At 64.3% G+C, this 57,407-nt stretch carries 50 protein-coding genes and 1 pseudogene (2 of these 51 running past the window's edge); 30 read left to right on the top strand and 21 right to left on the bottom strand.

Annotation, left to right across the window (positions count from 1 at the left end; all coding sequences use genetic code 11):
- From BTO32_RS10350 to BTO32_RS10330, 5 genes are all read right to left on the bottom strand, one after another.
- Positions 1–325, bottom strand: the 5' end (the start) of a protein-coding gene (locus tag BTO32_RS10350) for a YbgA family protein (RefSeq protein ID WP_076724568.1). 623 nt of this gene lie to the left of the window's left edge; only the first 325 of its 948 coding nucleotides appear in the window; the start codon lies at positions 323–325; its stop codon lies off the left edge, out of view.
- A gap of 62 nt (positions 326–387) precedes the next feature.
- Positions 388–2,649 (bottom strand): glycosyltransferase, encoded by a 2,262-nt coding sequence (locus tag BTO32_RS10345; protein WP_076724567.1) that lies wholly within the window; start codon positions 2,647–2,649, stop codon positions 388–390.
- Positions 2,646–3,704 carry a lysylphosphatidylglycerol synthase transmembrane domain-containing protein gene (locus BTO32_RS10340; protein WP_076724566.1) on the bottom strand — a complete coding sequence of 353 codons (1,059 nt, stop codon included), beginning with the start codon at positions 3,702–3,704 and terminating at the stop codon, positions 2,646–2,648. Before BTO32_RS10340 ends, BTO32_RS10345 begins: the two co-directional genes overlap by 4 nt.
- 73 nt (positions 3,705–3,777) lie before the next feature.
- Positions 3,778–4,773 (bottom strand): DUF6160 family protein, encoded by a 996-nt coding sequence (locus BTO32_RS10335; protein ID WP_076724565.1) that lies wholly within the window; start codon positions 4,771–4,773, stop codon positions 3,778–3,780.
- A gap of 126 nt (positions 4,774–4,899) precedes the next feature.
- Positions 4,900–5,577 (bottom strand): GntR family transcriptional regulator, encoded by a 678-nt coding sequence (locus BTO32_RS10330; protein WP_076724564.1) that lies wholly within the window; start codon positions 5,575–5,577, stop codon positions 4,900–4,902.
- A gap of 68 nt (positions 5,578–5,645) precedes the next feature.
- Here BTO32_RS10330 and gloA point away from each other — a divergent pair, with 68 nt between their 5' ends.
- A complete protein-coding gene (gloA, locus tag BTO32_RS10325; protein ID WP_076724563.1) occupies positions 5,646–6,197 on the top strand; it encodes a lactoylglutathione lyase in 552 nt (183 codons plus the stop codon).
- Between the two features lie 10 nt (positions 6,198–6,207).
- Here the strand turns inward: gloA and BTO32_RS10320 are convergent, their stop codons facing one another.
- From BTO32_RS10320 to atzF, 11 genes and pseudogenes are all read right to left on the bottom strand, one after another.
- Positions 6,208–7,128 (bottom strand): EamA family transporter, encoded by a 921-nt coding sequence (locus BTO32_RS10320; RefSeq protein ID WP_076724562.1) that lies wholly within the window; start codon positions 7,126–7,128, stop codon positions 6,208–6,210.
- On the bottom strand, positions 7,125–7,778 hold the full coding sequence (locus tag BTO32_RS10315) for a LutC/YkgG family protein (protein ID WP_076724561.1): 654 nt from the start codon (positions 7,776–7,778) through the stop codon (positions 7,125–7,127). The genes BTO32_RS10320 and BTO32_RS10315 overlap by 4 nt, the downstream gene beginning before the upstream one ends.
- Positions 7,775–9,202: a LutB/LldF family L-lactate oxidation iron-sulfur protein gene (locus tag BTO32_RS10310; protein WP_076724560.1), complete on the bottom strand. Its 1,428-nt coding sequence runs from the start codon at positions 9,200–9,202 to the stop codon at positions 7,775–7,777. Before BTO32_RS10310 ends, BTO32_RS10315 begins: the two co-directional genes overlap by 4 nt.
- Positions 9,203–9,324: 122 nt before the next feature.
- Positions 9,325–9,933: a DUF4340 domain-containing protein gene (locus BTO32_RS10305; protein WP_076724559.1), complete on the bottom strand. Its 609-nt coding sequence runs from the start codon at positions 9,931–9,933 to the stop codon at positions 9,325–9,327.
- On the bottom strand, positions 9,933–12,812 hold the full coding sequence (locus tag BTO32_RS10300) for a DUF4350 domain-containing protein (RefSeq protein WP_076724558.1): 2,880 nt from the start codon (positions 12,810–12,812) through the stop codon (positions 9,933–9,935). Before BTO32_RS10300 ends, BTO32_RS10305 begins: the two co-directional genes overlap by 1 nt.
- Positions 12,805–13,719, bottom strand: coding sequence for an ABC transporter ATP-binding protein (locus BTO32_RS10295; RefSeq protein WP_076724557.1), 915 nt, complete (start codon positions 13,717–13,719; stop codon positions 12,805–12,807). Before BTO32_RS10295 ends, BTO32_RS10300 begins: the two co-directional genes overlap by 8 nt.
- Positions 13,720–13,875: 156 nt before the next feature.
- Entirely contained in the window at positions 13,876–14,643 is a 768-nt protein-coding gene (locus BTO32_RS10290; RefSeq protein ID WP_076724556.1) for a (Fe-S)-binding protein, read from the bottom strand.
- Between the two features lie 122 nt (positions 14,644–14,765).
- The gene (locus BTO32_RS10285; RefSeq protein WP_076724555.1) at positions 14,766–15,035 is read right to left on the bottom strand and encodes a ComEA family DNA-binding protein; all 270 of its coding nucleotides are present in this window, start codon (positions 15,033–15,035) and stop codon (positions 14,766–14,768) included.
- Positions 15,036–15,433: 398 nt separating this feature from the next.
- A complete protein-coding gene (locus BTO32_RS10280) occupies positions 15,434–16,150 on the bottom strand; it encodes a GntR family transcriptional regulator (RefSeq protein ID WP_076724554.1) in 717 nt (238 codons plus the stop codon).
- Between the two features lie 394 nt (positions 16,151–16,544).
- A pseudogene (uca, locus tag BTO32_RS10275) lies at positions 16,545–20,154 on the bottom strand (urea carboxylase).
- Between the two features lie 14 nt (positions 20,155–20,168).
- The gene (atzF, locus tag BTO32_RS10270) at positions 20,169–22,001 is read right to left on the bottom strand and encodes an allophanate hydrolase (protein WP_076724553.1); all 1,833 of its coding nucleotides are present in this window, start codon (positions 21,999–22,001) and stop codon (positions 20,169–20,171) included.
- 340 nt (positions 22,002–22,341) lie between these two features.
- Between atzF and urtA the strand changes: the two genes are divergently transcribed.
- The 15 genes from urtA (at position 22,342) to BTO32_RS10195 (ending at position 37,144) form a co-directional block, all read left to right on the top strand.
- Positions 22,342–23,640: an urea ABC transporter substrate-binding protein gene (gene urtA / locus BTO32_RS10265; RefSeq protein WP_076724552.1), complete on the top strand. Its 1,299-nt coding sequence runs from the start codon at positions 22,342–22,344 to the stop codon at positions 23,638–23,640.
- Between the two features lie 81 nt (positions 23,641–23,721).
- Positions 23,722–25,326: an urea ABC transporter permease subunit UrtB gene (urtB, locus tag BTO32_RS10260; protein ID WP_076724551.1), complete on the top strand. Its 1,605-nt coding sequence runs from the start codon at positions 23,722–23,724 to the stop codon at positions 25,324–25,326.
- 3 nt (positions 25,327–25,329) lie between these two features.
- Positions 25,330–26,436: an urea ABC transporter permease subunit UrtC gene (urtC, locus tag BTO32_RS10255; RefSeq protein WP_076724550.1), complete on the top strand. Its 1,107-nt coding sequence runs from the start codon at positions 25,330–25,332 to the stop codon at positions 26,434–26,436.
- Positions 26,433–27,257: an urea ABC transporter ATP-binding protein UrtD gene (gene urtD / locus BTO32_RS10250; protein ID WP_076724549.1), complete on the top strand. Its 825-nt coding sequence runs from the start codon at positions 26,433–26,435 to the stop codon at positions 27,255–27,257. Before urtC ends, urtD begins: the two co-directional genes overlap by 4 nt.
- A complete protein-coding gene (gene urtE, locus BTO32_RS10245) occupies positions 27,257–27,955 on the top strand; it encodes an urea ABC transporter ATP-binding subunit UrtE (protein WP_076724548.1) in 699 nt (232 codons plus the stop codon). Before urtD ends, urtE begins: the two co-directional genes overlap by 1 nt.
- Positions 27,952–28,848 (top strand): urease accessory protein UreD, encoded by an 897-nt coding sequence (locus tag BTO32_RS10240; protein WP_076724547.1) that lies wholly within the window; start codon positions 27,952–27,954, stop codon positions 28,846–28,848. Before urtE ends, BTO32_RS10240 begins: the two co-directional genes overlap by 4 nt.
- Positions 28,849–28,865: 17 nt before the next feature.
- Positions 28,866–29,168 (top strand): urease subunit gamma, encoded by a 303-nt coding sequence (ureA, locus tag BTO32_RS10235; RefSeq protein WP_076724546.1) that lies wholly within the window; start codon positions 28,866–28,868, stop codon positions 29,166–29,168.
- A 12-nt stretch (positions 29,169–29,180) separates the two neighbouring features.
- Positions 29,181–29,495, top strand: coding sequence for an urease subunit beta (locus BTO32_RS10230; protein WP_076724545.1), 315 nt, complete (start codon positions 29,181–29,183; stop codon positions 29,493–29,495).
- Between the two features lie 70 nt (positions 29,496–29,565).
- A complete protein-coding gene (gene ureC, locus BTO32_RS10225; protein WP_076724544.1) occupies positions 29,566–31,269 on the top strand; it encodes an urease subunit alpha in 1,704 nt (567 codons plus the stop codon).
- Positions 31,270–31,290: 21 nt separating this feature from the next.
- Positions 31,291–31,806: an urease accessory protein UreE gene (ureE, locus tag BTO32_RS10220; RefSeq protein ID WP_076724543.1), complete on the top strand. Its 516-nt coding sequence runs from the start codon at positions 31,291–31,293 to the stop codon at positions 31,804–31,806.
- A complete protein-coding gene (locus BTO32_RS10215; protein ID WP_076724542.1) occupies positions 31,784–32,491 on the top strand; it encodes an urease accessory protein UreF in 708 nt (235 codons plus the stop codon). The genes ureE and BTO32_RS10215 overlap by 23 nt, the downstream gene beginning before the upstream one ends.
- A 170-nt stretch (positions 32,492–32,661) precedes the next feature.
- On the top strand, positions 32,662–33,300 hold the full coding sequence (ureG, locus tag BTO32_RS10210) for an urease accessory protein UreG (protein WP_076724541.1): 639 nt from the start codon (positions 32,662–32,664) through the stop codon (positions 33,298–33,300).
- 40 nt (positions 33,301–33,340) lie between these two features.
- Entirely contained in the window at positions 33,341–33,916 is a 576-nt protein-coding gene (locus BTO32_RS10205) for a HupE/UreJ family protein (RefSeq protein ID WP_076724540.1), read from the top strand.
- A gap of 772 nt (positions 33,917–34,688) precedes the next feature.
- Positions 34,689–36,128 (top strand): P-loop ATPase, Sll1717 family, encoded by a 1,440-nt coding sequence (locus tag BTO32_RS17725; RefSeq protein WP_139339056.1) that lies wholly within the window; start codon positions 34,689–34,691, stop codon positions 36,126–36,128.
- Positions 36,129–36,199: 71 nt separating this feature from the next.
- Entirely contained in the window at positions 36,200–37,144 is a 945-nt protein-coding gene (locus tag BTO32_RS10195) for an IS5 family transposase (protein WP_076724538.1), read from the top strand.
- Between the two features lie 141 nt (positions 37,145–37,285).
- On the opposite strand, the gene BTO32_RS10190 is transcribed toward BTO32_RS10195, so the two are convergent.
- Positions 37,286–37,786, bottom strand: a complete 501-nt coding sequence (locus BTO32_RS10190) for a hypothetical protein (protein WP_076724537.1) — start codon at positions 37,784–37,786, stop codon at positions 37,286–37,288.
- Positions 37,787–38,324: 538 nt separating this feature from the next.
- Here BTO32_RS10190 and BTO32_RS10180 point away from each other — a divergent pair.
- The 5 genes from BTO32_RS10180 (at position 38,325) to BTO32_RS10155 (ending at position 44,292) form a co-directional block, all read left to right on the top strand.
- Positions 38,325–39,107, top strand: coding sequence for a nuclease-related domain-containing protein (locus BTO32_RS10180; RefSeq protein WP_076724536.1), 783 nt, complete (start codon positions 38,325–38,327; stop codon positions 39,105–39,107).
- 785 nt (positions 39,108–39,892) lie between these two features.
- Complete coding sequence (gene radD, locus BTO32_RS10170; protein ID WP_076724534.1) at positions 39,893–41,665, top strand: DNA repair helicase RadD; 1,773 nt, start codon at positions 39,893–39,895, stop codon at positions 41,663–41,665.
- A gap of 101 nt (positions 41,666–41,766) precedes the next feature.
- Positions 41,767–43,239 carry a type VI secretion system PAAR protein gene (locus BTO32_RS10165; protein WP_076724533.1) on the top strand — a complete coding sequence of 491 codons (1,473 nt, stop codon included), beginning with the start codon at positions 41,767–41,769 and terminating at the stop codon, positions 43,237–43,239.
- Positions 43,232–43,627: a hypothetical protein gene (locus BTO32_RS10160; RefSeq protein ID WP_076724532.1), complete on the top strand. Its 396-nt coding sequence runs from the start codon at positions 43,232–43,234 to the stop codon at positions 43,625–43,627. The genes BTO32_RS10165 and BTO32_RS10160 overlap by 8 nt, the downstream gene beginning before the upstream one ends.
- A 209-nt stretch (positions 43,628–43,836) precedes the next feature.
- Positions 43,837–44,292: a GatB/YqeY domain-containing protein gene (locus BTO32_RS10155; RefSeq protein ID WP_076724531.1), complete on the top strand. Its 456-nt coding sequence runs from the start codon at positions 43,837–43,839 to the stop codon at positions 44,290–44,292.
- Positions 44,293–44,313: 21 nt separating this feature from the next.
- Here BTO32_RS10155 and BTO32_RS10150 read toward each other — a convergent pair whose 3' ends face one another.
- Both BTO32_RS10150 and BTO32_RS10145 read right to left on the bottom strand, forming a co-directional pair.
- Positions 44,314–45,495 (bottom strand): AAA family ATPase, encoded by a 1,182-nt coding sequence (locus BTO32_RS10150; RefSeq protein WP_076724530.1) that lies wholly within the window; start codon positions 45,493–45,495, stop codon positions 44,314–44,316.
- An 18-nt stretch (positions 45,496–45,513) separates the two neighbouring features.
- Positions 45,514–46,434 (bottom strand): helix-turn-helix domain-containing protein, encoded by a 921-nt coding sequence (locus tag BTO32_RS10145; RefSeq protein ID WP_076724529.1) that lies wholly within the window; start codon positions 46,432–46,434, stop codon positions 45,514–45,516.
- A gap of 109 nt (positions 46,435–46,543) precedes the next feature.
- Here BTO32_RS10145 and BTO32_RS10140 point away from each other — a divergent pair, with 109 nt between their 5' ends.
- Positions 46,544–47,401 carry a DMT family transporter gene (locus tag BTO32_RS10140; RefSeq protein ID WP_076724528.1) on the top strand — a complete coding sequence of 286 codons (858 nt, stop codon included), beginning with the start codon at positions 46,544–46,546 and terminating at the stop codon, positions 47,399–47,401.
- Positions 47,402–47,520: 119 nt separating this feature from the next.
- Complete coding sequence (locus BTO32_RS10135) at positions 47,521–48,042, top strand: shikimate kinase (protein ID WP_076724527.1); 522 nt, start codon at positions 47,521–47,523, stop codon at positions 48,040–48,042.
- A 42-nt stretch (positions 48,043–48,084) separates the two neighbouring features.
- Here BTO32_RS10135 and BTO32_RS10130 read toward each other — a convergent pair whose 3' ends face one another.
- Positions 48,085–48,270: a hypothetical protein gene (locus BTO32_RS10130; RefSeq protein WP_076724526.1), complete on the bottom strand. Its 186-nt coding sequence runs from the start codon at positions 48,268–48,270 to the stop codon at positions 48,085–48,087.
- 220 nt (positions 48,271–48,490) lie between these two features.
- Here BTO32_RS10130 and osmF point away from each other — a divergent pair, with 220 nt between their 5' ends.
- The 6 genes from osmF (at position 48,491) to BTO32_RS10100 (ending at position 54,610) form a co-directional block, all read left to right on the top strand.
- Positions 48,491–49,363 (top strand): glycine betaine ABC transporter substrate-binding protein OsmF, encoded by an 873-nt coding sequence (osmF, locus tag BTO32_RS10125; RefSeq protein ID WP_076724525.1) that lies wholly within the window; start codon positions 48,491–48,493, stop codon positions 49,361–49,363.
- Positions 49,364–49,366: 3 nt separating this feature from the next.
- Entirely contained in the window at positions 49,367–50,554 is a 1,188-nt protein-coding gene (locus BTO32_RS10120) for an ABC transporter permease (RefSeq protein WP_076724524.1), read from the top strand.
- A gap of 36 nt (positions 50,555–50,590) precedes the next feature.
- Positions 50,591–51,538: an ABC transporter ATP-binding protein gene (locus tag BTO32_RS10115; RefSeq protein ID WP_076724523.1), complete on the top strand. Its 948-nt coding sequence runs from the start codon at positions 50,591–50,593 to the stop codon at positions 51,536–51,538.
- Positions 51,538–52,278, top strand: a complete 741-nt coding sequence (locus BTO32_RS10110; RefSeq protein ID WP_076724522.1) for an ABC transporter permease — start codon at positions 51,538–51,540, stop codon at positions 52,276–52,278. Before BTO32_RS10115 ends, BTO32_RS10110 begins: the two co-directional genes overlap by 1 nt.
- Positions 52,279–52,411: 133 nt before the next feature.
- Complete coding sequence (gene zwf, locus BTO32_RS10105; protein WP_076724521.1) at positions 52,412–53,887, top strand: glucose-6-phosphate dehydrogenase; 1,476 nt, start codon at positions 52,412–52,414, stop codon at positions 53,885–53,887.
- Positions 53,888–53,956: 69 nt separating this feature from the next.
- The gene (locus BTO32_RS10100; protein WP_076724520.1) at positions 53,957–54,610 is read left to right on the top strand and encodes a bifunctional 4-hydroxy-2-oxoglutarate aldolase/2-dehydro-3-deoxy-phosphogluconate aldolase; all 654 of its coding nucleotides are present in this window, start codon (positions 53,957–53,959) and stop codon (positions 54,608–54,610) included.
- A 65-nt stretch (positions 54,611–54,675) separates the two neighbouring features.
- On the opposite strand, the gene gap is transcribed toward BTO32_RS10100, so the two are convergent.
- Positions 54,676–55,680 (bottom strand): type I glyceraldehyde-3-phosphate dehydrogenase, encoded by a 1,005-nt coding sequence (gene gap / locus BTO32_RS10095; RefSeq protein ID WP_076724519.1) that lies wholly within the window; start codon positions 55,678–55,680, stop codon positions 54,676–54,678.
- 187 nt (positions 55,681–55,867) lie between these two features.
- On the opposite strand from gap, the gene edd reads away from it, so the two are divergent.
- Positions 55,868–57,407, top strand: partial view of a phosphogluconate dehydratase gene (edd, locus tag BTO32_RS10090; protein WP_076724518.1) — the 5' portion only. 281 nt of this gene lie beyond the right edge of the window; the window shows 1,540 of its 1,821 coding nt (coding positions 1–1,540); its start codon is at positions 55,868–55,870; its stop codon lies beyond the right edge, outside the window.

The raw sequence follows: 57,407 nt of genomic DNA, 5'->3' as shown, positions 1-57,407 counted from the left end.
TGCCGCAGGAGGGGGACTTGGCCATCAGGATGTAGCCGCGCAGATGGGCCAGGTCTGGCAACACCCGATCGATCAGGGCCTTCAGGGCGTCGGTGTGGTCGGCTTGTCCCCGGGTTTCGACCACCCGGAGGCCGTCCGAGAACCGGCGCAGGTGGATGGCCGGCCGGGGCACGCCGAGGCCGGCCTCCAGCTCGGGGCAGACCGGGTGGAAGTCAAAGTGCCGGGACAGCACCTGCGTACAGTAACGGGAATGCTTGTGGCCGCCATCGTGGCGAACCTCCCTGCCCAGCAGGCAGGTGCTGATGCCGACGGGAATGCCGCTCACGAGATCTCTCCCTGTGTGATTCGTTGTGTCTGTGGGTACTGGGCTGAGTACGTGTCATCAGTCTAGCCGGATCTGTGCTCCGGTGAAAACGGCCGGGCTTCCCGTTGGCGCTTCTTCTGCCACAGCGCCAGGGTGTTGGCGTAGATGTCCCGGACATCGCGGGCGAACTGTTCCACCGAGTAGTCGGCGGCGAACGCCAGGGCCTGGCGCGACAGCCGCTGGCGCAGTGCGTCGTCTTCCAGCAGCCGCTGCACCTCCCGCAGCCACAGATCCTGCTTCTCCGGTGTCTTGAAGCCGTTGAAGCCATGGCGCACCACGTCGTCGATGCCGCTGGAACGCACCGCCACCACCGGCAGGCCGGCGGCCATCGCCTCCAGGATCACCATGCCCTGAGTTTCGGACTTGGAGGCAAACAGGAACAGATCACCCAGGTGGTACCACAGGGCCATGTCCTCCGGCGGCACGGCACCCACCAGGGTCACCTGGCGCTGCAGTCCGAGCTGGTCAATCCTGGCCTGCAGGCGCTCGCGCTGGTGCCCGTCGCCGATCATCAGGAACCGGAACGGCCGGTCGCTGACCTGACGCAGGCGGTGCAGCGCCTCGATCATGAAATCGATGTTCTTTTCATTGGACAGGCGCGACACACTGACCAGTACCCGTTCCCCGCCCAGGCCGAGCTTCCGCCGCAGCCGGTCCACCTCGGCCGGGTCCACCGACTGGAACCGCTGGTACTCGATGCCGGTGGGCTGGACGAAGGTGGGCGTCTTCACCCCGATCATGCGCAGGTACTCCTCGGTGGAGTAGGTGGGCACGATCACCGCGTCACAGCGATTGGCAAAGCGCTTGATCAGGGCATGGGAAATCAGGTTGCGGAACAGCAGGCCGGGCAGCGGCACGAAGTGGGCGTAGTGCTCCAGGCGGGTGTGGTAGGTGTACACCACCGGCACCTTCAGCCTGCGGGCCAGGAACACGCCCAGGCTGCCGAGCCAGAACGGGTGGTGGACGTGGATCAGATCGGGGCGGAAGGCCCGGACCCGGTGCCGGATGCGGGCCAGGAAAATGTTGGCCAGCCGGAATTCCCGGTTCTGTCCCATCGCCAGCAGCGAGGGGACGCGCAGCACCTGGTCCTCCTGCCGAGGCTGATCCCGGTAGCTGGGGGCCACCACCAGGGTCGAGTCGCCCAGCCCGGACAGGCCGCGCCGTAGGCGTTCGATGGAAATGGGGACGCCGCCGATGAACGGCAGGTAGTTGTTGGTGAACAGGGCGACCCGTAGGGGGCGTTCCAGCCAGGGGGTGGGGTCCAGGTCGTAGTCCGGATAGTAGTCCCGGCCGATGAAGATCACCTGGTAGAGCTTGATGGTCAGCGCGGTAAAGGCCGCCACCAGCAGCAGGAAATTCAGATAGCCGGTGTAGAACAGGGAATAGATGAAGAACCACAGGCTCTCCAGAGTCTTGAGCACCGGATGCTGGCCGATGGGCAGTCGCTCCAGGGTGTGTTTGACCTCGCCGTCCGGGCTGACGTCCACCCGCACGTAGTGGTAGAAGCTGGTGTCGTTGTTCAGCACCAGGCCACCGGCGCCGCCGGTGGTGATGAAACGGGTGCTGCCCCGCGCCTGTTCCGAATAGGTGGCGAGGTTGGCGGAAAACACCAGGTCGATGTCGTGGGCGGCAATGGTGTCGAGCAGGGCGTCCCGGAAGGCGGCGGGTTGCAGGTAGTCGTCCTCCTGGTCGAACAGCGGGTCCTGGTGTGGCCGGAGTGGCGGATGGCCGATGAACAGGATGCGGGCGTTGCTGGTGTCCTGGTTGAGCAGATCGTCGAGCCAGCGGATCTGCCAGCGCCACGGCGTCTTGCCGGTGCTGTCCAGGAAGATCAGGCGAACATTGCCGGTGCGGACGCTGTAGAAATGGGGCCCGAAGTGGTCGTAGAAGCGGAAGCTGCCGAAATCCTCGTATTCGTGGGGGCCGAAGGTCAGCAGGTAGGGAATCTCCAAGTGACTCAGGGTGCCGTAAAGGGCCCGGTACTTGTCCTCGCCCCCGCCACTGACCGCGTTGCCGGCGGAAACCATGAAATCCACGCCGGAGCGGTTGAGCGCCGGCACGATGCGATCTTCAAACACGCCGATGGAGTTGTTGATGTTGCCGACCACCGCGAAGCTGACCGGCTCGCCGGGTTTGACGCGCTGGTAGATGGCCTCCACCTGCTGGCTGTGGACGCTGCTGAAGTCTTCCAGGAACAGGTTGAGGTAGGCTTTGTACCCCACCAGCAGTACGACCACCGTCAGGCTGAGATAGAACAGCAGCTTGAGCGGGTTGCGGAGCGTCATTCGCTTCTCCTTGGCGTTCGGGTCAGCTCCCGTTGCAGAACGAACAGGCCGATGACCATGCCCAGATAGATGGTCAGGAAGCGCCAGGCCAAGGTGACCAGCAGCAGGTGGTTGCCGGAGAGCAGCCCCCGGAAGAAGCTGCCGAACACCCCCTCCGAGATGCCCGAGGCGCCCGGCGTGGGCGAGAAGTACATGATGAAGGTGGTGACCACCAGCAGCCCCAGGGTCGACAGGTAGTCCACCGGATAGCCCAGGCTGTGCATCAGCAACGCCGGAAAGCTGAACAGCGCCAGCAGGAAAACGGCGGTGCACAGGATCGACAGCAGCACGTACCGGGGCCGGCCTTTCAGATAGTCGCGGAAGCTGGCGGCGAAGCGCAGCACTTCGCGCCGGCACCTGAACTGCCAGCGGTCATGACGCCGCGCGCTGATCAGGTGCAGCCGGCGCAGGCCGGTCAGCAGGCGGCTCAGGGGCGTGACCAGCCAGCGGGTACGCAGCAGCAGCACGGTGAAGAAACCGAGGTACAGGGTGATGAACACCGCCAGCGCCAGCCCCACCTGGTGTGAGATCGAGGTCCGTTCCAGGGCCTTGAGGGTGAACAGGAACAGCGGGGTCAGGGAAAAGATGAACGCCACCGCCAGCACGGTGCGGATGGTGGTGGCCGCCGTGGCCCGGCCCACCGGCACGCCGTGGCGGGCCAGGTACCAAACCTGGGCGAAGCCGCCTCCGGTGGCCATGGGGGTGACGTTGGAGACGAACAGATTGATGAACACCAGCCGGACCATGGCCCGGAACGGCAGGCGATGACCGAGGGCGCGCAGGGTGAAGTGGAGGCGCAGCCCATCCGCCAGGAAATACACCAGCAGCAGGGCCAGCAACGCCAGCAGGGTGCCCGGTTGCAGCAGCCGGTCATCGAAGGTCAGGGTTCGGCCGGCAAACCGGTGGTAAACGGTGTAAAGGCCCGCGCTGGTCAGCAGCACAAACAACAGGCCAAAGGCCGCCAGTCGGCGCCAGGAGCTCCGGCGCCCGCCTTCCGTGTCGAATCGGTCAGTCATGGAATGCCCGTCACAGTTTGACGGGCAGTTTACAGGGTAGGTGCCCGGGCTTGTCCAGTGACCCTTCGGTCACCTAGTGGCCGTAGACCATCATTGTGGTGTCGGTGATGGCGAAGTCGGTGAACTGCACGTTACCGATGCTGGTGCCGCCGACCTTGAACACCGGCATGTCGATGTCGCCCCGGAATTCCACCTCGTGCACCGACAGGCCGTCGTGGCCGGAAACGGCGCTGGTGCCCCGGGACAGCTTCGCGGTGGCGTGGGCCATGCCGAAGTGGCCGAGGGTGTCGTCGCCCCGGCGGTTGTGGATCTGCAGACCCTCGATGCGGACGGCGGCGAAGTTGAACAGCAGAATCAGGTCCGCGGCATCCCAGTTCAGGTGGCCGTCGCTGATCTCGAAGTGGGTGTCCAGTTCCAGCTCGGCGCCGGAGACCTGGTTGCCGTTGGCCAGGGTTCGGGTCTGGCTGGCCCGGTTGCGCACCACCAAGTCGGTGGGGCCGAGGTAGCCCTGCAACAGCACGTCCGAGAACAGGTCGGTGTTGCCCTCGGTGCCGGCGGTGACGACGCGGTCCATGGCCAGTTCGAAGTCCACTGCCCGCAGAAAGTCGGCCAGACGGGTCGGATCGCCGTAGTCGATGGCGCCGAGATGCAGCACCAAGTCGCCGGCGCCGAAGGCGCGTCCGAAGCCGCCGGGCAGGGCGTACTCCGCGAGCGCGGCGGCCACGTCCGGGTCGGCCGTATCCAGCTGGCCGGCCGCCGCCCGCCGGGCAATCTCGGAGAAGCCGTGGCTGAGTACCTCGCCATCGCCGGCCAGGTCCACGGTGATTTTCAGGTTGTCCAGCGAGGTGTCGCCCGGGCCGGACAGCCTCAGGCCGTTGACGCTCAGGGCGCCCTCGTCGGTCCAGGTGAGCCGGTCCAGGGTCAGGCGGGTTTCCAGCTCCAGAGTGACGCCGCCCTGGCCGGTAATTTCGGCAAGGCCCGGATCGTCCAGGGCCCGAAGTTCGGCCCGGCCGGGCAGGGGCAGGGAGAGCAGCAGCGCCAGCGCCCCGAGGTACGGTGCTCGGTTCATTGTTGTTGTCCCGGTTGTTCTTGCGTGGTCCCGCAGGGACATCCTGGACCCGGCTGCGGAAGTGTTACACGATGTGACAGTAGCGGGGTTGCCGGGACGGTTCTGTGCGTCGGGTCACAGCCTGTCTCAGGAGGCGACACTGGCCCCGGAAGCCAAGGCCCGGCGGATCAGTGCCTTCTGGTGTTCGGCGAAGCGCCGGATCAGGTGCCGGGCTTGTTCGGCGTCGCGGGCCAGGACCGCGTCCGGCAGCTGCTGGAAAAAGCGCCGGGTCTGTTCCAGGCCCTGGCGATAGGTGTCGGCGCTGAGGTAGTAGGCCCGGCTGACCGCCGGTTTGAAGTTGGCCAGGGCTTCGGTCAGGTACGGGTTGGCCACCACCTGACAGCAGGCGTCCATCACCTCGAAGCTGGCCGCCACCACCGCTGCGATGTCCGCGTCCGGCCGCGCCATCCGCTCGGTGGCCCGGGCCACGGCCGCCAGCAGCCCGGGCCGGTCGGCCTCGCGCCAGCGTTCGCACAGGCGGGTGGCGAGCATCAGCAGCAGGTGCATGTAGACATCGTAGAGTTCGGCGGCGTGCTCGGCGTCCAGATGAGTGGCGGCGGCCCCCTTGCGCGGGGTGATGGCGACCAGGTGCCAGCGTTCCAAGGTGTACAGGGCCTCCTTGACCGAAGCCCGGCTGACGTTCAGCTGCGCCGCCAGCGGTGCCTCCTGGATGCGCTCGCCCGGGCGGATCTGGCCGGTCATGATGCGGTCGGCCAGGTAGTTGGCGATCTGTTCCGCCAGGGTGTTGGGCACCTGAAACTCCATACTTGAAATCCCCGCCAATGCACACAGGTATAGAAAACGTGAAGTCAGACAGTCAGAAGGAGCTTATCATGCCCAGGCATTTCGAGGAGGCCCCCGGCCTGTACCAGGACCCCGTGCCCGAGACCGAGGGGTTCGTGTTCAACCAGACCATGGTGCGCATCAAGGACCCCGCCCGCTCCCTGGACTTCTACACCCGGGTCCTGGGCATGCGCCTGATCCGCAAGCTGGACTTCCCGGAAATGAAGTTCACCCTCTACTTCCTCGGTTATCTGGATGACCGGCAGGCCCAGCAGGTGCCCAGCGACGACGGCCACCGCACCACCTACACCTTCGGCCGCGAGGCGATGCTGGAACTGACCCACAACTGGGGAACCGAGGACGACGCGGACTTCGCCTACCACAACGGCAACGAGGAGCCCCGTGGGTATGGCCACATCGGCATCGCCGTGCCCGATGTTTACGCAGCCTGCGAGCGGTTCGAGGCGCTGGGCGTGGATTTCGTGAAGAAACCGGACGACGGCAAGATGAAGGGGCTGGCGTTCATCCGGGACCCGGACGGCTACTGGATCGAGATTCTGCAGCCGGACATGATGGAAAAACAGCGCAAGGCCGGCGCCTGACGCGCCGCCCTCAGTCGCCGCCGGAGACGGTACCGGCGGCCGACGGCCCTCCGTACCGGGACGCCACCACCACCGCCACGGTGAGAATCAGGGCCCCGGCAATGCCCACCGGCCCCAGCACTTCCCCCAGGATCAGCCACGCCAGCAGCGCCACGAACAGCGGCTCCAGGGTCACGATGATGCTCGACAGCGTGGCCGGCGTCGTTTTCATCCCCGAGAAGAACAGCACATAGCCGATGCAAGTGGGCACCACTCCGATGTACACCACCATCAGCCCGTGCCGCAGGGACAGGCTGCGCAGTCCGTCGAAGCCGCCGCTGAGCACCACCACCGGCAGCAGGATCAGGGCCGCCGTCAGGAAACACACGAAGGCGGTGGTAAAGACCGGTGTGTCGGTGGAGCTGTAGCGGCTGGTCAAGGTGAAGCCGGTGTACACCATGGCCGCCAGCAGCGCCATCAGCAGGCCGGACAGGCGCAGGGTACCGCTGGTGTCCATGTCGCTGAGCACCAGCATGGCGGTGCCGGCGATGGCGGCGAACAGCGCCAGCACGGTCAGCAGGCTTGGCTTTTCGCCCAGCAGCGGTGCCGCCAGGAGGGCCACCAGCACCGGCGGCAGGCACAGGGCGATCAGGGTGGCGATGCCGGCACCGGTGAGGTCCACCGCCAGCAGGTAGCTGCCCTGATAGAACGCCTGGAACAGCCCCAGGGCGGCCAGGGGCAGCAGCCGGCCCCGCCGCCAGCGCACGGTGCGGCCCTGACGCCGGCGTTCGCGTTGCATCAGCAGCCAGAAAAACGGCAGCGCCACCACCAGGCGCAGGAAACCCAGGGCCAGGGGTTGCAGTTCGGTGCCGGTGAACAGGGATTTGGCCACGATGCCCGTGGTCGCCCAGAGCAGGGCGGCCAGGGCGATCATCAGAGCGCCTCGGATCATTCCACAACCAGTACGATCAGTTCCTTGGGGCCGTGGACACCGTAGGCGAGGGTCTGCTCGATGTCCGCGGTCTTCGAGGGCCCGGAGATTAGCAGAGCGTTGGTGGGCATGCCAGCGGCCCAGGCCTGGGCGTGCATGGCGTCGTACAGCGTGGGGTAGAGTTCCGAGGCGTAGAGCACGGCCACATGGATGGGCGGTACCAGGCTCAGCAGCCGGGGTTCGTCCGGCGTCGGCCAGAGAATCAGCGAGCCGGTCTCGGCGATGCCACCGCGGGTACTGGTCAGGCCCGCGTCTACGTCGTTGAACAGCTCCGGCTGCCATTGCTCGATGGGCCGGTCGTATACCCTGAGCGGCGGCAGGTCCGGGTGTGTGGACGCACGGACCGCCTCGCTGACCGGGTGATTCCTGCCCAGCAGCAGGTTGCGGGCCCCCCGTGCCCGGAGCAGACCGGCCAGCCGGTCGACCCAGTCGGTTTCCCGGCACAGGTGCACTTCGCCGTGCACGGATTCGATGGCCCGCCGGAACCGGTCGATCCGCTCGGCGGTGCTCCAGTCCGGGCGTTGCAGCACCGAGAAATCGCACTCGGGCACGGTGCGGGGGCCGCCGGTGCGTTGCCGAAGCCGTTGCAGAATGATGTCCCGGGAACTCACTGTGCGCGCTCCTTCATGCGTTGGTGCAAAGTCTTGGCCGCCAGTTTCGGCGCGGTGCGGTAGTCGGTCCAGGCGCCGGCCCGGTTTGGCTGCAGCCGGCGCAGGCGAGCGGCGACGGCGGTCCCAAGCCGGTACAGGCCGGGGCGGGCGTGCAGCCAGGACCAGCCTTTCCAGATCAGGGCCTCGGTGGCGCCGCGCTTGGCGCCGTGGCCGGGGACACGGGCCGGGTGCAGGCGGTCTCCGTCCACCGACTCGCGGCGCAGGCGCACCAGCAGGTCCGGAATCGGGATCCGGACCGGGCACACTTCGCCGCAGGCGCCGCAGAGGCTGGAGGCGGTGGGCAGGTGCCGGCCCTCGTCCAGGCCGATCAGGTGAGGCATCAGGATCTTGCCGATCGGGCCGGGGTAGGTGGTGCCGTAGGTGTGGCCGCCCACCCGGGTATACACCGGGCAATGGTTCATGCAGGCGCCACAGCGGATGCAGCGCAGGGTGTCGGCCAGTTCGTCGTCCTGGTAGATGGCGGAGCGGCCGTTGTCCACCAGCACCAGGTGTACCTCTTCCGGGCCGTCCAGCTCGCCGGGCTTGCGGGGGCCGGAAATCAGGTTGAAATAGGTGGTGATGTGCTGGCCGGTGGCGGAACGGGTCAACAGCGCCAGCAACGCGGACACGTCCGCCAGGCTGGGCACCACTTTCTCGATGCCGGTGACGGCAATGTGGCAGGGCGGCACCGTGGTGGTCATGCGGCCGTTGCCCTCGTTCTCCACCAGGCACAGGGTGCCGGTTTCCGCCACCGCGAAGTTGACGCCGGAGAGGCCGACATCGGCGTTCATGAACTTCTCGCGCAATTGTTGGCGGGCGGCGGCGGTGAGGTATTCCACATCGTGGGAGCGCTCGGTGCCGGTTTTCTCGTGCATCAGCTCCGAGATCTCGCCGGTGTTCTTGTGAATGGCGGGCATGATGATGTGTGACGGCGTCTCGTCCGCCAGCTGCACGATGTACTCGCCCAGGTCGGACTCCAGGGCTTCGATGCCCTCCTGTGCCAGGTAATGGTTGAGCTCCATTTCCTCGGACACCATGGACTTGCCCTTGATGACGCGCTTCGCGCCCCGGGCCACGCAGATGTCGCGCACGATCCGGCAGGCCTCGTCGCCGTCCACGGCCCAGTGCACCTGGATGCCGTTTTCGGTCAGCCTGCGTTCCAGCTGCTCCAGCAGTTCGGGCAGGTGGGCCAGTGCCCGCAGACGAATGTGGGCGCCGAGGGTTCGCAGGGCCTCCAGGTCCCAGCCGTCGAAGGCGGCTTTGCGTTTGCTCATCAACCCGTCCATGGCACGCCGGAAATTCTGGCGGATCTTCGGGTCGTGGATGGCGGCGTGGGCGCGTTCGTGGAAATGGCGGGCGTCGGAGTGTGGCGGGTGCGTGGTCATGGCTGCCGTTCTCGGTCGTCGTTTTTTGGCTTCACCTTACGGCGCCCGGGCACGTCTGTCCACACGACTTTCCGCCACCCGGGGCAGGGCTGGGGTGGCGCCCCGGGCACCACCCCGACAGGTCATTCGCCCTCGGGCGAATTCTGGCTGGCGGCACCGGCCTGGGCAGGCGGGTCCTCAGCCTCGCCGGTGTCCGTGTCGGCAGCCTCGGCCGGCTTCGGTTCCCGGGCGCGCCAGTGGTCGGCGGTCACCGGCAGGTCGTACACCGGCAGCGCCACCCGGTAGATGGGGTCGGTGTCTGCCAGGCGCACGTGGCTTTCCCCCATGGCCGGAGCGGAGCCGACCAGCAGAGTGGCCAGGGGCCGGTCGCCGTCGCGCAGGATCACTTTGCGGCGGAAATGGTCATCCGCCACTTTGAAGCGGGCGCGGGCGTCCTCGGTGCGGGCCACCGGGAAGCTTTCCTTCAACGCCGCCAGCCGGTCCAGCAGCTGGGCCACGGTGTCGGCGTCGGCCTTCTGGCCGTCGTCAAGCTGCCATTGACCATCCACCCGACGCAGGGTCAGGCTGCCGTCGTCCGGATCCACCAGGGTGATTTCGGTGGCCTTGTCGACGTCCGGCAGCAGGGGCGCGTGACTGGCGGCCGGGGTGGCCGCCTGGGTGCTCCAGACCAGCCCGGCGAGGGCCAGTTGCAGCGCCAGCACGATGGACAGCAGGGTCAGGTTTCGTTTCATCACGCCACCTCCGCAAGGATCTTCTGATAACGACGCTGGTCACGGGCGCGGATGTAACGGCGCCACAGCCAGATCAGGGCCAGGCCGAGCAGGGCCAGGCCGTAGTTGGCATACTCCCAGCCCCGTTGCTGCTGACGGGTCAGCGGCGCCAGGGTGCGGGCGTAGCGGGACTGGCCGCGCAGCGCCAGCAGGGCCGGGTCCTCCAGGGACCAGTCGACGGCGTTCTGGATGAAGGCCACCGGCTGGGTGTAGACGGTACCCAGGCTCTGGGTGATCAGGTCGAGCATGGTGTCGGAGGCGAACGAGCTGCTGCTGACCAGCACCAGCCGGGCGGACTCCGGCGACTTGCGGATGACGCTGGAGGCGGTGACCGCCGGGTGGTCGTCCTCCTGGGTGTCCTCCTGGGTGTCCTCCGCCGGCGTGTCGCCCTTCAGGGCGTCCCCGGCGAGCAGCGGTGAATCCTGGTCGGCGAACGCCGAGGTGAACTCGCCCTCCAGGGCGACCGCCACCAGCTGCGGCGACCGTGCCTCGGGGCTGTCGAAGCCCTGGGACGGATAGCGTTCAAAGTCTGGCAGTACCTCGGCGCTGTCCTGGGTCCAGCTGCGTCCGGATGTTTCCATCAGCCGGGTGACCTTGAGGTCGCCGGTCTTTTCCTCATCCAGTGTGATCGGCGAGGCCCAGCTGACGATCATCTGCTGCAGGCCCGCGGTGATCGGGTGGTCCCGGTTCAGCTGGTCGTCCCGCAGGTCCGCGAAAAACGGATAGGGCAGCATCTGGATTTCCCGGAAGGTGAGGCCGCCCACGACCCGGGTGCTGGGAACCGGCAGCGCGGCACTCATCGGATCCAGCACCAGCGACGGCTCCAGGGTCACGCCCAGGTGTTGCAGCCAGGACTCCAGGCCGGTGTCCTGGCGGCGGGCGGTCAGGCTCTGGCCCAGGCTGACCTGGTACGGCGACGCCGCCATCACCACCCGGCCGCCACGCATCAGGAACTGGTCGATGGCGAACACCGCCTTCTGGTCCAGGCCCGTCGGATTCATGACCAGCAGCAGGTCGGTGCCGGCCGGCACCCGGCCGTCGGCCAGGTCGGTGCGTTCGACCCGGGCGTTTTCCTCCAGGCTGCGCACCAGCGCGTTGTAGCCGGACCCCTGGAAGCGCGGGCCATCGGGCGCGACCAGGGCAATGGTCTTGAGGGCGCCGGGGACCAGTCGCTTGAGGGCGTCGTCGAAGGACTGGCGCAGGCTGTCCCGGTCCAGAGTCGCCGGCAGCGGCACTTGGACCTGGCTGTCACCGCTTTCCAGCATCAGGTGGAACCAGAATGGCTGTGGGTCCAGCAGGCTGGCCAGCAGGGGGCTGAAGCCGTAGTCGTCATACAGCGTCCGAGCCAGTTCACCGTCACCGGCGTCCGGGTCCTGGAACTCGACGCTGAGCTGGTCGCCGGCCTTGTCCTTGAGCTCGCCAACGACGGCGTCCAGATCGTCCCGCAGGGACTGGAGCTCCTCCGGCAGCTTGGCTTTCGGAGAAACCCAGGCGTGCAGGGTGACCGGCTGGTGGATGGCGGCGAAGGTGTCGGCGCCCGAGCGGTAACTGCGCACCAGCCGATGGATGGCCCGGGTGATCTCGTATTCCGGGTTCTTCAGGGCCACCTTGAGATCGCCCTCGCCGGTGGATTTCACTTCGATCAGGTCGCGGAAGCCCAGCTTCTCGTAATCGTCGCCGTAGGCAATGACCACGTCGAAGTAGGAGTTGACGATGGCCGACTCATAGCGGCTGGCGGTCTGGAACGGCACCGGCTGGATGCCGTAGCGGCGGGCGGCGGTTTCCTCCGCCTCCTTGTCCCGGGTCGGGTCCACGAACTCGACCCGGAGGTTACCGCCGCCCCGGACTTGGTATTCCTCCAGCAGGCTTTGCAGGCGGGGAACCAGCGGTGCCAGCAGCGGGTGGGTCTTCTCGGAGAAGTAGCCGTGGATGCGCAGCGGCTCGTCCAGCTCCGCCAGGGTCTGGGTGGTGGCCTCGGACAGGGTGTACAGGTGGTTCTCGGTCAGGTCCAGACGGATGGACTGCAACGGATACAGCCACAGGTTGGCGGCCAGCAGGTTGACCACCGCCAGCGCCGTCACCGCGTTCCAGTGGCGCAGTGGCCGGGAGACCGGGTTACCCCGCCAGCGCAGGGTTTCCAGGGTGTGCACATTCAGCACCAGGAAGACGCCGGTCAGGGACAGGTAGTAGTAAATGTCCCGCAGGTCCAAAACGCCCCGGCTGATGGCATCGAAGCGGCTGCCGGTGCCCAGCAGTTCCAGAAACTGCCCCAGGTGATAGCCGGCCAGGCCGGTGATCAGACTGGAGCCGATCAGGTAGAACAGGCCGCAGATCAGTACCGTCACCATCAGCGCGACGATGGGGTTGTCGGTGCGGCTGGAGGTGAACAGGCCGATGGCGATGTACGCCGCGCCCAGGCACAGGGTGGCGAGGTAGCCGCCCAGGACTGGGCCACCGTCCAGGGGGCCGAGCAGGGCCACGGTGACCGGCAGCGGCAGGGTCAGAAGCAGGGCGATGCAAAGCAGGCCCAGGGCGGCCAGGAACTTGCCCAGCACCAGCTGCCACAGGCTCACCGGCGAGGTCAGCAGGCTTTCCAGGGTGCCGGCGCGGCGCTCCTCGGACCAGCTGCGCATGGTCAGGGCGGCGATCAGAAAAATCAGCAGCAGCGGCAGCCAGTCGAACAGGGGCTCCAGATCCGCCACGTTGCGGGCAAAGAAGGCCTCGCCCCAGAAGAACACAAACAGGCAGGCGGCGGCGAACAGCGCCAGGAACAGGTAGGCGGCGGGCGAGGCGAAGAAGCCCCGGAACTCCTTGCGGGCAATGCTCAGTATCTCAGCCATGTTCCACCTCCCCGTTCACTTCGGCAAACACCCGTTCCAGATCCCGGTGTTCCGGCGTCAGCGCCAGAATGGGCACGTTCGCGGCCACCAGCTCGCTGGCGATGTGGGGCAGCACCTGCTCCTCCGCCCGCAGTCGGTATTCGAACCGGCCGTCGTGATCGCCGACCGGTTCGACACTGTCGATGCGCTCGATCCGGGCCAGCGCCGGCCGGGCGTCGGCGCCGGTCACCAGGCGTACGCGGTCGCTCTCGCGCAGTTCGTCCAGGCGTTTGTCCACCACCAGTTGCCCGGCCCGCATGATCAGGACCCGGTCACACACGGCCTGGACTTCCTGGAGAATGTGGGTGGAAACGATGACGGTGGAGGTTTTCGCCAGCTCGCGGATCAGAGAGCGCATCTGGTGAATCTGGGTGGGGTCCAATCCGTTGGTGGGTTCGTCGAGGATGACAATGTCCGGTTCGTGGAGGATGGCCTGGGCGACGCCGACCCGCTGTCTGTAACCCCGGGACAGCGTCTGGATGTCGCTGGTGGCCTTGGCCTTGAGGTCGGTCCTCGTGATGGCCCTGGCCACGGCCCGGTTCCGTTCCGCCTCCGGGATACCATGCAGGGCCGCTTGGTAGTGGAGGAAGTCGATGACCGTCATTTCCGGCCATACCGGGCAGTTTTCCGGCAGGTAGCCGATCCGGGACTGGATTCGGCGGGTGTCGGGGCCAAGGCTCAGGTCGTCGACCCGAATGGAGCCCGAGGTGGGTTCCAGATAACCGGTGAGCATTTTCATGATGGTGGTCTTGCCGGCGCCGTTGTGGCCCAGCAACCCCACCACCTCACCGGAACCGATGGAGAACGACACGTTATCCACCGCGGTGAAATCGCCATAGCGGCGAGTCAGGTTTTCCACCTGGATCATGGGAATACTCCGCTCTGGTGTTGTGTTCTTTTTCTACCGAAACGGTTGGTCCGCGGACACAGGGGGTGTGCCCGATCCAGAACGTAGGGGCGGCGCCGGGGGGCTTCAAGCGGGGGCGGGGCCCCCGAGCGTTACAATTCGGTAAGGCGGCGTCGCTCAGGACCGGTCGCGGGTGCGGCGGTTCAGGAAGGAAAGAATGTGCTCGCCGTTCAGGGGCCGGCCGTTTTTCTCGGCGTAACCGGCGATGTTCATCAGGCAGCCGCAATCGGTGGTGACGAAGGTATTGGCACCGGCCTCCACAAGGGTGTCCACCTTCTCGCTGACCATGGCGGCGGAGATTTCCGGGTGGCGCACGGCGAAGGTGCCGCCGAAGCCGCAGCACTCCTCCGCCCGGGCCTGTTCCACCAGGGTGACGTTGCGCAGCTGCCCCAGCAGCGCCGGGCCGACACCGGCCACGCCCATCTCGCGTCGGGCGGAGCAGGAGGTGTGCAGGGCGACGGTGACCGGCTCGCCTTTGTCTTCCAGCCGGATGTGGCAGACGTTCAGCAGGAAGTCGGTCAGTTCGAACACCCGGGCCGCCACCGATTCGGCCAGGGCCTGGTCCGGTGTGTCCCGGAACAGGTCGGGGTAGTGCCTGCGCATCATGCCGCCGCAGGAGCCGGACGGCACCACGATGGGCCAGTCCTCCGGAAACAGCGACAGTTGTGCGCGCGCCACCGCCCGGGCTTCGTCATGGTAGCCGGAGGTGTAGGCCGGCTGGCCGCAGCAGGTCTGGCCCTGGGGAAAGATCACCTCGATGCCCTGCCGCTCCAGCAACTCGACGCCGGCGATGCCCGCGTCCGGGTAGAAGAGGTCAATCAGACAGGTGCCGAAGTAGTACACCTTGGCGGGTTTGGGGGGATATACCTTGATCGGATCAACCATAGTGCCGAGGCCCTGAGATCGGATGTTGTTTTCCGGAAATGATACGAGGGCGGCGCCACAGTTGCCAGGCGACCTTTGGGGAAGGCGGCGGCCGGGGGCCGCCGCGAGGGGATAGCGAGGGACTACTGGACGGTCAGCCTCTGCGCGTTCTTCTCGACGGTGCGGGTGCCGATGCCCTTGACCTTGGCCAGGTCGTCGGGGCTGGCGAACGGGCCGTGGGCCTCGCGGTATTCGATGATCGCCCGGGCCTTGCTTTCGCCGATGCCGTCGAGGCTGGCGAGGGTGGCGACGTCCGCGGTGTTGATGTTGACGGTGGCGTCCTGGGCGTGGGCCAGGCCGGTGATCAGTGTGAACAGCAACACCAGGGTTGCGAGAACGGGGGTACGTGTCATGACAGCTCCTGTGACTGAGTGAGGTCGTTGTGCGATGGCCGGGTGGCAGCCGGCGGCGGGTACGTTCACGTCACAGGGGGTGAAAGGCAAAAGGGGGAGGGGCGTGCACGGAAGAGGATGACCGTCCGTGTCATCCTCGTATTCCGTGGCTGACCCCTGCCTGGTCCTTCAGGCGGTGGCTCGTCCTGAGCGCATCATCCTTGCAATCGTCCCTGACAACCCATTCCGTGGGTCACTCCCATCCCTGGAGTGTTCATCCGTGAGCCAACGTTCCCTGCTGGCTTGTCATCCCTGACAGTCGTCATTCTATCCATGTTCATTTTGTACAGAACCGGAGATTCCCCAGGGCTGTTGTAAGACATTTCCTACCGGTTTGTAAGTTCCCGGCAGGCGCCGGTTCACGGGCTCTCCTGGGCAATTTCTTGCCCGCGGCGGTGGGCCTCGGCGGCCTCGCGGATGCGCTCAATGGTGATCTCCCGGACCGCCGCCTGGCTGGCGCGGATGTGTCGGGTCAGCCGCTCGGCCGCGTCCTGGGCATGGCCAGCGCGCAGCGCCTCGAGAATCTGCGCGTGCTCCACGTAGGTGGCTTCCACCCGGTCCTCGCGGCTGAAATCCAGGCGGCGGATGATGCGCAGCCGGTCGGTGATCTCCCGGTGGATGCGGGTCATCTCCCGGTTGCCGGCGGCGGCGACCAGGTCGCAGTGGAAGCTTTCGTCCAGGGCCCGGGCGGTGCTGCCCACGGCCCGTTCGGAGGGGTGGTCGGGGTTCCAGATGGCGGTCAGCGTGCGCAGGGCCAGCGGTTCCTCCGGCAGGGCGCAGATCTTGTGCATGGCCTCCCGCTCCAGGGTGACCCGCAGGTCGTACAGCTCCTCCACCTGGCGGAAATCGAAGGGCTTGACCCGCCAGCCGCTGCGGAACAGCACCTCGACGTAGCCTTCCCGCTGCAACCGGTACAGGGCTTCCCGCACCGGCGTGCGGCTGGCGTTCAGGCGGGCGCCCAGGTCGCCCTCGCTGAACTTGTCACCCGGCAGCAGCCGGAACTCGAAGATGTCGTCCTTCAGGGCTTCGTAAACCCGGTCGGCCATGGACTCTTTTCTTTTGGTGTTTGTTGCCATTCTCTTGCCCTTAGTTGGCGGATGGCCTCTTGGTTTGGTCCGCTCGCTTGGTGTTTGGCCTCTGGGCCGGCTGGTGGGGTGCGGGTTTCAAAAGACGCCGTAAACCCATCCATGGGGGCTTGATCGCAGCATCCCTGCTGCTCACACTTTTGAAACCCGCACCCCACCAGTCGTCCCGACTCCCAATGCCTGCCAACGGAGAAGACTAATGGTCTTTGCCGTTTACTCCTCTTCGCCCTCGCGGGCGATGAACCAGGGCCGTCCGTCGTATTGGAGAGTGAATGCGAGAGGAGGAGAAGCTTAAGCCCACACAAACCCTTCTTTTCCTCAAACCGCCTACCCCCATCGGCGCCACCCCCAGAGTCCGCGGCCAAAGAGGTCAGACTCCAAGGCCTCAAACCTTGATGCTCAACAGAGGCTCCCCAGGCGTAACCGCCTTGCCAGGCTCCACATGCACGGCACTGATCTCGCCGGCTTGCGTCGCGTTTATCTCGAACTCCATCTTCATAGCCTCCACGATCACCAACGGATCACCCTCGGCCACGGTGTCCCCGGGTTTCACCAGGCATTTCCAGATGTTGCCGGCAATCTCCGTGCTGACCAGTTCGCCGAATTTCGCCAGGTCAGACACGTCCGGTGTGGGCGGTTCCTTGGCGAGTTTGTCCAGTTCCGCGGCTTCGCTGTCTTTCCACAGGGCCACCTCTTTAGCATAGGCCGCCTGCTGCAGTTCGCGGAACTCGGCGATGGAGTCGGCGTTGGCGTCCAGGAAGGCCTGGTGGGATTTGAGGTCGAAGGTTTCTTCCTCGATTTTCACCGTCAACTGGCCGGCGCGAAACTGGTCGCGCATCTCGTCCAGTTCGGCTTCGGTCACCGGGTAGTAGCACACCTGGTCGAAGAACCGCAGCAGCCAGGGCGCGCCTTCGGCGAACTGGGGGTTCTTCAGGTACTTGTTCCAGATTGGCAGGGTCCGTCCCACCAGCTGGTAACCGCCGGGGGAGTCCATGCCGTAGATGCACATGTATACGCCGCCAATGCCCACGGTGCCCTCGGCCGTGTAGGTGCGGGCCGGGTTGTACTTGGAGGTGAGCATGCGGTGCCGTGGGTCCAGGGGCACGGCGCAGGGGGCGCCCAGGTAGACATCGCCCAGGCCCAGCACCAGGTACCTTGCCGAGAACAGGATGTCGCGTACCGTCTCTCGGCTGGGCAGGCCGTTGATGCGTTGCATGAAGTCGACGTTGTTGGGCAACCACGGGGCTGTGTCGCGCACGGACTGGCGGTATTTGTTCACCGCTTCCAGGGTGGCGCTGTCTTCGAAGGCCATGGGCAGATGAATCACCCGGCTGCGCACTTTCAGCTCATCCGTGGGTGGCAGGGTTGCTTCCAGGTCCAGCAGGTAGGTCATCAGTGCTTCCTGCGTGAGAATCATCGCGTCGTACCTCAGTTGCAGGGAGCGCACGCCGGGGGAGAGTTCCAGCAGGCCGTTGGGTTGCACGTCGGCAATGGCTTCCATCAGGGCGTGGATGCGCAGGCGGAAGCCCAAGTCCATTACGTTGGGGCCGTATTCCAGCAGGAGGTACTGGTCGCCGGCCTGGCGGTAGGTGACTTCCGGACGGCCGTCGGTCTCCTCCAGGTGCGCCAGGATGGTGGCGGAGAGGCCGTTCACCGGTTCAAGGTCTGGCTTCACCAGGTCGACCATCGGCGGCGCCATCAGGCTCTTGATGGCCAGTTCCTGGCGCTCGGAGAGCTTCACAGCGGTGTCGTTATCAATGGCCACGAACCGGATGGTATCGCCGGGTTTCACCTGGCCCACCTTCCACAGCTCCGCCTTGGCGATGGTCACCGGACACACAAAGCCGCCGAGGCTGGGGCCGTCCTTGGTGAGAATCACGGGCATGTCGCCGGTGAAGTTGATGGAGCCGATGGCGTATTCGCAGTCGTGGATGTTCGAGGGGTGCAGGCCCGCTTCGCCGCCGTCGGCCCGGGTGAACTCGGGCTTGGGTCCGTTCAGGCGGATGCCCAGGCGGTTGGAGTTGTAGTGCACCTCCCAGTCCTGCTCGAAGAACTTTTCGATGGACTTCTCGGTGAAGAAATCCGGCGCGCCGTGGGGGCCATAGAGCACGCCGATTTCCCAGTGGTCCGGGTAATCCGGAATGAGGTCCGGGTCCGCCGGCGCGGGATCATGGGTCGGCGCCGGGGTGGTGCAGGCTGGCAGGTCAATCTGGCTGATGCCGAGCATGTCGCCGGGGCGCAGGGGCCTGCCGCCGTGGCCGCCGAACTGGCCGAGGGCGAAGGTGGAGCGGCTACCCAGGTACACAGGCACATCAAAGCCGCCGCGCACGGCGAGATAGGTTCGGCAGCCCTTGATGGCCTTGCCCACCGCCAGAACCTGGCCGGCTTTCACGGTGATGGGTTTCCAGAATTCCACCGGCTTGTCGTCCAGAGTGGCATCCGTGAGCGCGCCGGTGAGGGCAACCACCGAGTCCTTGTGGAACTTCAGGCTGGGGCCGATGAGGGTGGCTTCGAGGCCGGCGGCTTCGGTGTGGTTTCCGACGATGCGGTTGGCAATGCGGAAGGCGTAGTCGTCCATGGGGCCACTGGGTGGCACGCCGATGTTCCAGTAACCCACGCGGCCCGGATAATCCTGCACGGTGGTGTAGGTGCCGGGTTTGACCACTTCGGCCACGGAGGGTTTGAACTGGAAGCTCTCCAGGGCGCGGGTGGAGACAATGCCATCAGCAAAGCTCTGCTGGGCGACTACCTGGCGCAGGTAATCCAGGTTGGTGGCAATGCCCATCAGCCGGGTTTCCGCCAGGGCGGCTTTCAGTTTGGTCAGCGCGTCGTGCCGGTCTTTGCCGTGCACAATCAGCTTGGCAATCATCGGGTCGTAGTGGGCGGAGACTTCGCTGCCGTTCTCCACCCAGGTGTCCACCCGCACGCCGTCTTCCGGCCAGTGCACGTCGGTCAGCTCACCTGGGGAGGGCTGGAAATCCTTCAGCGGGTCTTCCGCGTAGATGCGCACTTCCATGGACGCACCGTTCAGTTTCGGCTCGAAGTCGGCCAGGTCCGGGCTTTCGCCGGCGGCGATTTTCAGCATCCATTCGATCAGATCCAGACCGGTGACCGACTCGGTGACCGGATGCTCTACCTGTAAGCGGGTATTCACTTCCAGGAAGTAGAACTCGTCCCGGTCGGCGTCGTAGATGTACTCCACGGTGCCAGCGGAACGGTAGTTCACCGACTGCCCGAGGGAAACGGCGGCATCCAGCATCTTCTGGCGGGTGGCGGCCGGCAGGTTGGGGGCCGGGGTTTCCTCCACCACCTTCTGGTTCCGGCGCTGCAGCGAGCACATTGCCGGTGCCATCGCCGAAGATCTGCACTTCCACATGGCGAGCCTGGGCGATGAAGCGCTCCAGGAACACCCCGCTGTCGTTGAAGAAGCTCTGGCCCTGGCGGCGCACGGTTTCAAAGGCATCCCGTAACTCGCTTTCGCTGTTACAGCGGGTGAGGCCGATGCCGCCACCGCCGGCGGTGCTTTTCAACATCACCGGGTAGCCCAGGCGCTCAGCGGTTTGCAGGGCTTCCTCCAGGCTGTCCAGCAGGCCGCTGCCCGGGGCCAGGGGCACGCCAGCGGCTTCCGCCAGTTCCCGGGCCCGGTGCTTCAGGCCGAACTCGCGCATCTGCTCGGGCGTGGGGCCAATAAAGGCAATGCCATCGGCCTCGCAGGCCTCGGCGAAATCGGCGTTCTCGGAGAGAAAGCCATACCCCGGAATGATCGCCTCGGCGCCGGTGTGCCTGGCGGCGGAAAGAATCTGGGCCTTGTCGAGGTAGGTTTCGCTGGCCCCGTTGCCGGTCAGGGCCACGGATTCATCGGCCAGGGTCACGTGCAGGCTATGGCGATCCTGGTGGGAATAGACAGCCACGCTGCCAACGCCCATGGCCTTGAGGGTGCGAATGGTGCGGACCGCAATTTCGCCGCGGTTGGCGATCAGGACTTTGCTAAACATGATGGCAACTTTCCTTATGCCTTGCCGGATTTAAGAGCGGTGATGAAAGCGCGCCAGCCGCCGAACTCGGTGACATCCCGGGCGCCGTCGAGGCCGTAGCCTTCGCAGATGAAACCGTTGACCCAGCGGCCGTCGGCCAGCTCGACGTTGCCGATGCCGAGGGGCGGCGGGATCAGGTCCACGAAGGTGCCGAATTCCGAGGCGGCCATCTGCCAGACCTCGACCACGATCTCCGCGCCGCCGTGGCGCACCCGGCGGAGCCCGGGCTTGGGCGGGGTGGTGTCGGGCAGGGCGTAGAGGCGGTAATGGGGCGAGGTGGTGGTTTGCGCCCGCAGGATGGCGTGCCGGTCCTGCAGCTGATGGTTGAGCGGCATGCCGGACAGGTGGGCGCCGACCACCGCCACCTCGACGCTCGGCACCGCCAGGCGGTGGCTGACGGGCTCGGCGGGGCGCTCGCGGCCGCACGCGCCCAGGGGCGTGGGGTGGGCATTCAGCCATTGGCTGGCGAGGGCCTGCAGTTCTGGGTCTTTCCAGGCCCCGCTGATCAGGGTGACCCCGAAGGGGAGGCCGTCGTCACGGAAGCCGGCCGGCACCGCCAGGGCGCAGAAATCCGCCAGGTTCACGAAGTTGGTGTAGGTGCCAAGCTGGCTGTTCAGCCGGACCGGGTCGGCGTTGACGGCGTCGAGGGTGGGGGCGGTGGGAGCGGTGGGCACCATCAGTGCGTCCACCTCCGCCAGCAGGGTGTCGATCCGGCGCACCAGGGCTTGGCGGCGATATTCGGCTTGGAAGGCGTCGGTGGCGCTGAAGCGCACGGCGCCCTCGACGATGCCCCGGACCACCGGGTTGACCTGGTCACCATGCTCGTTCAGGAAGCCGCCCACGGCGGCGTGCCGTTCCGCCAGCCAGGGGCCGTCGTAAAGCAGGGCCGCCAGTTCGAGCATCGGGGTGAAGTCCAGGCAGGTCAGCGCCACGTTCTGCTGGCGCCACTGGCCCAGGGCGGTGTGCCAGGCCGCCTCGGCCTGCTGGTCGCCGAAGAAGTCCGGGTGCTCGGGAATGCCGATGCGCCGGACCGGCCCCGGCCGGCGGATCGCCGGCGCGGCCATGGCCAGGGCCTGGGGCGCCGGTCGGGAGTAGGCGTCCCCGGCATCGAAGCCGGTCAGGAGGTCCGCGACGCTCGCGGCGTCGGCCACGGTCAGCGCGAACACGGAGACGCAGTCGAGGGAGCGGCAGGCGGGCACCACCCCGGCCAGGCTGAACCGACCCCGGGTGGGCTTGAGCCCCACCAGGTTGTTGAGGCCCGCCGGCACCCGACCGGAGCCGGCGGTGTCGGTGCCCAGGGCGAACGGAACCCAGCCCCGGGCGACCACCGAGGCGGAGCCGGAGCTGGAGCCGCCGCTGATCACCGCCGGGTCGAAGGCGTTGGGCACGGCGCCGTAGGGGGAACGGGTGCCGACCAGGCCGGTGGCGAACTGGTCCAGGTTGGTCTTGCCGATCACCACGGCTCCGGCGGCCCGGAGGCGGGCCACCACGGTGGCGTCGCGCTCCGGCGTGTAGGCGAACGCCGGGCAGGCGGCGGTGGTGTCAAAGCCCCGCGCGTCGATGTTGTCCTTGACCGCGCAGGGCACGCCGTACAGCGGCAGCTGCTCGAGATCACCGCCCACCGCGTGCAGCCGTTCCGCCAGTACCTCCAGGGCGGCGGCCAGGCCGGCATCGCCGAGGCGGGAGATCCAGGCGGCATCGTCGGTTTCCAGGCGGCTCAGGAGGTCGCCGATCAGGTCGTCCGGTCGGGCGCCGTCGCGGTAAGCCGCGCGCCAGTCGTCGATGGTCCATCCAAGTGTCGAAGCCATGGTACGTCCTCATGGGGTTGCAGCTTGTATACATGTTTGATGGCAATGCCCGTGCCAGCTGACGTTTTTTCCTTTGCCGTAGGGGAAACAGGGGGTTAAGCGCGTTTTCCGGCCGGTGCCCGGTCGGTTTTCTGCGCCAATCTGGTGCGGTCGCACCAAAAGCGGGGACGGGAGCGCGGGGAATTCGGGGTTTGCGAGCCGGCCGTGGCTGATGTATTGCCTTGTATACTAGTTAATTAATTGTTTTTTATTGAGTTTTATTGCTGATGGAACGGCTGATGCAGAGGCTCGTGCGCTGTTGGAAACATAAGACAACCTCACCAAGAAAAGGACGCATAACATGAGCCTGAAAAAACACGTGAAACTGGGTCTCTCCGCCTTGGCCCTGTCTGTATCCCTGCACACCGTCGCCGCCGAGGATCCCATCAAGGTGGGCATTCTGCACTCCCTCTCCGGCACCATGGCCATCAGCGAGTCGACCCTCAAGGACACCATGCTCATGCTGATCGAACAGCAGAACGCCAAGGGTGGGGTGCTGGGTCGCAAGCTTGAACCGGTGGTGGTGGACCCCGCCTCCAACTGGCCGTTGTTCGCCGAGAAGGCGCGGGAACTGCTGGCCAAGGACAAGGTGGATGTGATCTTCGGCAACTGGACCTCGGTGTCCCGGAAGTCCGTGCTGCCGGTGGTGGAAGAGCTGAACGGCCTGCTGTTCTACCCGGTGCAGTACGAGGGTGAGGAGTCTTCCGAGAACGTGTTCTACACCGGCGCGGCGCCGAACCAGCAGGCCATCCCGGCGGTGGATTATCTAATGAACGAAGTGGGCGTGGAGCGCTGGGTGCTGGCGGGCACCGACTATGTGTATCCGCGCACCACCAACAAAATTCTGGAAACCTACCTCAAGGCCAAGGGCGTGTCCTCCGATGACATCATGATCAACTACACGCCTTTTGGTCATTCCAACTGGCAGTCCATCGTTGCCGACATCAAAAAGTTCGGCAGTGCCGGCAAGAAGACGGCGGTGGTGTCCACCATCAATGGCGACGCCAACGTGCCGTTCTATCGGGAACTGGCCAACCAGGGCATCGATGCCGCCGACATCCCGGTGGTGGCCTTCTCCGTGGGTGAACAGGAGCTGTCCGGCATCGACACCGCGCCGCTGGTGGGTCACCTGGCCGCCTGGAACTATTTCATGAGCGTGGACAACGACGCCAACTATGACTTCATCGATGCCTGGGTCGCCTACACCGGCAAGGAGGACGCCGTCACCAATGACCCGATGGAAGCCCACTACATCGGCTTCAACATGTACATCGAGGCGGTCAAGAAGGCAGGCACCACCGATGTCGACGCGGTCAAGGATGCCATCATCGGGGTCACTGTGCCGAACCTGACCGGCGGCTACGCCACCATGATGCCGAACCACCACATCACCAAGCCGGTGCTGATCGGCGAAATCCAGGACAACGGCCAGTTCTCCGTGGTCTGGGAAACCCCGTCCACCGTCGTGGGTGATGCCTGGTCGGACTATCTGCCGGGTTCCAAGGACCTGATCAGCGACTGGCGCAAGCCCCTCAAGTGCGGAAACTTCAACGTGGTAACCGGCACCTGCGGCGGCAAGTCGGACGTGGCCGCCAACTGAACCGTCCCGGCGTCCGGACGCCGGGCGGTCAACCCCGTCCGGCGCCGGCGCCCCGTTCCGCAACCAGGATAGGATGCAACCATGAGCATCGCCCGATGGCTCAGACGACTTATTCTTGCCTGCCTGCTGCTGGTGCCCGCGCTGGCCACCGCCCAGGTGGCTGACGCCGACGCCCAGCAACTGCTGACGGCGCTGGCTGAATCCTCCTTCGCCGGTAAAAAGGCGGTGATCGGCCGCATCGCGGGTTCCGGCGACGAACGTGCCCGGCGCTGGCTCGAGGCCTTCGCCGACAACAAGCTGGCGCGGCTGGAATCGTCCGGCCGTTTTGTCATTGTGCTCAGCAACCGCGGCCGCAACTGGACCCTGGCGGATGCCCTGACCGGCGAGCCTCTGGGTGAGGTGTCGCGGCGCGATGTCGACACCATCCGCATCAACAACAGCCTGCGCAATGAACTGACAAGCGTGCTCTCGGTGCTGGACCTGAAAAGCCCGGACCCGGCCAGCCGCCTGGCCGCGGCCCGAGCCCTGCGGGGTAAGGTGGACGAGGGCTTGGCCGAGCGCCTGCCCGGGCTGATGGCCGACGAGTCCGCGCCGGCGGTGCATCAGGCGCTGGAGGAGGCTCTGGCGATCTACCGGGTGGCGGAACAGGGGGACGTCCAAGCGGTCGCCACCCTGTCCGGCAGCCTCAACAGCGAAGCCCGCGCGGCCCTGCGCAACGCCACCGCCAGCGACGACCCGGTCCTGGCCCAGGCCGCGACTCGGGCCCTGGAGCGGATCGAACAGAAACTGAAGCTCAACCGCGCCGCCGAAACCCTGTACTTCGGCCTGTCCCTGGGCTCGGTGCTGGTCTTGGCGGCGATCGGCCTGGCCATCACCTTCGGGGTGATGGGGGTGATCAACATGGCCCACGGTGAGCTGATCATGCTCGGTGCCTACACCACCTGGGGTATGCAGCAGCTGCTGCCCGGGCAGCCGGGGCTGGCACTGATCCTGGCCATCCCCGCCGGTTTCCTGGTGGCGGCGCTGGCCGGCATTGCCATTGAGCGCACCGTCATCCAGCACCTCAAGGGGCGCCCCCTGGAAACCCTGCTGGCCACCTTCGGGGTCAGCCTGATCCTGCAACAGCTGGTGCGCACCGTGATCTCGCCCCTCAACCGCACGGTGGTGACACCGGACTGGATGAGCGGCTCGGTGATGATCAACGAGGCGCTGTCCCTCACGCTCAACCGCATGGTGGTGATCGGTTTCGCCCTGGTGGTGTTCGCCGGGCTGATGCTGATCATGCGCCGGACCCGGCTGGGCCTGGAGGTGCGGGCGGTGACCCAGAACCGGGCCATGGCCCGGGCCATGGGCATTCGCGCCACCCGGGTGGATATCCTCACCTTCGGCCTGGGCTCCGGCGTCGCCGGCCTGGCTGGGGTGGCGTTGTCCCAGATCACCAACGTCGGCCCCAACCTGGGCCAGAGCTACATCATCGACTCCTTCATGGTGGTGGTGTTCGGCGGCGTCGGTAACCTCTGGGGCACCCTACTGGCGGGGTTGTCGCTGGGCACCATCAACCAGCTGCTGGAGCCCTGGGCTGGCGCGGTGCTGGCCAAGATTCTGGTGTTGGTGTTCATCATCCTGTTTATCCAGAAACGGCCGCGCGGGCTCTTCCCGCAGAAAGGCCGGGCGGCGGAGGGCTGAGCGATGTGGCTGACCCGCCCCCTGCAGGAACGCTCCACCCAGGTCTTTCTGGGGGTGCTGTTCGCTGCCCTGATCGCCGTCACCGCGCTGCATCTGCTGATGCCGCAGGACAGCGCCCTGTACGTCAGCGCCTACACCGTCACCTTGCTGGGCAAGTACCTGTGCTACGCCCTGCTGGCGGTGGCGGTGGACCTGGTGTGGGGCTACCTGGGCATCCTCAGCCTCGGTCACGGCGCCTTCTTTGCTCTCGGTGGCTATGCCATGGGCATGTATCTGATGCGCCAGATTGGCGATCGCGGTGTCTACGGCGACCCGGTACTGCCGGATTTCATGGTGTTCCTGAACTGGCAGGCGCTGCCCTGGTACTGGCACGGCTTCGACATGGCCTGGTTCGCCTTCCTCATGGTGTTGCTGGCGCCGGGCCTGCTGGCGCTGGTGTTCGGCTTCCTGGCGTTCCGCTCCCGGGTGACCGGGGTGTACCTGTCCATCATCACCCAGGCGCTCACCTTCGCCCTGATGCTGGCGTTTTTCCGCAATGAGATGGGCTTTGGCGGCAACAACGGCCTGACCGACTTCAAGGACATCCTCGGCTTCGACCTGCGCACCGACGCCACCCGGCTCGGCCTGTTCCTGGCCACCGGCATCGCATTGGCCATCGGCTATGTGATCTGCCGGGCCATCGTCGTCAGCAAGCTGGGCCGGCTCAGCGTCGCCTGCCGCGACGCCGAAGCCCGTGCCCGCTTCCTGGGCTACCGGGTCGAACGGGTGCAGCTGTTCGTGTTCGTCGTGTCCGCCATGCTGGCGGGGGTGGCCGGAGCCCTCTACGTGCCCCAGGTGGGCATCATCAACCCCAGCGAATTCTCGCCGCTGTTCTCCATCGAAATCGTGGTGTGGGTGGCCCTGGGCGGCCGCGCCACCCTGTACGGCGCGGTGATCGGGGCGTTGCTGGTGAACTACGCCAAGACTGTCTTCACCGGCGTGCTGCCGGACGCCTGGCTGTTTGCCCTGGGGGGCCTGTTCGTACTGGTCACCGTGTTCCTGCCCCGGGGCATCGCCGGCGTGCTGCAACGCCGCCGCGCCGCCGCCGGCCCACGGGAGGCGACCGCATGAGCTTTTTCGAGGAACTGACCCACCGCGACCGGGTGTTCGAATTCCTGGCGCCGGCGCCCTCGCCGGTGGATGTGCGCCATGGCCCGATTCTCTACCTGGAGGACGTGAGCGTGAGCTTCGACGGCTTCAAGGCCATCAACAACCTCAACCTCACCATCGACGATGGCGAATTGCGCTGCATCATCGGCCCGAACGGCGCCGGCAAGACCACCATGATGGACATCATCACCGGCAAGACCCGGCCGGACACCGGCTCGGTGTGGTTCGGCAGCCGCCACAACCTGCTGGCCCTGAGCGAGCCGGACATCGCCAGCCTCGGCATCGGCCGCAAATTCCAGAAACCCACGGTGTTCGAAGCCCTGACGGTGTTCGAGAACCTGGAGCTGGCCATGGCCACCGACAAGCGCATCCTGCCCACCCTCACCGCCGTGATGACGGCGGAATACCGGGAGCGGATCGACGAGGTGCTGGCGCTGATCGGCCTGACCGGGCTGCGCGATCGTCCCGCCGGCATCCTGTCCCACGGCCAGAAACAGTGGCTGGAGATCGGCATGCTGCTGATGCAGAAACCGCGCCTGTTGCTGGTGGACGAGCCGGTGGCCGGCATGACCGAACAGGAAATGGAACGCACCGCCGAACTGCTCACCGGTCTCGCGGGTCAGCAATCGGTGGTGGTGGTCGAGCACGACATGGGGTTCGTCCGCTCCATCGCCCGCACCGTCACTGTGCTGCACCAGGGCAGCGTGCTGGCCGAGGGCAGCATGGACGAGGTCGCCAACGACCCGGACGTGATCCGGGTGTACCTGGGCGAGGAGGCCTGATGCTGAACATCGAGACACTCAACCACTTCTACGGCGAAAGCCACACCCTCTGGGACCTCGACCTGGACGTGCCCCAGGGCCAGTGCACCTGCGTCATGGGCCGCAACGGCGTCGGCAAGACCACCCTGATGAAATGCATCATGGGCGAGGAGCCGGTGCGCGGCGGCCGCATCCTGTACGCCGGCGACGTGGACCTGACCCGCCGAAAAATGGAAGACCGGGCCCGGCTGGGCATCGGTTACGTGCCCCAGGGGCGGCAGATCTTTCCGCTGCTGACGGTGGAGGAAAACCTGCGCACCGGCCTGGCCGCGCGCGGCGACGGCCGCCGGAGCATACCGGAACGGGTCTATGACCTGTTCCCGGTGCTGAAGGAAATGAAACACCGCCGGGGCGGCGACCTCTCCGGTGGCCAGCAGCAGCAACTGGCCATTGGCCGGGCCCTGGTGATCGAGCCGCGGCTGCTGATCCTGGACGAGCCGGGTGAGGGCATCCAGCCCAACATCGTCGCCCAGATCGGCGAGGTCATCCGCACCCTGATCGAACAGGACGGTCTCACCGTGTTGCTGGTGGAACAGAAACTGCCGTTCGCCCGCAAGTACGCCGACCGCTTCGCCATCCTCGACCGGGGCCGGCGCGTTGCCGAGGGCGCCATCGCCGACCTCTCCGACCCACTCATCCGACAGCACCTGACCGTATGACCGCCTACCAAGCCTTCGACATCGCCGACTCCGGCCACCGCTTCGACCCGGAACGGCGCTGGGCCGCCGGCCTGACCCTGGGCTTCGAAGCCCGGGACGAAGGCGCCGCCCGGCCGGTGACCCGCTTGGTGCGGCGCCGGCATCACGGCCCCCTGCGGGTGCAGCGGCCGTTCTATCCGGAAGGCCGGGACGGCTGCTGCCACGTCTACCTGCTGCACCCGCCGGGGGGACTGGTCAGTGGCGACCAGCTGCGCATCGACGTCGCCGTGGCCGAAGCCGGCCACGCCCTGCTGACCACCCCCGCCGCTGCCAAGCTCTACAAGGCCGACAGCCACGGCGTGGCCTGGAGCCAGCAGACCCGGTTGCGGGTCGCCCGGGACGCCGTCCTCGAATACCTGCCCCAGGAAACCATCGCCTTCGACGGCTCCCGAGGCAGCCAGAGCACCCACATCGAACTGGCAGCCAACGCCCGCACCCTCGGCTGGGAAGTGCTCGCCCTGGGCCGCCCGGCCAGCAACCTGCCGTTCGTCACCGGGGCCCTGGAACAGCGCTTCCAGCTGACCCTGGATGGCCGCCCCCTGTGGCTGGAACGCCAGCGCCTGGACCCCGGCCACCGGCGCTTCCACGGCCCCTGGGGGCAGGGTGGGGCGACCGTCCAGGCCACCCTGTGGGCGGTGGGGCTGGCGGACGAGGCGGAGGCCGTCGAAACACTGCGGCAACAGCTGCCCGGCCATTCCCGCTGGGCCGTCACCCGCCGCCGGGGCGTGCTGCTGCTGCGCTACCTCGGGCAGGACAGAAACGAAGCCTGGCGCCTGTGCGAGCGCGCCTGGCACCTGCTGCGCCCGCGCCTCACCGGCCGGTCCGCCCATACGCCCAGAATTTGGTTGACCTGAAACAAACGGAGTCCCCCATGGAACTGACACCCAGAGACAAAGACAAGCTGCTGCTGTTCACCGCCGCCCTGCTGGCGGAGCGACGCAAGGCCCGGGGCCTGAAACTCAACTACCCCGAGGCCGTGGCCCTGATCAGCGCGGAAATCATGGAAGGCGCCCGCGAGGGCCGCACCGTGGCCGAACTAATGAGCGCCGGCACCGAAATCCTCACCCGTGACGACGTCATGGACGGCGTGGCCGACATGATCCACGAAGTGCAGGTGGAGGCGACCTTCCCCGACGGCACCAAGCTGGTCACCGTCCACAACCCCATCGTTTGAGGAGTGCCTGAGATGATTCCCGGTGAATACCAGCTCAAAGACGGCGACATCGAACTCTGCCAAGGGCGCGAACGCATCCAGCTCGACGTCGCCAACACCGGCGACCGCCCGGTGCAGATCGGCTCCCACTACCACTTCGCCGAAGCCAACCCGGCCCTCGACTTCGACCGGGCCAAAGCCCGCGGCTACCGCCTCGACATCGCCGCCGGCACCGCCATCCGCTTCGAGCCCGGCCAAACCCGCAGCGTCACCCTGATTCCGTTTGCGGGCACGCGGGAAATCTACGGCTTCCGCGCCGAAGTCATGGGGAAACTGGATAAGAACTGACAACACGGAAACGGCAGACGCTTACCCAAGCCCAAACCACTCGGGCCAGGCAACAGATACGAGGGACAAGATGAAAATCAGCAGACAAGCCTACGCCGACATGTACGGCCCCACCGTCGGGGACCGGGTCCGACTCGGCGACACCGACCTGTGGATCGAAGTGGAAAAAGACCACACCCACTACGGCGACGAAGTCAAATTCGGCGGCGGCAAAGTCATCCGCGACGGCATGGGCCAGAGCCAGCGCGCCGACGCCGCCGTGATGGACACCGTCATCACCAACGCCCTGATCCTGGACTGGTGGGGCATCGTCAAAGCCGACGTCGGCATCCAGAACGGCCGCATCGCCGCCATCGGCAAAGCCGGCAACCCCGACACCCAGCCGGATGTGACCATCGTCATCGGCCCCGGCACCGAAATCATCGCCGGCGAAGGCAAAATCCTCACCGCCGGCGGCATCGACCCCCACATCCACTTCATCTGCCCCCAGCAGGTCGAAGAAGCGTTGATGAGCGGCATCACCACCATGCTCGGCGGCGGCACCGGCCCGGCCACCGGCACCAACGCCACCACCTGCACCCCCGGCCCCTGGCACATCGGCAAAATGCTCCAGGCCGTCGACAGCCTGCCCATGAACATCGGCTTTCTCGGCAAGGGCAACGCCAGCCTGCCCGAAGCCCTGGAACTCCAGATCCGGGCCGGCGCCATCGGCCTCAAACTGCACGAAGACTGGGGCACCACCCCCGCTGCCATCGACAACTGCCTCACCGTGGCAGACCGGTTCGACGTGCAAGTCGCCATCCACACCGACACCCTGAACGAATCCGGCTTCGTCGAAGACACCCTGGCCGCCTTCAAAGACCGCTGCATCCACACCTTCCACACCGAAGGCGCCGGCGGTGGTCACGCCCCGGACATCATCACCGCGTGCTCGAAAGCCAACGTACTGCCGTCGTCCACCAACCCGACCCGGCCCTACACCGTGAACACCATCGACGAACACCTGGACATGCTGATGGTGTGCCACCACCTGGACCCGAACATCCCCGAAGACGTCGCCTTCGCCGACTCCCGCATCCGCCGGGAAACCATCGCCGCTGAAGACATCCTGCACGACCTGGGCGTGATCTCCATGATCTCCTCCGACTCCCAGGCCATGGGCCGGGTCGGCGAAGTCATCTGCCGTACCTGGCAGACCGCCCACAAAATGAAAGTACAGCGCGGCCTGCTGCCCGAGGATGAAGCACTCGGCGCCGACAACTTCCGCGCCAAACGTTACATCGCCAAGTACACCATCAACTCCGCCATCACCCACGGCATCGCCCATGACGTGGGTTCCGTGGAAGTGGGCAAACTGGCGGACCTGGTACTGTGGAGCCCGGCCTTCTTCGGCGTCAAACCGGCCTGTATCCTCAAAGGCGGCATGATCGCCGCCGCCCCCATGGGCGACCCCAACGCCTCCATCCCCACGCCCCAGCCGGTGCACTACCGCCCCATGTTCGGCGCCTTCGGCAAAGCCGCCAGCGCCACCCGCCTGACCTTCGTCAGCCAGGCCGCCCTGGATGCCGGCATCGGCCAGGAGCTGGGGCTGGACAGCCCCCTGTCCGCCTGTCGGAACGTGCGGGGCGTGCGCAAACGCGACATGAAACTCAACGACGCCTGCCCGCACCTGACCGTGGACCCGCAAACCTACGAAGTCCGCGCCGACGGCGAACTGCTCACCTGCGAGCCGGCCACCGAACTGCCCCTGGCCCAGCGCTACCACCTGTTCTGAGGGGCTGAAGGAGACATCATCATGCTGGAACTGACCCAACGCATCACCCACGTGGACGCCAGTGAAATCCACGACAACCTGGTGCTGCCCTACGAGCTGCGCATCCGCGGCCGCCTGCGCGCCACCACCGAAACCAAACTGGACGTCGGCCTATTCCTCGACCGCGGCCCCGTGCTGCGGGACGGCGATCTGCTGCAAGCGAAAACCGGCGAAATCATCCGCATCCGCGCCGCCGAGGAACCCGTGGTCACCGCCCGCATCGACGGCGGCCTGCCGCTGGCGCGCCTGTGCTACCACCTGGGCAACCGCCACGTCACGCTGGCCATCGGCGAAGACGAGCAGGGCAGCTACGTTCGCTTCCCGCCCGACCACGTACTGGAAGAACTGGCCGAACGCCTGGGCGCCACCGTGCGCCACCACACCGCCACCTTCGACCCCGAACCCGGTGCCTACAGCCAGGCCGGACATGGCCACAGCCACGCCCATGGACACGACCACCACCACGGACACAGCCATGGCCACAGCCACACCCACTGACGCCGGCGCCGACAACAGCGCCGACTTGGCCCTGCTCGGCCTGATGCAACTGGCCAGCCCGGCCCTGCCCATCGGCGCCTTCGCTTGGTCCCAGGGCCTGGAAAGTGCGTTCGAACTGGGCTGGGTTCACAACGAAACGGAACTGACCGAATGGCTCGACGGCGTTCTGGAAGACGGCCTCAGCCGCTGCGAACTGCCGTTGCTGGCGCGCCTGCAACGGGCTTGGGCCAGCGGCGACACCGACGCCGTTCACCACTGGAACCAGTGGCTCCACGCCACCCGGGAAACCGCCGAACTCAGCGACGAAGAGACCCGCCTCGGCGGCGCCCTGCTGACCCTGTTGCGCAGCCTGGGCCTCGCCCCCGAGCCGGAGCAGATACCGAACCAACCCGGCTACCTCACCCTGTTCGCCTGGACGGCCCACGTGCGCCGGGTACCGGTCCGCCAGACCCTGCTCGGCTTCACCTGGGCCTGGCTGGAAAACCAGCTCGTGGTGGCCTGCAAGGCCTTACCTCTGGGCCACACCGCCGCCCAGCGCATCATCGAGTGCATGCGGCCCCGGCTGGTCACGACTGTGGATCAGGCCCTGACACGCAACGACGATGACCTTGGCCCCATCCTGCCGGGGCTGGCGCTGGGGAGCGCCTTACACGAAACCCAATACTCACGGCTTTTTAGAAGTTAAAAACGAAACCGCTCCGATGATCGGGGAGGCGAGCAGTCAGCGCTTTTTGAAAATGTGCGGAGCCATGGATGGCGGAGCTCAAGCGCACATGGATGTGCCTGCAGCGTTTTTCAAAAAGCGCTGACTGTTCGCCGACCTTCTCGGAGCCAACGATATACAAGGAGCAAAACATGACCCATTGTTTGAGAGTCGGCGTCGGCGGCCCGGTCGGTTCCGGAAAAACCGCCCTGTTGCGCCAGCTGTGCACCGCCCTGCGGGACCACTACGACATCGCCGTCGTCACCAACGACATCTACACCCGCGAAGACGCCGACTTCCTGCTGCGCCACCAAGCCCTGCCCGCCGACCGCATCCTCGGCGTCGAAACCGGTGGCTGCCCCCACACCGCCATCCGCGAGGACGCCTCCATGAACCTCGCCGCCATCGACGAACTCCAGAGCCGTCACCCCAACCTCGAACTGGTCCTGGTCGAATCCGGCGGCGACAACCTCTCCGCCACCTTCAGCCCCGAACTGTCCGACCTCACCCTGTACGTCATCGACGTCTCCGCCGGCGACAAAATCCCTCGCAAAGGCGGCCCCGGCATCACCAAATCCGACCTGCTGATCATCAACAAAATCGACATCGCCGAACAGGTCCACGCTTCCCTCGACGTGATGGAACGGGACAGCAAAAAAATGCGCGGCGACCGCCCCTTCGTCTTCACCAACCTGTACGACGGCGTCGGCCTCGACGACATCATCGACTTCATCCTCGAACGGGGCATGCTGCCGGAGCGGCGCCCGGAAAAACTCACCGAACCGGCCTGAGCCCCAGAACCCAGACCCGAAAAAAAACAGGAGACACACCATGAAAGCAACCGCCAAACTCCTCGCCACCGCAGCCCTACTGACCGCTTCAACCGCCGCCATGGCCCATCCCGGCCACGGCGAGGGCGGCTTCACCAGCGGCCTGATGCACCCCATCGGCGGCCTCGACCACCTGCTGGCCATGGCCGCCATCGGCTTCTGGAGCGTACGCCAGAGCCAGCTCATGAAAAACATCACCCCGGCCTTCGTGATCGGCGGCATGGTCCTTGGCGCCGGCCTGGCCTGGGCCGGCCTCAGCCTGCCGGGCGTTGAAACCGGCATCACCGTCTCGGTACTGATGGCCGGCATCCTCATCGCCACCCTGGCTCGATTTCCCACCGCCGTGGGCGGCACCCTCGTCGCCGCTTTCATGCTCTTCCACGGCTACGCCCACGGTGCCGAAATGCCCGAAGGCTCCACCCTCGTGGCCTACATGACCGGCTTCTCCATCGCCACCCTCGCCATCACCCTGGCCGGCCGCGGCCTCGGCACCCTGATGTTGAAAGCCGACAACCGCTTCAGCCGAGCCCTGGGGGGTGTCCTGGCCGTGGCGGGCGCCTACCTCACCGCCGCCTGACCCCCGGCCTCGTCGCCGGCCTTCAAAAAAGCCGCAGGGGACACCAACCCCCGCGGCTTTTTTATGCCCACACTTTTTACGGTTTTTTACGAAATTGAGGCTAGCCGACATCGGGAGGGTTGGAGTAGTGTTTAGGCATAACGAAAAACCTGTGCCCTGTTAAGGATGACGGATGGACGGCTCAACACTACGTGCCCCCCTGTATACCGCCCTCGGGTATCTGATCCCCCTGGCCATTGCCACCGCCGTGATGCGGCCGCCCTGGCTCAAAGGTAAGGCCGGGGAGGCGGTTGTTAATCTGGCGACAACCTTCAAAAATCACCGACAACACGTTGCGTACCGAAAACACGTTCTCGCAAATTGAGGGAGAGCGTGCCTTATTGCTTGAAATACTCGGGAGAGAGGGTTCCGCGCACCGTGAAGCGTGGGGCGAATGCCGAGAAGGCGTTTTTGGGTGTAAGGCGCTCCCCAGGTGTCGTTCTCAAGGTGCGTTACAAGACGCGGCTTGAGAACGACACCTGTGAGTCTCCGAGGGCACGCCATTCATCAGCGATCGAGTTGCCTTTTTTGTTGCCATTCTCATCCTTTCAGTACGTCGTTAACCACTCGCCTGGAGCCACGTCGCATGCCCATTAATCCGGAGTGGTCTGAGAGGAAGGTGGATCCTGGTAATCTTGCAGGACTGGGCTGCCAAACAAGATCACTACACGAGACACTCGCGTTGCTCACGCTCGTGAGTTCCAAACGTTAGCTTTAAGATCGAGGAGAAACGATGCAATTAAGGAGTATTGATTGGGGCGACGATAGCGCCGAACGAGACGTTGATCTTCTTTCCTATTTCGTCGATACAGAAAGCTATAGGCGTTTGGTTCGAAAGTCGAAGACTATAGTCGTTGGGCGTAAAGGATCGGGGAAGAGTGCCCTAAGAAAGAAACTGGAAAGTGAGCTTTCTGAAGAGCATGATACGCACGTGATTAACATATCACCAAAGTATTCTTCAATTCGTAATATAGTGAATGAAAAGTCTCTTTCTGAGGGCTTTGGTGAGGAAATATTCTTTCAGCATAGTTGGCTAAGGCAAATGATGCTTGATAGCCTTTGCCTAGTTGGTCATTGTGCCAAGGGGAAATACGCAAAGGATAGTTTAGAGTTTGCTAGGGGGGTATCTCTGGATCTTAATAGAACGTCTAAAGACTTAGTTGAAAACATTTCTGAGATATTAAGCCGAATTAAAGCGAAAGCAGGTAATTTAGGAGAGCTTGGTCTGCATCTAGAAAAGGAGCTGCGAAATGTGGCAGATGTGGATGCGCTGGAACATCATCTGAAAGAGATTGCAGATAGTGGCGCAAAAATCGTCATCATGGTAGATGATCTAGATTTGGGCTGGGATAACTCGGAAATATCTAATAACCTTCTCTTGGGTTTGTTGTCTGCAAGCGCCTACATGCAATCTATATCTCAGAATATTCATGTATTTGTTTTCTTGCGGGAAGATGTCTACTCCATATTGATGGAGAAAACTCAACATTCAGACAAATACCGAAACGTGGAACGAATACGTTGGACAAAAGACGGATTGATTTCACTGCTCAGTGAGCGTATTCGATATAACTATAAGAGATGTGGCGAAGACTGCGACAATCATCCGTTCGATCATGTATTTCCACCGACTATTGGAACGCACAATACCGATAATTGGCTTGTGGAGCGGACGTTGTCACGTCCTCGTGAACTAATTCAACTTGCACGCTTTTACACTGAAGACGTAGAGGGAGAGGAGCCGAAAGATGAGGTATTGAAGGCGTGTGAAACAGCATACTCCTCATGGAAGCTTGACGATTTATGTACTGAATATTCCAATCAGTATCCAGGCTTGTCAGATATATTCACATACTGGAAAACAAAATTTTTTCGCTACAAGTATCATCTCGCGCGCGCTGATATCGAAGAGATGATTTTTCAAATTTATGATGAGGTTGCGGTTAATTCAGAATGGTTTAATGAGCTGAGCGCAAAGGTTGATTTTCAAGGATTTCTAGAAATACTGTACGAGATCGGGTTCCTTGGAGACTTCGTGCTCGGTGGTGAGGGCGGGAGCAAAACGTTCTATTCATTTAGTGATAGACATACCCCAAGATTCGAAGAAGTTCAGGTTCACCCTTGTTTTCGAAAAGCAGTTAACACAGTAGACCGCATCCGAGCGAAAAGCTAAGGAGACTCTGAATAAGTCGCCAAAATCAGCGATAATAGTGCCATCGTCGACCGCATAGGATCGTTGCCACCATGGACCAGATCAGCTTCTCCGAAGCCGACTACCAGATCAAAAAACGCAAAACCCGCCGCGAGATTTTTCTGGAGCGGATGGACGAGCTGATTCCGTGGAAGCAGCTGGAGAAGAAGGTGGCCCGTTATTACCCCAAGGGCGGGAACGGACGGCCGCCTTATCCGTTGTCTGCCATGCTTCGGGTTCACTGCATGCAGCTGTTCTATAACCTCAGTGACCCCGCCATGGAAGACGCCCTGTACGAGATCGAGTCCATGCGTCAGTTCGCTGGCCTGAAACTGGACCGTCTGCCGGACGAATCCACCATTCTCAAATTCCGGCATTTCCTTGAGCGACACGGCCTTGGCAAGGTGTTGTTCAAAGAAGTGAACAAGCACCTGGAGAAACAAGGTCTCATGCTGCGCGAAGGCAGCATAGTGGATGCCACGATCATTTCTGCGCCCAGCTCCACGAAGAACCGTTCTGGCAAACGCGATCCGGACATGCACCAGACCAAAAAGGGCAACGAATGGCACTTCGGCATGAAGAGGCACATTGGGGTCGACGACACACTGGGACTGATCCACAGCATCGAAACCACTGCGGCCAACGTTCATGACATTGTTCCCTCCGGCAACCTGCTGCACGGTGAAGAACGGCGAGTTTTTGGTGATGCCGGCTACCTCGGTATTCAAAAACGGCCTGAGCATAAACACCGAAAGAACGTCTCCTGGTTCATCGCCAGGCGTCCCAGTGCCCGGAAAGAGCTGGATGAGGACAAACAGAAAGCGGAGAAGATCAAGGCCAGCATTCGCTCAAAAGTGGAACATCCCTTCCGGTACATCAAGCAGGTGTTTGGCTACAGCAAGGTTCGCTATCGCGGCCTGGCGAAAAACACGAATCGATTGCACTTGCTGGCCGCGTTTAGCAATCTGCTGATCGGTGAAAAATACCTACTGGTGTAGGGGTAGTGTGCCTGTTTTCCGCCAAAATGGCGCGAAATGGGCAGAAAACATACAAATCAATGGAGAGTTGTGCCTGGATTTCCTGATTTTTGCCAGCTCAAGCCTGATGCTGGTGCAAAGCGGCGGTTATTCAGACCTTCCCTAGAGATCCCCCAGCACCCGCCGGAAACCATCAGAATCAAGAAAGTCCGATTCCAATTTGATCAGGTTACCGTTGTCGGACTGAAAGAAAACAAATGATGGTTCTTGGTCAGACAGGAAGTAGTAATAAACTCTATCCGAGACCTTCCAGACCCCCGTATCCGCACCCCGAACAAACACACTCTTGAAAGACTCAACGCTGGCCCGATCACAGCCGTAATCTTGGTTTGCCGATAGCGTTGCTTCGAAAAAGTCAGGCCATCCGCAGCCGCCGGTATCCAGCGTATTTTCAGTACCAAAACTGATGTACCGTTCGCCAACATTGTTGGAATACTTAATCAACAGAATGTCGTTGTTCGCACCCAGCGACCCGACAATAACGGGTGATCCGGGTACCTGGAACTTCATGCCAGAATAGGCGGCTGCTATGTAGTGATCGGTTTGGGCGCATGCTGAGAGAGTGGCGATGGCCAAACCGATTAGCAGGGCGATTTTCGTCATATCACAATCCTTGTTTTGCCATTTCCATTTAGTTTCGAAAATTGATGGCAACGCGTTGGCGGCAAGTTTCGTAGATCTGTGTGTCACCGGAGACAATTCTCTTTCCAATCTTTGCGACTTGCTGAATGATGTACGTGCTGCCTGGTCGGCCGGAGGCGGGGCGAGGGACGAGATCCATTGCCGCTGAGCAACTTTGCGCTGCTTCCGGTGCCTCGTAGGCAATGATAGTCATGCCTTGGTTTACGGATTCAGGCGATGTTGTTCCTTCGCCCCAGAAAAAATTCGGCGGATATGTGTTCTCGTTGATCCGAATTCATTGTTTCATTCCCTGAAATCATGGCTCTTCCTGAGCGACGAATAGGACGATACAACGACGGGTGTTTGCCAACAAGTTCCGTTGTGCAACTGGGAAATTCTCCGGCGCGTTTTCATTGGCAGGTTTTACGCTTTTTTACGAAGCGAGGCTAGGCGGGATCTGGAACCGTAAGGTAGTTTTGAGCCTTAACCACGCGAAGTGCTTCCCTGTTAAGGACAACGGATGGACTACTCAGCGATACTGCAACCGCTCTATACCGCGCTCTGGTACCTGATCCCCCTGGCCATCGCCGGGGCTGTTTTCAATTCGCCCTGGTTCAAAGGCAAAGTCGGGGAGGCCGTTGTCAATTTGGCGGCCAGGCTCTTTCTGGACAAATCCCGTTACCACCTCATCAAAAACGTCACCCTCCCAACAGCCGACGGCACCACACAGATCGATCACATCATTGTGTCCCGGTACGGCGTGTTCGTGGTGGAAACGAAAAACATGAAGGGCTGGATTTTCGGCGACGCCCGGCAGCGGTACTGGACGCAAAAAATCTTCAAACATTCTCAGAAGTTCCAGAACCCGCTGCATCAGAATTACAAACACGTGAAAACGCTGCAAAGCCTCCTAGGCCTCGATGATCAGCAGATACACTCGGTGGTGGTGTTCGTGGGGGAGGCGACTTTCAAGACCCCCATGCCGGAGAACGTGACCTACGGCCGGGGATATATTCGGTTCATCCAATCCCACACCGAAGAGCGGCTCTCAGAGACAGAAGTACAGACCATCATCGACACCATTCAGTCCGGCCGGCTGGCGGCAACTTTCAAGAACCACCGGCAACACGCGGCGCACGTAAAACAGATTGTGGCGCAGAAGGAGCGTGAGCCCCGTTGCCCGAAATGCCAAGGTGAGATGATTCGGCGGGTGGTGAAGCGTGGGGCGAATGCCGGGAAGGCGTTTTGGGGGTGTAAGGCATTCCCGGTGTGTCGTGGTGTACTAAACATCGAATTGGAGTAACACGATTTGGACCCGATTTCTTACTTGTTTTCTGCGTACCTGCATACGGTTCAGGCGGGCGTGCAACAGCATTTGTCCGAGTCACACAACACGCAGATTACGCCGGTCGAGATTGAATACGAGGGTGAAAAAGTTGCCTTCCAGCACCACCTTTGGCGAGTCCGGGATCAGAGTGTGTGCAGTGACCGGAAGAATGATCTGCAGGCTTTTTCCAAGTGCACGCTGGCAGCAAAAAAGTTGTTCGGCGTGCTCTGCTCTGAATTATCAAAAGGACCAGACCAGAACCCCAGGCACGGCAAGCTCCGAAACATGTACTGCAACGCTTCCATGTCGTTTAAGCCGACGGTTGCCCGTGTGGGAGTTGCATCGGGGAGTACGGAGTTGGAGTCCGCGAGACAGGCCTGCAATGCGGCTACAGTCGCAGCTATGGGGAGCCGTGAGCCTAGAGTGATTCGAGAGAAGCACACGTTGTGTGGGGTGTATGAGGCAATCAAGGCTGGACAGAAGCCCCCACACAAATAGTTCTTGCCGGTCACTGACCTGTTAAAAAACACTTGAGGTCGAACTTTAGGGATACCGTCGCAGCAACAATTAGTTTGTTGGGGGCATCGGGCTACTTCTCTATCACCTCCCGCTCAATCAACCCGCTGTACGATGACCGCTGGGGCGGGAGAAGGCCAGAGGATGCGGATATAATGCGAGCCGTTGAAACCTGGAAGAGAACTGCGAATGCCAATCGAAAAGAACCCGGTGGTCCGGTTTCGTGTGCGATTGATGCCCGTCCGATGAACGCGCCCTTCAAGCTCCGTCCCTACCAGCAGGAAGCCGTCGAGGCCACGCTGCGGCATTTTCGCCAATCTGACGAATCCGCCGTCATCGTGCTGCCCACGGGGGCGGGTAAGAGTCTGGTCATTGCCGAGCTGGCCCGCTTGGCCCGGCGCCGGATTCTGGTGCTGACGCACGTCAAGGAGCTGGTGGAGCAGAACCACGCCAAGTACCAGAGTTACGGGCTGACCGGCGGCATCTTCTCCGCCGGCCTGAACCGCAAGGAGAGCCGGCATCCGGTCACCTTCGCCAGCGTGCAGTCGGTTGCGGCGAATCTGGATCAGTTCCGGGACGAGTATTCGTTGGTCATCGTTGATGAGTGTCACCGGGTCAGCGGTGAGGAAGACAGTCAGTATCAGCGAATCATTGAGCGGCTTCGGCAGCAGAACCCGGCCCTGAAGGTGTTGGGCCTCACCGCCACCCCCTACCGCCTCGGTATGGGCTGGATCTACCGTTACCACTACCGGGGCTTTGTCCGAGGCGATGAGGACACGCCTTTTCAGCACTGCATTTACGAACTGCCGCTGAGCTACATGATCAGCCGGGGCTATCTTACCCGGCCTGAGCGGGTGGACGCGGCGGTGGCGCACTACGATTTCTCCGCGCTGGCCCGGGACCGGTTTGGCGAGTACGCCGAGAAGGACGTCAACGCGCTGCTGAGCAAACACCGGCGGGTGACCCGGGCGATCATCGAGCAGGTGATGGAGCTGGCCACCCAGCGCCAGGGGGTGATGATTTTCGCGGCCACGGTGGATCATGCGCGGGAGATCACCGGGTATCTGCCGGCACCGGAAACCGCGCTGGTGACCGGCGCGACCGATCAGAAGGCGCGGGCGTCGATGATCCGGCGGTTCAAGCAGCGGCAACTGAAGTATCTGGTCAATGTGTCGGTGCTGACCACCGGCTTTGATGCGCCTCACGTGGATCTGATCGCCATTCTGCGGCCGACCCAGTCGGTCAGCCTGTATCAGCAGATGGTGGGGCGCGGCCTGCGCCTGAGCGAGGGCAAGCGAGACTGCCTGGTGATCGATTACGCGGGCAATCGTATGAATCTGCACCACCCGGAGGTGGGGGAGCCGAAACCCGACCCCGACAGCGAGCCGGTGCAGGTGTTCTGCCCGGACTGTGGCTTTGCCAATATTTTTTGGGGCAAGACCGACAGCGACGGCCGTGTGATCGAGCATTACGGCCGCCGTTGCCAGGGCCTGCTGGCGCCGGCGGAAGGGGAGGATGCCGCCGGGCACAACGGCCGCCCGCAACAGTGCGACTACCGTTTCCGGTTCAAAGAGTGCCCGCACTGCGGTGGCGAGAACGACATCGCGGCTCGCACCTGCGGGCACTGTCAGCAGGCCATCATCGATCCGGACGACCAGCTCAGGGAGGCCCTGCAACTCAAGGACGCGATGGTGATCCGCTGCGCGGGCCTCTCGCTGAGCGGGGAGGGCAGCACGCTGAAACTCACCTATCACGGCGAAGACGGGGAGGAGTTGCGGGAAACGTTCGATTTCAGCAAACCTGGCCAGCGTGCTGTGTTCAACAAGCTGTTTGGCCGCCGCTTTGCCGGGGGCCAGGCGCCGAAAACCTTTACTGGGGTGGCGCAGGTGCTGGCGGCGCAAGCCTTGTTGCCGGCGCCGGATTTTGTCATCGCCCGTAAGCACAACAAACGTTATTGGCAGGTGCAGGCACGGGTGTTTGATTATCAGGGGCCGTACCGGAAGGCGCATGCGTTGTAGCTTGGGAATTGCCCAGGCTTTGGGTAACATGGCCATCGGCAGCCAATGACGGCGCCCGATAAAAATCTGAACAATTCTTCAGGGACAGAAGGAGCCAAGGAATGAGCAAAAATGTTGTGTTGTTGGGGGATATGGGAACCGGCCACCACGGGTTTCCGCCCACACCGGTGATCGCCGGTTCCCCCGATGTCCTGATCGACGGCAAACCCGTCGCCCGCGTCGGCGATCCCCTCGCTCCCCACTCCAAGCCCAAACACCCGCCCCACCCACGAGCCATCGCGGCAGGTTCCGCCACGGTGCTGATCAATGGCATCCCGGCCGCCGTAACCGGCAGCGCCATTTCCTGCGGGGGCGTCACCATCGGCAGTGGCAGCGTGGTGATTGGTGATACCCACGCACCGGCAGCGTTTTCCGGAGCCGCAGCGGTGCCGGCTGGCCCACAAGTGGCCCCGCTTCATACCGAGCAAACTAGCCAGGCTTCACCAGAGTCATCTGGTGTAAATGTGTCCGAGAGCGCGGACCAGAGCGTGGCGGCACCGGAATCTTCGGCGTCCGGTATATCTGGGCTTCGTCCGGGCATTGAACAGGAACAAGGCACGACGGAGCCCGGCTATCATGTCGTCCAGGCGCCCACGAGCAAGATGGCATTGCTCGCGGCCCTGTATGGCGACGCATCCGCAAAGCCGGCGAATTTCGACCGGCTGAATCCGGGACTCGGTGATCAGGTTTTGCCTGGCGAGATGGTGGTACTGGGCGATCCAGAGGGATTGGCTTGCACCCAGATAGAGGCGGATTTGATGGCGCTGGCGGCTCAGGTCAACGCCCAAGTAAGGACGCTTGATCAGCAAGATGCGCAATTTATCGTCAAATACTATGACTTGCTCGAAGCTGTAACAGCCACAGGCTCCGCCGGCCTCGGTGCCGGTGCGGTGATGGTTTCCCGGCAGATCGAGAGTATCGAAAGAACCCTGAAAGACATTGAGCGGCTTCATCAGGACAGCTACCGGAAGCATGGCCACCTCAACCACCCGGAATTTTTCGAGAAACGGCGGGCGCTGTTCAAAAATCTGGATTTTTCCCTGGGCAGGCTGGCTCGAAAGGGCATGTCGCTGGACGACGACGCAAAGCTGAAACGAGCTCTTGGATTGTCTTCCAAGAGCGTTGTCCACCACTGGAAAACCGCCGGGGTGGGCGACATACCGGGGTACGCCACGCATTATGAGCGGTTGGCAAAAGGCGCCCGGTACGCCCGAAACGTTGGCTACCTCGGGATTACGCTGGATGCGACCCTATCTGCCATGAACATTCATGAGGCCTGTACGATGGGGGATGACAAAGCGTGCCAAGTGGTAGCTTATCGGGAGGGTGGAAGGTTAACGGGCTCTGTTTTTGGCGGAGTCGTTGGGGCGGGCGCTTATTCCGGGTGTGTCGCTTTGGGAATTACCTCCGCTGGCACTGGTGGAGTTGCTTGTGTCGTTCTCGTCGGTGGGATCGGTGCAGCGGCTGGGAGCTATGTTGGTGGAGTGGGTGGTGAGGGCCTAGCTGAGAAAATCCGGGAGGTTATCCATGAGTGAAAAGCAATTGGAGACTTTGATTGCGATCATCGGTGCCGCCTCCATGGTTGCTGGTCTTATTTTGGTGTTTTTAATGATCACCTTGTTTTTTGGGAAAATCGAGGAAATTGAGCGGCGAGTCGCGACGCCGGGCAAAGAGCTGGATTTTCGACGCAGGATCTGGGGGAACGGGCCTATTGGCCGCTGGTTGAGAATCCTGGACGTATACGCTTTTCTGGTCTTTCGGCACCTTCCGCGCATCGGCCCCCGGATAGAATCCGAATGGGGAGACGAACTTGAGCCCTTGCCTCGTTCGCTCAAGCTATGGGGAATCGTGCCTTACACCGCAACTTTGGTGCTGGGATTTCTATTTTTCTTTTCGGGCTGGTACCTCGGGGCGCTCGATTAGTCCTTCACCCGAAAAGCGGCAGTTCAGGAAGGTCTGAATAACCGCTAATTTTGATGGAAATGCGTTAATGTCAAATCTGGTGTATGGGCATCAAGCCGCGTTTCTGCCTGACGGCCTGACGGCGTGACTGGGGCTGGTCGGGCACAAATGGCACGCTCCGGTTAAAATGCGCCTTCCTTCAATACACTCACTGGAACAGGAGCCGAACGATGGCAGATACATCTCTCAAAGAGCGGCTGAGCAACGCCGTCAAAGACGCCATGCGAAACAAGGACCGCGACCGGCTGGGCACCCTGCGCATGGCCCAGGCGGCGGTCAAGCAGATTGAGGTGGACGAGCGCCGGGAGCTGGGTGACGACGATGTGCTGAAGGTGCTCGACAAAATGATCAAGCAGCGCCGTGACGCGGCTCATCAGTACGACGACGCCGGCCGCAGCGAACTGGCCGACAAGGAGCGGGCGGAGATGGCGATTCTGGAAGAATTCATGCCCGCCGCGCTCAGCGACGACGAGCTGGACGCCCTGATCCGCGATGCGATCAGCAGCACCGGCGCCCAGGGCATGCAGGACATGGGGCGGGTAATGGCCGCGCTGAAGCCTCAGGTGGTGGGCCGCGTCGATATGGGGCAGCTGAGCCAGAAGGTCAAGGCCGCGCTGGCCGGCTGATCGGTGGCGGGGGGCCGACGCTCAATCCGGCCACCGCCAGGGCGGTGCATCCAGCAGGCCCTGGCCGGGGATGACGGTTTCCCCGAGTTCTTTGTTCAGCGCAACCGAATGGCAGCCCTGTGCCTGTTCCAGGGTCGCCACCAGCCTGGGTGCGTGGGAGACCACCCAGACTTGGGTTTCCCGGGAGGCGCGGATAATCAGCCGCCCCAGCGCCGGCAGCAGGTCGGGGTGCAGGCTGGTTTCGGGCTCGTTCAGCACCAGCAGGGAGGGCGGCCTGGGGGTGAGCAGGGCCGCCACCAGCAGCAGGTAGCGCAGCGTTCCGTCGGAGAGTTCCGCCTGGCTTAGCGGGCGCAGCAGGCCTTCCTGTAGGAACTGCAGGCGGAGCCGGTTACCGGTGTCCGCCTCGAACCGGATCGTCGCGCCGGGAAAGGCGTCGGCGATGGTGTGGTGCAGGGCGTCCCGGTCACCGATTTCATGGATGGTGCGCAGGGCGGCGACGAGGCTGTGGCCGTCGTGGTCCAGCACCGGCGTGCGGGTGCCGATCTGTGGGGTTCGTATGGCGGAGTGCGGGTCGGTCCGGAACTGGTCGTAAAAGCGCCAGTCGCGGATCATCTGGCGCACGGCGTGTACTTCCGGCACGGCCACCGGGTCGCTGATTTCGCTCAGGATGCTGTCGTGGCTGTTCAGGTGGGCGTTGTAGACTTGCCACGAACGTCCGGCCCGCACTTTCACCACCGGGCCCACGCGGTCGATCAGGCAGGTGCTGGGCCGGCAGACGGCTCCGGCCCAGATGCATTCCCGCTTGATTTCCGGGTCGAACTGGAACATCGACGGCTCCTGGTAGCCGGCAAAGCCCTGGGGCGAGGGCATGCCCAATGCGATCGCGTAGCCGAATGTCTCGCCCGCGAAACCCAGTTGTAACCGGGTGTTCTCTTTTCTGGCGCCGCCCTGAACCGGCGCCGAGCCGTCCCTCATGCCCCGGGTGAAGGTCTCGGGGCCAGCCCAGAAGGTGTGATCCAGCCCGCCCTCCCGGGCGATGGACGCGATCAGGTTGCCACTGGCCGTTTCCGCCAGCAGCCGCAGGGCCTTGTAGAGGTTGGATTTGCCGCAGCCGTTGGGTCCGGTCACCACGTTGAGGCCGGCCAGGGGCACGATGATGTTCTTCAGGCTTCGGTAGTTGGATACGGCAAGGGCCTGGATCATGGCGAAGGCGTTGTCCTGTTATCGAAGGGCTTGGTTGCGGTACGCCGACGGCGTGAGCCCGAACCGGGCCTTGAAGGCCCGGCTGAATTGGCTGGGGTCATTGAAACCGCAGGCCAGGGCGATGGCGGTGATTTTGTGCCGGGGCTGGCGCAGCAGGTCCCGGGCACGGATCAGGCGCCGTTCCTGCACATACTGGTAGGGGGCGCAGCCAAAGGTGGCGCGGAACAGGCGGGCGAAGTGGTAGGGGCTCAGGTTGACCCAGCCGGCCATGTCGGCGAGGGCCAAGGGCTGGGCCAGTTCCGCCTCGATCCGTTCCTGCAACTGCTGGCGGTAGCGGTGTGACAGCTGTCCAGTCACCTCGGGCGGCGCCTGCTGGACGCTGGCGTGCCGGCTGACGATCTGCAGCAGCAGCCACTGGGCCAGGTGATCCATGGCCATCGGCTGGCCGGGGGCCTGCCAGTCGCTGAGGGCGAGCAGCTGCCCGGCCTGGGCCAGGACCGGGTCCCTGCCGTGGTAGACCTCGTGGAGACGGATGCGGTCCGGCCCCCGGTCCCAGGTCTGCTCGGCGCAGCGGGCAATGTCCAGGTCATTGAAGTAAAAGTGGAAAAAGTCGAACTGGCCGCCGATGCGCCAGGTTGACTGGCTGCCGGCCGGAAACAGGCAGATGGCACCGGGAAAGCCGGTGCTCACCGGCTGGCCGTTCACCACCCGGTGTGCCTTGTCGCCGGCGTTGATGTAGATGCTCAGGGCATGGTGCCGGGGGCGTTCGTAGCGGATCTCACCCTGCCGGTTCTGCCACTGGGCCAGTGCCCGCCCGTTCTCCAGCTCCATCAGTTTTTGCGGCGCCACGCCGGCGGCCCGCAGCGCATCGACGATCTCGCGGCGTTGGTGCCGGTCGTCCGGCGCGGGCTCTGGGCTGTGCGTGGGTCTGCGGTGCATTGGGGGCCTCCGCAAGAATCATCCACCGTTGCGCAGGATCTGACAAGTGCCGCGATGCCGGGTGTCGTACCCTGGCGGTTGTTGCCACAGACCCTACCGGACCGCTGCCATGCCCATTGCCGTGCATTATGGATTGACTGTTCTCATCTGGGGGCTGACCTGGACCGCCATCCGGCTGCAGGTGGCGTCGGCGGCGGTGGATCTCTCGGTGTTCTACCGTTTTGTGATGGCCTCGGCGGTGGCGCTGGGCGCTCTGGCCCTGCTTGGCCGCCTGCCCCGGCTGACCCTGCGCCAGCACGGCTGGCTGGTGCTGCAGGGGCTGACCCTGTACAGCGTGAATTTCCTGCTGATTTACCGGGCGGCGGAGTCGATGACCAGCGGTTTGCTGGCGGTGGTGTTTTCCCTGGCGGCGTTGTTCAACGCCCTGAACGGCTGGTTGTGGCTGCGGATAAAGCCGAACGCGCGGCTGTACCCGGCCGTGACCCTGGGCGTCTCCGGCGTGGCCCTGTTGTTCTGGCACGACCTGCAGCTGGGCAACGCCACCGGTGCCAGCATCCTGTTCGCGGCCGCCGGCACCTTCTGGTTTTCCCTGGGCAACCTGGTCAGCATCCGGGTGCGGCTGGCCCGGGTACCGCTGATGGTCGCCAACGCCTGGGCCATGGTCTACGGTGCGCTGATTCTCGGCGTCTGGTGTCTGGTGCAGGGCGTGGCCTGGGTGCTGCCCACCGACGCGACCTTCTGGGGCGCCACCGTGTTCCTGGCGATTCCGGGTTCGATCGTGGGCTTTTACTGCTACATCACCGTGATTCAGACCCTGGGGGCGGACAAAGCCGGTTACGCCACGGTGCTGTTCCCGGTGGTGGCGCTGACGGTGTCGACCTGGCTGGAGGGGTTCGAGTGGACACTGACCGCCGTGCTCGGGGCACTGCTGGCGTTGCTGGGCAACTACGTGCTGTTCCGCCGGTGAGCGCCCCCGGGGCTGGCGTGAGCGTCGCGTCTTCACTATGGTAGGGCGGTGCCGCGCCTGAATGGGCGCCGGGGCAGGGGAGGGGGTCTGGTGATGGGGTGGGAATGCGCATGAGTGAGATGCAACAGGACAGTCGCAACATTGTGCTCATCGGCATGCCGGGCAGTGGCAAAAGCACCGTGGGCGTGCTGCTGGCCAAACAGACCGGATTGTCGTTTGTGGACACGGACGTGCTGATTCAGGCCCGCACCGGGCGCACCCTGCAGGAGATTGTCGACCAGGACGGATACCTGGCTCTGCGGACCATCGAGGAACAGGTCCTGCTGGACCTGGCGGTCACCCGGCATGTGATCAGCACCGGCGGCAGCGCGGTGTACAGCGAGGCCGGCATGGCGCACCTGCGGGCGAGCGCGGATGTGGTGTTTCTGGACATACCCCTGGCCCTGGTCCGCCAGCGCATCGGGGACTACGGCAGCCGGGGCATCGCCCGGCGTCCGGATCAGAGCCTGGACGACCTGTTCGAGGAGCGCCAGTCGCTGTACCTGAAGCACGCCGATATCGTGATCCGGGGCGAGGGGCTCGCTCAGGACGCGCTGTGCCTCGCCGTGGCCAGCGCTGTCCGGGCCCACCGCCGGCGCTGACCGTCCGCCCTCGGCTGTCGGGCGTCCGGATCGCGAAACCGCTCAGTGCCGGGGGTTGCGGTTTTCCGCGGACGCGTCCTTCTCGGAGGCGTTGTCATCCGAGGTGAGGTAGAAGTCCTTGTCCTCGTAGGTCTTCACCTCCGGGTCCTCAAGGGCGTTCCGGCGGCGCCCCCGGTAAAGCCAGACGGCCACGATCACGCCAATAACAATCACCACGATCCACTTCATGTCGGTTTCTCCTCAGCTGGAATGCCCATGTTCCAAGCATAGGCCAGCTGTGTCCACCGTACCGGCTTGCCTTCTCGGCTCACCCTCTTACACTGACAGGAACAAATGGATCATCCGTCTTCCGGTGCGAGGCAGCGGAACGATACCCATGCGCCAACAATGAAGAGGACTGGCTGTGTCTGTGATTTCACGCATTCGTCACGCGGTGGTATTCGCCGTAATGCTGGCTGCCGGGCCGGCGCTGGCTGGCGACCCGGTGGTGGTGTCGTCGAAGATCGATACGGAAGGCGCGGTGCTGGGGCAGATGATTCTGCAGGCCCTGGACCGGGCCGGGATTCCGGTGGAGAACCGTTTGCAGCTGGGCGGCACCAGCATCGTGCGCCAGGCCATCCAGGCCGGTGAGATCGACCTCTACCCGGAGTACACCGGCAACGCCGCCTTTTTCCACGGCCAGGCCGACCGGGATATCTGGAAAGACGCCGCCCGGGCTTACCAGCAGGCCGCCCGGTTGGACCGGGAAGCCCACAACCTCATCTGGCTGGCGCCCGCGAAAGCCAACAACACCTGGGCCATGAGCGTGCGCGGGGACCTGGCGCGGGCCCACAACCTGAACACCCTCGAAGACCTGGCCCGCTACATCAACGACGGCGGCGACTTTACGTTTGCCGCCAGTGCCGAGTTCGTCGAGTCCGCCAGCGCCTTGCCCGCGTTTCAGGAGGCCTATGGCTTCAGGCTGCGGGCCGACCAGCTGCTGGTGCTGTCCGGCGGCAACACCGCCGCGACGCTCCGGGCCGCGGCCCTGAACGACAACGGGGTGAACGGTGCGATGACCTACGGAACCGACGGCGGCCTGAATGCCCTGGACCTGAAAGTGATGGAGGACACCCTGTGTGTGCAGCCGGTCTACCAGCCCGCGCCGGTGGTCCGGGCAGACGTGCTGGCGGCCTACCCGGAGATCCGCGACGTGCTGGACCCCATCTTCGAATCCCTGGACCTGGAAACCCTACAGCGCCTGAACGGCCAGGTGGCGGTCAACGGCGTGCCGGCGGACCGGGTGGCCCGGGACTATCTGGAATCCCTGACACGGAACTGAGGCTTGCCGGTTACTCGCTCCCTGCCCGATCCGAGGGCGCCGAACCGGGTCGTCCCGGTGCTGGCCGGGCTCGCCCTGGTGCTGGTGTGGTCGCTGGATTTCGGCCGCATCCAGCCCAATCGGATTGTTCCGGGTACTGGCCATGGTCTGGTGTCCGCGCTGGGCTGGGGCGGCGCCGCCCTGATCAGCCTGGCGCTGGGGGGTTCCCTGCTCCTGTCCATCCTGCCGGTGCGCCGGCGCTATCCGTGCCTGTTGGTTCTGATCACCGTGCTGCTGGCGGCCTTGCCCCAGCTGCTGGTGGTTTTCGCGGCCCGGCAGCTGCCGGAGGGCGCGCCCTATGCCCGCACCGTCATCGGCGCCGGGTTCTGGTGCCTGCTGTTCCTGCTGTCCCTGATGGTGGTCGAAGTGCTTGGGCGGCTCCGGGCCCGGTATGGGGTGCCGCTCCTGCTGCTTGCGTTGATCGCGGCCAGCTGGCTGGTGCTGCTGCGCGGCGATGGCCTGGACAGCCTGTCCCTGCTGCGGGAGTACCAGGCGCAGCCGGGTAAGTTCGAGCAGGCGCTCTGGACGCACCTGGCCCTGGCGTTCGGCGCCGTCGCGATCAGCGCCGTGCTGGCGTTCGCCCTGGCGCTCCGGATGATCCGGAGCCCCGGCTGGCAGAGGCCCATTCTCGGCGCCGTGAGTTTTCTCCAGACCATTCCCAGCCTGGCCGTGTTCGGCCTGCTGATCGCGCCGCTCGGGGCCCTGGCGTCGGCCTTTCCGGTGCTGCAGGCGCTGGGGGTGCGGGGCATCGGCTGGGCGCCGGCGTTGCTGGCGCTGGTGGCTTACAGCCTGTTGCCGATGGTGCGTAACACCTTTGTCGCGCTTACCGACATCCCGGAGCATCTGACGGACGCCGCCCGGGGGATGGGCATGACCGAGCGTCAGGTGTTTTTCCAGCTCAAACTGCCGTTGGCGATGCCGGTGATCATTGAAGGGCTGCGCATCACCACCATCCAGGCCATTGGCCTGACGGCGGTCGCCGCCCTGATCGGTGCCGGCGGCTTTGGTGACTTTATCTTCCAGGGGCTGGGGCAGGCGGCGATGGATCTGGTGCTGCTGGGGGCGTTGCCGACCATTGCCCTGGCGTTGCTGGCCGATGCCCTGTTGACGATGCTGGCGGCCAGTCTCAGACCAACGCCGGCCCGGGCCTGAGAAGGCCGGGCTCGGGATGCAAGGAAACCCGCGCGGATGATCGAACTGAAAAACGTCACCCGTCGTTTTGGCGACACCGTCGCCGTGGACGGCATCGACCTGGCCATCGAGACCGGCGAAGTCTGCGTGCTGGTGGGCAGCTCCGGTTGCGGCAAGTCCACCACGCTGCGGATGATCAACCGGCTGCTGCCACACAGCAGCGGCGAGATCCGGGTGGACGGCAAGGACATCACCACCCTGAACCCGGAGCGGCTGCGCCTGAACATGGGCTACGTCATTCAGGGCACCGGGCTGTTTCCCCACTGGACCGTGGCCCGCAACATCGCGTTGGTGCCCCGGTTGCTGAAGTGGCCGCAGGCGCGGGTCGACGCCCGGGTGCGGGAACTGATGACCCTGCTGGATCTCGACCCCGACACCTACGCCAACAAATACCCGGCGCAGTTGTCCGGTGGCCAGGCGCAGCGCGTCGGCGTGGCCCGGGCGCTGGCGGCGGACCCCAACATTTTGCTGATGGACGAGCCGTTTGGCGCGCTGGACGCGATCACCCGGGAGAACCTCCAGCTGGAGATGCTGAGGATCCAGCGCCAGGTTCGCAAAACCACGGTGTTTGTGACCCACGACATCGACGAGGCCCTGAAGCTGGCGACCCGGATCGCGGTGATGGACCAGGGCCGGATCGTCCAGCATGACACCCCGGAAAACATCCTGCGCCATCCCGCCTCCGAGTTTGTGGAGAATCTGGTGGGCAAGCAGGATCGCGGCCTGAAACTGATGAGCCTGCGGCCGGTACGGGAGCTGATGACGGCCCATGCCCGGCCCCGGCCCGCGACGCCCGGTGCCGATGCCCTTGGCGAGGACGACAGCCTGCGGGAGGCGCTGTCCGTGATGCTGTGCCGGAACCTGACGCAGTTGCCGGTGTGCAACGGGCGCGGCGAGGAAACCGGCGTCATCGCCCGTGAACGCATCATTCGGGACGGTGTCTGATGCGGAACTGGCTGCCGGTGCTGCTGCTGATTGCGCTGTTGTGTGGGCTGTGTGCCGCCATGCCGGTGTTGGAGCCGCTGTTTCGCGGGTTGCAGCCGGACAAGGCGCGGGTGATCTACCAGCGGGAGAGCTTGTTCTTCCTGCTGGGGCACCATCTGATGCTGGTGGCGGTGTCCGCAGCGGTCGCTACCCTGGTGGCGGTGGCCGCCGGCATTTTCGCCACCCGCCCGTCGGGTCGCGATTTCCTGCCCCTGGTCAGCCAGGTGGCCTCCATTGGCCAGACCTTTCCGCCGGTGGCCGTACTGGCGCTGGCGGTGCCGGTCCTCGGCTTTGGTGAGGCCCCGATCCTGTTCGCGCTGATGCTGTATGGCCTGTTGCCGATCCTGCGTAACACCCTGGCGGGCCTGGAAGGGCTCGATCCCACGGTACGGGAGGCGGCGCTGGGCATGGGCATGTCGCCGTGGCAGGTGCTGTGCCAAGTGGAGCTGCCCCTGGCCGGCCGGGTCATCCTTGCCGGCATCCGGACCTCGGTCACGATCAACATCGCGACGGCCGCCATCGGGTCCACCATCGGTGCCCGCACCTTGGGCGATCCGGTCATCGCCGGCCTGGTGAACGGCAACACCGCCTATGTGTTGCAGGGGGCGATACTGATCGGCCTGCTGGCGCTGGCCGCCGACAGCCTGTTCGAGGCGCTGGAGCGGGCCTGGGGTGCCGGGGTTGCTATCGCCAATAAGTAGTAAAAAATAATAAAAATGGCGCGAGAACGTTGGATTCTTAGGGCAACGATGGTATCAATATTGTTAAAATAACTACCATTCGTGATCTGTCGGTGCCCGCCGGCGGCCCTGGAGTCCGATCGAGTAAGCCCCCATGAGCGATAACCACCCAACCCGTTGTGATCTGATGTTGTTCGGTGCCCTGGGCGATTTGGCCCAGCGTAAGCTGTTTCCCGCTTTGTATCAGCTGGAACGTGCGAATCTGTTGGCGCCAGGGAGCCGCATCCTCGCGGTGGCGCGCCCAGCGCAGGAGCCGGATGCTGTTCGCCGACAGCTGCAGGAGTCCCTGCGCCGGCACGTCGGGCCGGCCGAGTTCGACGCCGCCGTGGCGGACGCGTTCCTGGCGCGCGTGGCCTACCAGAGCCTCGATTTCCGGGATGCGGAGGGGTACGCCTCGCTGCGGGAATGGCGTGGCGATGAGAGCCATCCGCTGATTGTGTACATGGCCACGCCGCCGTCGATGTATGGCGTCATCGGGCGCCACCTGAAACAGGCCGGCTGTTGCGATCCGCACACCCGGGTGGTGGTGGAGAAACCCATCGGGCACGACCTGGCATCGTCCCGGGCGATCAACGACGCGCTCGGCGAGGTGTTTGACGAAAGCCAGCTGTTCCGGATCGACCATTACCTGGGCAAGGAGACGGTGCAGAACCTGATCGCCCTGCGCTTTGCCAACAACCTGTTTGCCTCCCAGTGGAATCAGGACCATATTTCCCATGTGGAGATCACGGTGGCCGAGAGCGTCGGCATCGAGGGGCGCTGGGGCTATTTCGACCAGGCCGGCCAGATCCGGGACATGGTGCAGAACCATCTGCTGCAGCTGCTGTGCCTGATCGCCATGGATCCGCCGGCGGACCTGTCGGCGGACAGCCTGCGCGACGAGAAGGTCAAGGTGCTCAAGGCGCTCAAGCCGATCACGCCGGACCGGATGGAAAGCCACGTAGTGCGTGGCCAGTACACCGCCGGCACCATACAGGGCCGGCCCGTGCCCGGGTATCTGGAAGAGGAGGGCGCCAACCGGGGCAGTGGCACCGAGACCTTCGTGGCGCTGAAGGTGGAAATCGACAACTGGCGCTGGTCCGGGGTGCCCTTTTACATCCGTACCGGCAAGCGCCTGCCGGAGAAGCTGTCCCAGATCATCATCCACTTCAAGCCGGCGCCCCATTACATCTTCGACCCCGACCAGCGACATCTGGCCAACAACAAGCTGGTCATCCGGTTGCAGCCGGACGAGGGCATGTCCCTCAAGATTCTGGTGAAGGAGCAGGGGCTGGACAAGGGCATGCGCCTGCGCCCGCGCCCACTGGAGCTGACCTTTTCCGAGACCTTCGAGGCGGAGCGCATCCCGGATGCCTACGAGCGGCTGTTGTGGGAGGTCATGAAAGGCAATCAGTACCTGTTCGTGCGCCGGGACGAGGTGGAGTACGCCTGGCGCTGGATCGATCAGGTGATTCGGCATTGGCGGGATGCCGGCGAGCCGCCCAAGCGCTACCCGGCGGGCAGCTGGGGGCCGGTGGCGTCGATTGCCCTGATCACCCGGGACGGCCGGAGCTGGTACGAGGATGCCTGAACCGGTCCGTTCCTTCGAATCCCCCTTCGCGGCCGGTGGTGGCCGCGTCCATCCACGGAGAGTTGAGTTATGTCCTACCTTCCCGAGCAGCACCGTGCCCAGATCCAGGCCATTCTGGCTGCATCACCCCTGGTGCCCGTGATCACCATCCAGGATCCCGCGCAGGCGTTGCCCCTGTGTGAGGCGTTGGTGGCGGGCGGCATCCGGGTGCTGGAAATCACCCTGCGCACCGAGCATGGTCTGAAGGCCATTGAGCAGGTGCGTCAGAACCTGCCGGACGCCTGGGTCGGCGCCGGCACCGTGTGCACGCCGGCGCAGTACCGGGATGTGGTCTCGGCCGGGGCCCAGTTCGTCATCTCGCCGGGCGTGACCGAGGCCCTGCTGGAGCTGGGGGCGCAGGCACCGGTGCCGCTGCTGCCGGGGGTGGCCACGGTGTCGGAGCTGATGATGGGGTACGCCCTGGGGTATCGGGAGTTCAAGTTCTTTCCCGCCGAGGTGGCCGGGGGCACCGCCGCGCTGAAGGCCATGGCCGGTCCCTTCCCGGATGTTGCCTTCTGCCCGACCGGCGGCATCGGCCCGGCGAACGCCGGTGACTACCTGGCCCTGGCCAATGTGCGGGCTGTGGGTGGTTCCTGGCTGACCCCCGCCGATGCGGTGGCGGCGGGTGACTGGCAGAAGATCCGCGAGCTGGCGCGTTCCAGCCTGGTTGCCCTGGCCCGGTAGCGGCGCAAAAAGGCCGGCGGCTGAGTGCCGCCGGCAAGGTCGGAGGGAGAGGGAATCGGAGCCGGTTAGCGGCCGGCCTGGATCAGAGCGAGCGCGTTGTCGAGCATGCGGTTGGAAAAGCCCCACTCGTTGTCGTACCAGGCCATGACCTTGACCTGCCGGCCGAGCACTCGGGTGTGGTTGGCGTCGAACACGCTGGACAGCGGGTTGTGGTTGAAGTCGACGCTGACCAGCTTTTCGGTGTTGTAACCCAGGACCGGGCTGTGTTCGGCTGCCTGGCGAACGATGTCGTTGATTTCCTCGGCGCGGGTTGCCCGGCCGGCCACGAAACTGAAATCCACCAGTGACACGTTGATGGTCGGAACCCGTACCGCGAGCCCGTCCAGGCGTCCCGCCAGCTCCGGAATCACCAGGCCGATGGCCGCCGCGGCGCCGGTTTTGGTGGGGATCATGGATTGGGTGGCGGCGCGGGCGCGGTACAGATCGCTGTGGTACACGTCGCTCAGGTTCTGGTCGTTGGTGTAGGCGTGGATGGTGGTCATCAGCCCGCTCTCGATGCCCACCGTCTGGTGCAGTGCCTGGGCCACCGGAGCCAGGCAGTTGGTGGTGCAAGAGGCGTTGGAAATGATGGTGTGTTCGGGCCCGAGGATGTGGTGGTTGACGCCGAACACCACGGTGGCGTCGGCATCGGGTGAGGGGGCGGAGATGATCACCTTGCCGGCGCCGGCGGCGAGGTGGGCGGCGGCCTGTTCACGCCGGGTGAAGTGCCCGGTGCACTCGAACACCAGGTCGACGCCGTAGTCCCGCCAGGGCAGTTGAGCCGGGTCCCGGAACGCGGTGATGGCGATGCGGTCGCCCTCGATGGTCAGAGATTCCGCGTCGTGGCTGACGCTGCCGCCGAAGCGCCCGTGCACGCTGTCGTACCTGAAGAGGTGAGCGTTGGTTGCGGCGTCGCCGAGATCGTTGATGGCAACCACCTGCAGCTGCTGTCGGTAGCCATTTTCATAGAGGGCGCGGAGGATGTTGCGGCCGATGCGGCCAAACCCGTTGATGGCAATGCGAACGGTCATGGGTTGACTCCTGTGTCGGTTGGCTTGTTGTTTGAGTTCTGGAGTGATGTAGTAAATATAATAACAAAACTTCAGAAATGAATGAGACAAAGGTTCATATGGAAAAATAATTAGGTAAAATTACGTCACAACTACAAGGCCACCTCCTCTGGCGCCGTCCACGAACCATCAGACAGAGGCATTTCTCATGCATCCCACCGTACAGAAGGTCACCCAGCGCATCGTCGAACGCAGTCGGGCCAGCCGCCAGGCATACTTGGAGCGCATGGCGCGCCTGAAAGAAACCTCGCCACAGCGAAGCCGCCTGTCCTGCGGAAACCTGGCCCACGGCTTCGCCGCCTGCAGCCAGGGCGACAAGGACACTCTCCGGTTCATGCACCGGGCGAACGTGGCGATCGTGTCCGCCTACAACGACATGTTGTCCGCGCATCAGCCCTACGAGCGGTTTCCGGATGTGATCCGGCAGGCGGCCCACGGCATGGGCTCGGTGGCGCAGTTTGCCGGCGGCACGCCTGCCATGTGCGACGGCGTCACCCAGGGGCAGCCGGGCATGGAGCTGAGTCTGTTTTCCCGGGAGACCATCGCCATGAGCACCGCAGTGGCGCTGAGCCACAACATGTTTGATGCCGCGTTGCTGCTGGGCATTTGCGACAAGATCGTGCCGGGGCTGCTGATCGGGGGCCTGAGCTTCGGTTTTCTGCCGATGGTGCTGGTACCGGCGGGGCCGATGCCGTCCGGATTGCCGAACAAAGAAAAGCAGCGCATTCGCCAGTTGTACGCCGAAGGCAAGATCGGCCGGGATGAGCTGCTGGAGGCGGAAAGCCGTTCCTACCACAGCCCGGGCACCTGCACCTTTTACGGCACCGCCAACAGCAACCAGCTGCTGGTGGAAGTGATGGGGCTACACCTGCCCGGCGCGGCCTTCGTGCCGCCCGGCACGCCGTTGCGGGAGGCCCTGACCCGCGCCGCCACGGAACAGGTGATCCGGCTCTCGAAGCCCCACGGCGGCACGCTCGGGCTGGCGGACATGGTGAACGAGAAAACCCTCGTCAACGCCCTGGTGGCGCTGCTGGCGACCGGCGGGTCCACCAACCACACCCTGCACTGGGTGGCCATTGCCCGGGCCGCCGGCGTGATCCTCAACTGGGACGATTTCGCCGAGCTGTCGGCGGTGGTGCCCTCCCTGACCCGCATCTACCCCAACGGTGACAAGGACGTGAATGCATTCCATGAAGCCGGTGGCACCGCCTTCCTGATTCGTCAGTTGCTGGATGGCGGCTATCTGCACAACGATGTCGAGACCGTGGCCGGACCGGGGCTCGAGCGCTACACCCAGGTGCCGGCGCTGGAGGGGGATGCCCTGGTGTGGACCCCGGTCGTGGCCCAAAGCCGGGACCCGGAGGTGCTGAGGGGGCTGGACCAGCCGTTCGCGCCGGACGGCGGCCTGAAGGTACTTTCGGGCAACCTGGGGCGAGGGGTCATCAAAGTCTCGGCGGTGGCTCCGGCGCACCGGCGGGTGCGGGCGCCGGCGGTGGTGTTCAACGATCAGGACGAGCTGAAGGCGGCGTTCGAGGCGGGGGAGCTGAACCGCGACTGCGTCGTGGTGGTCCGGTTCCAGGGGCCGAAGGCCAATGGCATGCCGGAACTGCACAAGCTGACGCCCTATCTCGGGGTGTTGCAGGACCGGGGGTTCCAGGTGGGGCTGGTTACCGATGGCCGCATGTCGG

It is taken from the genome of Marinobacter lutaoensis (assembly GCF_001981305.1).
Taxonomy (GTDB): domain Bacteria; phylum Pseudomonadota; class Gammaproteobacteria; order Pseudomonadales; family Oleiphilaceae; genus Marinobacter; species Marinobacter lutaoensis.
Note: the sequence above shows the minus strand (reverse complement) of the source record. Positions and strands in the feature narration are given on the sequence as shown.

Bases quoted from the DNA above. Each gene is read 5' to 3' on its own strand.
- BTO32_RS10115 (WP_076724523.1), top strand. From the start codon at position 50,591: ATGATCGAACTGAAAAACGTCACCCGTCGTTTTGGCGACACCGTCGCC.
- ureA (WP_076724546.1), top strand. From the start codon at position 28,866: ATGGAACTGACACCCAGAGACAAAGACAAGCTGCTGCTGTTCACCGCC.
- BTO32_RS10330 (WP_076724564.1), bottom strand. From the start codon at position 5,577: ATGGAGTTTCAGGTGCCCAACACCCTGGCGGAACAGATCGCCAACTAC.
- BTO32_RS10215 (WP_076724542.1), top strand. From the start codon at position 31,784: ATGGCCACAGCCACACCCACTGACGCCGGCGCCGACAACAGCGCCGAC.
- zwf (WP_076724521.1), top strand. From the start codon at position 52,412: ATGAGCGATAACCACCCAACCCGTTGTGATCTGATGTTGTTCGGTGCC.
- BTO32_RS10110 (WP_076724522.1), top strand. From the start codon at position 51,538: ATGCGGAACTGGCTGCCGGTGCTGCTGCTGATTGCGCTGTTGTGTGGG.
- ureC (WP_076724544.1), top strand. From the start codon at position 29,566: ATGAAAATCAGCAGACAAGCCTACGCCGACATGTACGGCCCCACCGTC.
- urtD (WP_076724549.1), top strand. From the start codon at position 26,433: ATGAGCTTTTTCGAGGAACTGACCCACCGCGACCGGGTGTTCGAATTC.
- urtE (WP_076724548.1), top strand. From the start codon at position 27,257: ATGCTGAACATCGAGACACTCAACCACTTCTACGGCGAAAGCCACACC.
- BTO32_RS10205 (WP_076724540.1), top strand. From the start codon at position 33,341: ATGAAAGCAACCGCCAAACTCCTCGCCACCGCAGCCCTACTGACCGCT.
- ureE (WP_076724543.1), top strand. From the start codon at position 31,291: ATGCTGGAACTGACCCAACGCATCACCCACGTGGACGCCAGTGAAATC.
- BTO32_RS10240 (WP_076724547.1), top strand. From the start codon at position 27,952: ATGACCGCCTACCAAGCCTTCGACATCGCCGACTCCGGCCACCGCTTC.
- BTO32_RS10130 (WP_076724526.1), bottom strand. From the start codon at position 48,270: ATGAAGTGGATCGTGGTGATTGTTATTGGCGTGATCGTGGCCGTCTGG.
- urtC (WP_076724550.1), top strand. From the start codon at position 25,330: ATGTGGCTGACCCGCCCCCTGCAGGAACGCTCCACCCAGGTCTTTCTG.
- BTO32_RS10285 (WP_076724555.1), bottom strand. From the start codon at position 15,035: ATGACACGTACCCCCGTTCTCGCAACCCTGGTGTTGCTGTTCACACTG.
- BTO32_RS10305 (WP_076724559.1), bottom strand. From the start codon at position 9,933: ATGAAACGAAACCTGACCCTGCTGTCCATCGTGCTGGCGCTGCAACTG.
- BTO32_RS10150 (WP_076724530.1), bottom strand. From the start codon at position 45,495: ATGATCCAGGCCCTTGCCGTATCCAACTACCGAAGCCTGAAGAACATC.
- BTO32_RS10335 (WP_076724565.1), bottom strand. From the start codon at position 4,773: ATGAACCGAGCACCGTACCTCGGGGCGCTGGCGCTGCTGCTCTCCCTG.
- BTO32_RS10190 (WP_076724537.1), bottom strand. From the start codon at position 37,786: ATGACGAAAATCGCCCTGCTAATCGGTTTGGCCATCGCCACTCTCTCA.
- BTO32_RS10135 (WP_076724527.1), top strand. From the start codon at position 47,521: ATGCAACAGGACAGTCGCAACATTGTGCTCATCGGCATGCCGGGCAGT.
- BTO32_RS10230 (WP_076724545.1), top strand. From the start codon at position 29,181: ATGATTCCCGGTGAATACCAGCTCAAAGACGGCGACATCGAACTCTGC.
- BTO32_RS10155 (WP_076724531.1), top strand. From the start codon at position 43,837: ATGGCAGATACATCTCTCAAAGAGCGGCTGAGCAACGCCGTCAAAGAC.
- BTO32_RS10300 (WP_076724558.1), bottom strand. From the start codon at position 12,812: ATGGCTGAGATACTGAGCATTGCCCGCAAGGAGTTCCGGGGCTTCTTC.
- BTO32_RS10145 (WP_076724529.1), bottom strand. From the start codon at position 46,434: ATGCACCGCAGACCCACGCACAGCCCAGAGCCCGCGCCGGACGACCGG.
- BTO32_RS10100 (WP_076724520.1), top strand. From the start codon at position 53,957: ATGTCCTACCTTCCCGAGCAGCACCGTGCCCAGATCCAGGCCATTCTG.
- BTO32_RS10345 (WP_076724567.1), bottom strand. From the start codon at position 2,649: ATGACGCTCCGCAACCCGCTCAAGCTGCTGTTCTATCTCAGCCTGACG.
- atzF (WP_076724553.1), bottom strand. From the start codon at position 22,001: ATGGCTTCGACACTTGGATGGACCATCGACGACTGGCGCGCGGCTTAC.
- BTO32_RS10180 (WP_076724536.1), top strand. From the start codon at position 38,325: ATGGACTACTCAGCGATACTGCAACCGCTCTATACCGCGCTCTGGTAC.
- BTO32_RS10310 (WP_076724560.1), bottom strand. From the start codon at position 9,202: ATGACCACGCACCCGCCACACTCCGACGCCCGCCATTTCCACGAACGC.
- gloA (WP_076724563.1), top strand. From the start codon at position 5,646: ATGCCCAGGCATTTCGAGGAGGCCCCCGGCCTGTACCAGGACCCCGTG.
- BTO32_RS10290 (WP_076724556.1), bottom strand. From the start codon at position 14,643: ATGGTTGATCCGATCAAGGTATATCCCCCCAAACCCGCCAAGGTGTAC.
- ureG (WP_076724541.1), top strand. From the start codon at position 32,662: ATGACCCATTGTTTGAGAGTCGGCGTCGGCGGCCCGGTCGGTTCCGGA.
- gap (WP_076724519.1), bottom strand. From the start codon at position 55,680: ATGACCGTTCGCATTGCCATCAACGGGTTTGGCCGCATCGGCCGCAAC.
- BTO32_RS10340 (WP_076724566.1), bottom strand. From the start codon at position 3,704: ATGACTGACCGATTCGACACGGAAGGCGGGCGCCGGAGCTCCTGGCGC.
- BTO32_RS10280 (WP_076724554.1), bottom strand. From the start codon at position 16,150: ATGGCAACAAACACCAAAAGAAAAGAGTCCATGGCCGACCGGGTTTAC.
- urtA (WP_076724552.1), top strand. From the start codon at position 22,342: ATGAGCCTGAAAAAACACGTGAAACTGGGTCTCTCCGCCTTGGCCCTG.
- urtB (WP_076724551.1), top strand. From the start codon at position 23,722: ATGAGCATCGCCCGATGGCTCAGACGACTTATTCTTGCCTGCCTGCTG.
- BTO32_RS10165 (WP_076724533.1), top strand. From the start codon at position 41,767: ATGAGCAAAAATGTTGTGTTGTTGGGGGATATGGGAACCGGCCACCAC.
- BTO32_RS10195 (WP_076724538.1), top strand. From the start codon at position 36,200: ATGGACCAGATCAGCTTCTCCGAAGCCGACTACCAGATCAAAAAACGC.
- BTO32_RS10295 (WP_076724557.1), bottom strand. From the start codon at position 13,719: ATGATCCAGGTGGAAAACCTGACTCGCCGCTATGGCGATTTCACCGCG.
- BTO32_RS17725 (WP_139339056.1), top strand. From the start codon at position 34,689: ATGCAATTAAGGAGTATTGATTGGGGCGACGATAGCGCCGAACGAGAC.
- radD (WP_076724534.1), top strand. From the start codon at position 39,893: ATGAACGCGCCCTTCAAGCTCCGTCCCTACCAGCAGGAAGCCGTCGAG.
- BTO32_RS10320 (WP_076724562.1), bottom strand. From the start codon at position 7,128: ATGATCCGAGGCGCTCTGATGATCGCCCTGGCCGCCCTGCTCTGGGCG.
- osmF (WP_076724525.1), top strand. From the start codon at position 48,491: ATGCTGGCTGCCGGGCCGGCGCTGGCTGGCGACCCGGTGGTGGTGTCG.
- BTO32_RS10140 (WP_076724528.1), top strand. From the start codon at position 46,544: ATGCCCATTGCCGTGCATTATGGATTGACTGTTCTCATCTGGGGGCTG.
- BTO32_RS10160 (WP_076724532.1), top strand. From the start codon at position 43,232: ATGAGTGAAAAGCAATTGGAGACTTTGATTGCGATCATCGGTGCCGCC.